Origin of the sequence: Nonomuraea sp. NPDC049625, from assembly GCF_040675285.1 — a bacterium.
Taxonomy (GTDB): Bacteria; Actinomycetota; Actinomycetes; order Streptosporangiales; family Streptosporangiaceae; genus Nonomuraea; species Nonomuraea angiospora_A.
Map to the genome: position 1 here is coordinate 1 of NZ_JBFAOQ010000038.1, position 53,311 is coordinate 53,311.

The 53,311-nt window shown below is 73.1% G+C and carries 47 protein-coding genes, 1 pseudogene and 2 riboswitches; of the genes and pseudogenes, 22 read left to right on the top strand and 26 right to left on the bottom strand.

Translation table 11 applies throughout. The annotated features are described in order from the left end of the window. Positions 1–271 precede the first annotated feature (271 nt). The 3 genes from AB0J87_RS62780 to AB0J87_RS62790 all read left to right on the top strand — a co-directional run bounded on the left by AB0J87_RS62780 (position 272) and on the right by AB0J87_RS62790 (position 5,268). Positions 272–2,989, top strand: a complete 2,718-nt coding sequence (locus tag AB0J87_RS62780) for a hypothetical protein (RefSeq protein ID WP_363985363.1) — start codon at positions 272–274, stop codon at positions 2,987–2,989. A gap of 1 nt (position 2,990) precedes the next feature. Beyond that, positions 2,991–4,715 (top strand): hypothetical protein, encoded by a 1,725-nt coding sequence (locus AB0J87_RS62785; protein WP_363985365.1) that lies wholly within the window; start codon positions 2,991–2,993, stop codon positions 4,713–4,715. A 193-nt stretch (positions 4,716–4,908) separates the two neighbouring features. Further along, a complete protein-coding gene (locus AB0J87_RS62790; RefSeq protein ID WP_363985367.1) occupies positions 4,909–5,268 on the top strand; it encodes a hypothetical protein in 360 nt (119 codons plus the stop codon). 73 nt (positions 5,269–5,341) lie between these two features. Here AB0J87_RS62790 and AB0J87_RS62795 read toward each other — a convergent pair whose 3' ends face one another. After that, positions 5,342–6,163, bottom strand: a complete 822-nt coding sequence (locus tag AB0J87_RS62795) for an isocitrate lyase/phosphoenolpyruvate mutase family protein (RefSeq protein ID WP_363985369.1) — start codon at positions 6,161–6,163, stop codon at positions 5,342–5,344. A gap of 84 nt (positions 6,164–6,247) precedes the next feature. Between AB0J87_RS62795 and AB0J87_RS62800 the strand changes: the two genes are divergently transcribed. After that, on the top strand, positions 6,248–7,156 hold the full coding sequence (locus AB0J87_RS62800) for a LysR family transcriptional regulator (RefSeq protein ID WP_363985371.1): 909 nt from the start codon (positions 6,248–6,250) through the stop codon (positions 7,154–7,156). Between the two features lie 196 nt (positions 7,157–7,352). Here AB0J87_RS62800 and AB0J87_RS62805 read toward each other — a convergent pair whose 3' ends face one another. The 3 genes from AB0J87_RS62805 to AB0J87_RS62815 are packed head-to-tail and all read right to left on the bottom strand — an operon-like array spanning position 7,353 to position 9,364. After that, positions 7,353–7,859 (bottom strand): FBP domain-containing protein, encoded by a 507-nt coding sequence (locus AB0J87_RS62805; protein ID WP_363985373.1) that lies wholly within the window; start codon positions 7,857–7,859, stop codon positions 7,353–7,355. Next, a complete protein-coding gene (locus AB0J87_RS62810) occupies positions 7,843–8,442 on the bottom strand; it encodes a WHG domain-containing protein (RefSeq protein ID WP_363985375.1) in 600 nt (199 codons plus the stop codon). Before AB0J87_RS62810 ends, AB0J87_RS62805 begins: the two co-directional genes overlap by 17 nt. Before the next feature lie 58 nt (positions 8,443–8,500). Then, positions 8,501–9,364: an SMP-30/gluconolactonase/LRE family protein gene (locus AB0J87_RS62815; RefSeq protein ID WP_363985377.1), complete on the bottom strand. Its 864-nt coding sequence runs from the start codon at positions 9,362–9,364 to the stop codon at positions 8,501–8,503. Positions 9,365–9,577: 213 nt separating this feature from the next. On the opposite strand from AB0J87_RS62815, the gene AB0J87_RS62820 reads away from it, so the two are divergent. The 6 genes from AB0J87_RS62820 to AB0J87_RS62845 all read left to right on the top strand — a co-directional run bounded on the left by AB0J87_RS62820 (position 9,578) and on the right by AB0J87_RS62845 (position 14,937). Then, on the top strand, positions 9,578–10,411 hold the full coding sequence (locus AB0J87_RS62820; protein WP_363985379.1) for a putative protein N(5)-glutamine methyltransferase: 834 nt from the start codon (positions 9,578–9,580) through the stop codon (positions 10,409–10,411). 20 nt (positions 10,412–10,431) lie between these two features. Further along, on the top strand, positions 10,432–11,052 hold the full coding sequence (locus AB0J87_RS62825) for a TetR/AcrR family transcriptional regulator C-terminal domain-containing protein (protein WP_363985381.1): 621 nt from the start codon (positions 10,432–10,434) through the stop codon (positions 11,050–11,052). Between the two features lie 144 nt (positions 11,053–11,196). Then, entirely contained in the window at positions 11,197–12,318 is a 1,122-nt protein-coding gene (locus AB0J87_RS62830) for an esterase-like activity of phytase family protein (RefSeq protein ID WP_363985383.1), read from the top strand. Between the two features lie 78 nt (positions 12,319–12,396). Then, entirely contained in the window at positions 12,397–13,185 is a 789-nt protein-coding gene (locus AB0J87_RS62835) for an HAD-IA family hydrolase (RefSeq protein ID WP_350743073.1), read from the top strand. Positions 13,186–13,335: 150 nt separating this feature from the next. Further along, positions 13,336–13,992, top strand: coding sequence for a pyridoxamine 5'-phosphate oxidase family protein (locus AB0J87_RS62840; RefSeq protein WP_355212112.1), 657 nt, complete (start codon positions 13,336–13,338; stop codon positions 13,990–13,992). Between the two features lie 138 nt (positions 13,993–14,130). Continuing rightward, positions 14,131–14,937, top strand: a complete 807-nt coding sequence (locus AB0J87_RS62845) for a hypothetical protein (RefSeq protein WP_363985386.1) — start codon at positions 14,131–14,133, stop codon at positions 14,935–14,937. 31 nt (positions 14,938–14,968) lie between these two features. Here AB0J87_RS62845 and AB0J87_RS62850 read toward each other — a convergent pair whose 3' ends face one another. Beyond that, the gene (locus tag AB0J87_RS62850; RefSeq protein WP_363985388.1) at positions 14,969–15,676 is read right to left on the bottom strand and encodes a helix-turn-helix domain-containing protein; all 708 of its coding nucleotides are present in this window, start codon (positions 15,674–15,676) and stop codon (positions 14,969–14,971) included. A gap of 115 nt (positions 15,677–15,791) precedes the next feature. On the opposite strand from AB0J87_RS62850, the gene folE reads away from it, so the two are divergent. The 3 genes and pseudogenes from folE to AB0J87_RS62865 all read left to right on the top strand — a co-directional run. Further along, positions 15,792–16,430 carry a GTP cyclohydrolase I FolE gene (gene folE / locus AB0J87_RS62855; RefSeq protein ID WP_363985390.1) on the top strand — a complete coding sequence of 213 codons (639 nt, stop codon included), beginning with the start codon at positions 15,792–15,794 and terminating at the stop codon, positions 16,428–16,430. 31 nt (positions 16,431–16,461) lie between these two features. Beyond that, entirely contained in the window at positions 16,462–17,679 is a 1,218-nt protein-coding gene (locus tag AB0J87_RS62860) for an FAD-dependent oxidoreductase (protein WP_363985392.1), read from the top strand. Positions 17,680–17,715: 36 nt separating this feature from the next. Next, a pseudogene (locus AB0J87_RS62865) lies at positions 17,716–17,805 on the top strand (DNA-binding response regulator); the annotation flags it as partial. A gap of 25 nt (positions 17,806–17,830) precedes the next feature. On the opposite strand, the gene AB0J87_RS62870 reads toward AB0J87_RS62865, so the two are convergent. Together AB0J87_RS62870 and AB0J87_RS62875 are read right to left on the bottom strand one after the other, a co-directional pair. Continuing rightward, entirely contained in the window at positions 17,831–18,838 is a 1,008-nt protein-coding gene (locus AB0J87_RS62870; protein ID WP_363985394.1) for an aminotransferase class V-fold PLP-dependent enzyme, read from the bottom strand. 86 nt (positions 18,839–18,924) lie between these two features. Further along, positions 18,925–19,335 carry a RidA family protein gene (locus tag AB0J87_RS62875; protein ID WP_363985396.1) on the bottom strand — a complete coding sequence of 137 codons (411 nt, stop codon included), beginning with the start codon at positions 19,333–19,335 and terminating at the stop codon, positions 18,925–18,927. Between the two features lie 214 nt (positions 19,336–19,549). Here AB0J87_RS62875 and AB0J87_RS62880 point away from each other — a divergent pair, with 214 nt between their 5' ends. After that, a complete protein-coding gene (locus AB0J87_RS62880; protein WP_363985398.1) occupies positions 19,550–20,377 on the top strand; it encodes an IclR family transcriptional regulator in 828 nt (275 codons plus the stop codon). A 142-nt stretch (positions 20,378–20,519) separates the two neighbouring features. Continuing rightward, positions 20,520–21,413, top strand: a complete 894-nt coding sequence (locus tag AB0J87_RS62885) for an ABC transporter permease (RefSeq protein WP_350743055.1) — start codon at positions 20,520–20,522, stop codon at positions 21,411–21,413. A gap of 15 nt (positions 21,414–21,428) precedes the next feature. Here AB0J87_RS62885 and AB0J87_RS62890 read toward each other — a convergent pair whose 3' ends face one another. Then, positions 21,429–22,478 carry a TIGR04222 domain-containing membrane protein gene (locus tag AB0J87_RS62890; RefSeq protein WP_363985401.1) on the bottom strand — a complete coding sequence of 350 codons (1,050 nt, stop codon included), beginning with the start codon at positions 22,476–22,478 and terminating at the stop codon, positions 21,429–21,431. Positions 22,479–22,642: 164 nt separating this feature from the next. On the opposite strand from AB0J87_RS62890, the gene AB0J87_RS62895 reads away from it, so the two are divergent. Beyond that, the gene (locus AB0J87_RS62895; RefSeq protein WP_363985403.1) at positions 22,643–23,101 is read left to right on the top strand and encodes a VOC family protein; all 459 of its coding nucleotides are present in this window, start codon (positions 22,643–22,645) and stop codon (positions 23,099–23,101) included. A 235-nt stretch (positions 23,102–23,336) separates the two neighbouring features. On the opposite strand, the gene AB0J87_RS62900 is transcribed toward AB0J87_RS62895, so the two are convergent. Beyond that, a complete protein-coding gene (locus AB0J87_RS62900; protein ID WP_363985405.1) occupies positions 23,337–23,921 on the bottom strand; it encodes a hypothetical protein in 585 nt (194 codons plus the stop codon). 31 nt (positions 23,922–23,952) lie between these two features. Next, positions 23,953–24,543 carry a helix-turn-helix transcriptional regulator gene (locus AB0J87_RS62905; RefSeq protein ID WP_363985407.1) on the bottom strand — a complete coding sequence of 197 codons (591 nt, stop codon included), beginning with the start codon at positions 24,541–24,543 and terminating at the stop codon, positions 23,953–23,955. Positions 24,544–24,638: 95 nt separating this feature from the next. Here AB0J87_RS62905 and AB0J87_RS62910 point away from each other — a divergent pair, with 95 nt between their 5' ends. Continuing rightward, positions 24,639–26,204 (top strand): FAD-dependent oxidoreductase, encoded by a 1,566-nt coding sequence (locus tag AB0J87_RS62910; protein WP_363985408.1) that lies wholly within the window; start codon positions 24,639–24,641, stop codon positions 26,202–26,204. Here AB0J87_RS62910 and AB0J87_RS62915 read toward each other — a convergent pair. Next, positions 26,201–26,803 (bottom strand): flavin reductase family protein, encoded by a 603-nt coding sequence (locus tag AB0J87_RS62915; RefSeq protein ID WP_363985410.1) that lies wholly within the window; start codon positions 26,801–26,803, stop codon positions 26,201–26,203. The genes AB0J87_RS62910 and AB0J87_RS62915 overlap by 4 nt on opposite strands. Positions 26,804–26,858: 55 nt before the next feature. Continuing rightward, positions 26,859–28,016: a mannose-6-phosphate isomerase, class I gene (gene manA / locus AB0J87_RS62920; RefSeq protein WP_363985412.1), complete on the bottom strand. Its 1,158-nt coding sequence runs from the start codon at positions 28,014–28,016 to the stop codon at positions 26,859–26,861. A 138-nt stretch (positions 28,017–28,154) separates the two neighbouring features. On the opposite strand from manA, the gene AB0J87_RS62925 reads away from it, so the two are divergent. Both AB0J87_RS62925 and AB0J87_RS62930 read left to right on the top strand, forming a co-directional pair. Next, a complete protein-coding gene (locus AB0J87_RS62925) occupies positions 28,155–28,778 on the top strand; it encodes a helix-turn-helix domain-containing protein (protein WP_363985414.1) in 624 nt (207 codons plus the stop codon). A gap of 18 nt (positions 28,779–28,796) precedes the next feature. Next, complete coding sequence (locus AB0J87_RS62930) at positions 28,797–29,693, top strand: ABC transporter ATP-binding protein (RefSeq protein WP_363985416.1); 897 nt, start codon at positions 28,797–28,799, stop codon at positions 29,691–29,693. Between the two features lie 34 nt (positions 29,694–29,727). Here the strand turns inward: AB0J87_RS62930 and AB0J87_RS62935 are convergent, their stop codons facing one another. From AB0J87_RS62935 to AB0J87_RS62995, 13 genes are all read right to left on the bottom strand, one after another. Beyond that, positions 29,728–31,035 (bottom strand): cytochrome P450, encoded by a 1,308-nt coding sequence (locus tag AB0J87_RS62935; RefSeq protein ID WP_363985418.1) that lies wholly within the window; start codon positions 31,033–31,035, stop codon positions 29,728–29,730. Between the two features lie 27 nt (positions 31,036–31,062). Further along, positions 31,063–32,151: an FAD-dependent oxidoreductase gene (locus tag AB0J87_RS62940; protein WP_363985420.1), complete on the bottom strand. Its 1,089-nt coding sequence runs from the start codon at positions 32,149–32,151 to the stop codon at positions 31,063–31,065. Next, positions 32,148–33,092, bottom strand: coding sequence for a hypothetical protein (locus tag AB0J87_RS62945; protein WP_350742956.1), 945 nt, complete (start codon positions 33,090–33,092; stop codon positions 32,148–32,150). Before AB0J87_RS62945 ends, AB0J87_RS62940 begins: the two co-directional genes overlap by 4 nt. A 99-nt stretch (positions 33,093–33,191) precedes the next feature. Next, the gene (locus AB0J87_RS62950; RefSeq protein ID WP_363985423.1) at positions 33,192–34,613 is read right to left on the bottom strand and encodes an RICIN domain-containing protein; all 1,422 of its coding nucleotides are present in this window, start codon (positions 34,611–34,613) and stop codon (positions 33,192–33,194) included. Positions 34,614–34,617: 4 nt separating this feature from the next. Next, entirely contained in the window at positions 34,618–35,136 is a 519-nt protein-coding gene (locus AB0J87_RS62955) for a hypothetical protein (RefSeq protein WP_363985425.1), read from the bottom strand. Positions 35,137–35,329: 193 nt separating this feature from the next. After that, positions 35,330–36,586 carry an amidohydrolase gene (locus AB0J87_RS62960; protein WP_363985427.1) on the bottom strand — a complete coding sequence of 419 codons (1,257 nt, stop codon included), beginning with the start codon at positions 36,584–36,586 and terminating at the stop codon, positions 35,330–35,332. Continuing rightward, a complete protein-coding gene (locus tag AB0J87_RS62965; RefSeq protein WP_363985429.1) occupies positions 36,583–38,586 on the bottom strand; it encodes a hydantoinase B/oxoprolinase family protein in 2,004 nt (667 codons plus the stop codon). The genes AB0J87_RS62960 and AB0J87_RS62965 overlap by 4 nt, the downstream gene beginning before the upstream one ends. A 2-nt stretch (positions 38,587–38,588) precedes the next feature. Next, a complete protein-coding gene (locus AB0J87_RS62970; RefSeq protein WP_363985431.1) occupies positions 38,589–40,694 on the bottom strand; it encodes a hydantoinase/oxoprolinase family protein in 2,106 nt (701 codons plus the stop codon). Between the two features lie 20 nt (positions 40,695–40,714). After that, a complete protein-coding gene (locus AB0J87_RS62975) occupies positions 40,715–41,515 on the bottom strand; it encodes an ABC transporter permease (RefSeq protein WP_363985433.1) in 801 nt (266 codons plus the stop codon). Further along, a complete protein-coding gene (locus AB0J87_RS62980; RefSeq protein ID WP_363985435.1) occupies positions 41,508–42,365 on the bottom strand; it encodes an ABC transporter permease in 858 nt (285 codons plus the stop codon). Before AB0J87_RS62980 ends, AB0J87_RS62975 begins: the two co-directional genes overlap by 8 nt. Then, positions 42,362–43,477, bottom strand: coding sequence for an ABC transporter ATP-binding protein (locus AB0J87_RS62985; protein WP_363985437.1), 1,116 nt, complete (start codon positions 43,475–43,477; stop codon positions 42,362–42,364). The genes AB0J87_RS62980 and AB0J87_RS62985 overlap by 4 nt, the downstream gene beginning before the upstream one ends. Continuing rightward, positions 43,456–44,562, bottom strand: coding sequence for an extracellular solute-binding protein (locus tag AB0J87_RS62990; protein WP_363985439.1), 1,107 nt, complete (start codon positions 44,560–44,562; stop codon positions 43,456–43,458). The genes AB0J87_RS62985 and AB0J87_RS62990 overlap by 22 nt, the downstream gene beginning before the upstream one ends. Positions 44,563–44,616: 54 nt before the next feature. Then, positions 44,617–44,737: riboswitch (SAM riboswitch) on the bottom strand. An 84-nt stretch (positions 44,738–44,821) separates the two neighbouring features. Continuing rightward, positions 44,822–45,796 carry a helix-turn-helix domain-containing protein gene (locus AB0J87_RS62995; protein WP_363985441.1) on the bottom strand — a complete coding sequence of 325 codons (975 nt, stop codon included), beginning with the start codon at positions 45,794–45,796 and terminating at the stop codon, positions 44,822–44,824. Positions 45,797–45,855: 59 nt separating this feature from the next. Between AB0J87_RS62995 and AB0J87_RS63000 the strand changes: the two genes are divergently transcribed. The 3 genes from AB0J87_RS63000 (at position 45,856) to tenA (ending at position 50,219) form a co-directional block, all read left to right on the top strand. Continuing rightward, positions 45,856–47,100 carry an MFS transporter gene (locus tag AB0J87_RS63000; protein ID WP_363985443.1) on the top strand — a complete coding sequence of 415 codons (1,245 nt, stop codon included), beginning with the start codon at positions 45,856–45,858 and terminating at the stop codon, positions 47,098–47,100. A gap of 180 nt (positions 47,101–47,280) precedes the next feature. Next, positions 47,281–49,395 carry a hypothetical protein gene (locus AB0J87_RS63005; protein WP_363985445.1) on the top strand — a complete coding sequence of 705 codons (2,115 nt, stop codon included), beginning with the start codon at positions 47,281–47,283 and terminating at the stop codon, positions 49,393–49,395. Positions 49,396–49,424: 29 nt separating this feature from the next. Continuing rightward, positions 49,425–49,520: riboswitch (TPP riboswitch) on the top strand. Next, the gene (gene tenA / locus AB0J87_RS63010; RefSeq protein WP_350742943.1) at positions 49,512–50,219 is read left to right on the top strand and encodes a thiaminase II; all 708 of its coding nucleotides are present in this window, start codon (positions 49,512–49,514) and stop codon (positions 50,217–50,219) included. (Overlaps the previous riboswitch by 9 nt.) Here tenA and AB0J87_RS63015 read toward each other — a convergent pair. After that, positions 50,200–52,989 carry a BTAD domain-containing putative transcriptional regulator gene (locus AB0J87_RS63015; RefSeq protein WP_363985448.1) on the bottom strand — a complete coding sequence of 930 codons (2,790 nt, stop codon included), beginning with the start codon at positions 52,987–52,989 and terminating at the stop codon, positions 50,200–50,202. The two genes, tenA and AB0J87_RS63015, sit on opposite strands and share 20 nt — an antisense overlap. Between the last annotated feature and the right edge of the window lie 322 nt (positions 52,990–53,311).

The following is a 53,311-nucleotide window of genomic DNA, read 5'->3' on the forward strand; positions in this document are numbered from 1 at the left end:
CGGCCAAGGTGACGCGCTCGGCGCTGCAGAACGCCGCTTCCATCGCGGCGCTCTTCCTCACCACCGAGGCCGTCATCGCCGAGAAGCCCGAGAAGCACGCTGCTGCTCCGGCCATGCCGGGCGGCGACATGGACTTCTAGCCCGAGCCCTCCCTCCGGAGGTGACATTCCGCTTCCGCGGGCGCACGTTGAGTAGGCCATACTCATGCGCCGCGCCCGGCCGGCCCTGACCCTGGTCAACGAGGGGTCTTCGTACGAGGGAGTGGTGTTCAGTGCTGATGGTCACCTTCGCCGGCCGGGCCGCGATCCCCGGGCCCACCGCCGGCATCGGATACAGCATCTGGTCCTACCGGGTGGACACGAACAACCCGGGGCCGGGCGGGCAGGGGGATCTCACGCCGGGCCAGCGCATCGCCATCGGCCTGCCGCGCCGGGCGGACGTGCGCGGCCCCGAGCAATATCCGGGCGTGCCGCAGCTCGAAGGCACCTTCGTGCTGCGGGACGCCACCTCCAGCCGCGTGTACGCGGGCCGGCAGATCACCTCGCCGGGGCCCCAGACGATCTCGTTCGTCGCGCCGTCGGCCGAGTCCTCGTACGAGGTGCTCATGGCCAAGGCGCCGCTGGGGCAGTCGCTCGCCGCGGTGCCCTTCCTGGCCGGGGCGGGCACCACGGCGCAGCCCCTGCAGGTCATGACCGCGCCCATGGTCGGCGCGCCGGTGTTCAACGGTCGACCGCCCGACGACTTCACCGGCACCCTGCCGTACGCCAGCGAGCTGTTCGGCGTCTACCAGCCGCTGGCCGGATGGTTCGGCCAGAACGGATCCCTGCGCGCCGTCCGGGCGCTCGCCGACGAGCGGCTGGCCCGCCTCGGCGGCGGCGCGTTCGCCGGGCAGGCCGCCCGCGCGCTGGACGACGAGGGGCTGGCGGCGCTGGCCGAGCGCTTCGACGCGCTCGCGCAGGGCGTGCTGTCGCCGGTCGGGCTGGTCAACCTGTTCAGGGAGTACTTCTTCGAGTTCGACACCTTCCTGGGCGGCCCCGTGGGCCACCTGTGGATCAGCCCCGGCGGCATGGTCGAGGTGGTCGAGAGCAGCACCCGCCGCACGCTGGTCGAGCGGACCGCCGAGCAGGCGGAGGAGACCTCGCGCAAGGTCGAGGAGAGCCTGACCGACCAGGACGACCTCGCCGACGCCGTCAAGGAGGACAACGCCAACGACACCAACCTCGGCGTGACCGCCAGCGGCGGCGTCGACACCGGCGTCTACCACGCCGACGCCAGCGCCAGCTTCTCGATGCAGACCACCGTCAAGCGCTCGTCGGAGCAGACGCACAAGCACACCCGCACGCAGAGCTCCAAGACCACCAGCGAGATCAAGCGGAACTTCAAGACGACGTTCAGGACGGTCACCGAGACCACCGACACCTCCAGCCGCCGCTACGTCGTGCAGAACACCACGAACGAGCTGGTCAACTACGAGCTGCGGCGCAAGATGCGCAAGATCGGCGTCCAGGTGCAGCACATCGGGGCGCGGCTGAGCTGGCAGGTCTACCTCGACGCGCCCGGCCGCTCGCTCGGCCTCGGCGAGCTGGTGCACGTCGTCACCGCCCCCGACCTCACCGCGGTCCCCAAGCCCGAGGTCAGGCCGTATCCGGCGGAGCAGCAGGTCACCTACCACCTGGCCGTGCCGTTCGTGCTCTACCAGGGCGCCGACGACGAGGCGGAGAACACCTACCAGACCTCCAACGAGAACATCAACCACGGCATCTTCCGCCCCGACGTGGGCGCGAACGACATCATCGAGTTCCGCTTCGACTTCCCGCTGCCGCCCCCGCCGCCGGGGACCACGCTCAAGAAGATCGGCATGCTCGACTTCCACGGCGCGCAGGTCAGGTTCACCACCGACGCCGCCGACCTCGGCGTCAACCCCGACCCCGCGGCCAACGTGCTGAAGGTCCGGCTCACGTACGCCAACTTCGAGGGCCGCAAGTTCATGCCGTTCGACGCGATCATGGTCTACGAGCCGACGCCCGAGGCCAAGCACGCCGTGGACGTCGCCAACCAGGCAGCCCGGACCGCCTACGACCGCCGGGTGGCCGCGCTCCAGCACGAGGCGTACGGGCACGCCGTGCGCGACCGGCTGCGGCTGGTCAGCGGCATCCGCCCGCGGCCCTCGCAGGACCTGCGCGACGAGGAGCGCCAGACGGTCTACGCCCACCTGATCCGCCAGTTGCGGCTCTTCGACGACGATCACCTCGGCTCCGAGCTGATCCGGCAGATCTTCGACGTGGACGAGATGCTGTACTTCGTCGCCCCCGACTACTGGCGGCCCATCGACGTGCCCCCGCCGAGCCAGGGCAGCGTCGGCAAATATCCGGTCCCGCCGCCGCCCTGGGACATGGAGAATCCCGGCGTGCTCGGCGGGCAGACCGTGCTCACCTGGTACGCCCACACCGACGCGAGCAACGCCCTGGACGAGCAGCTGCACACCGTGCCGGAATGGCGGGTCAACTACCTGGTCACCGAGGAGACCCAGCCCGCCCCGCTGGGCAGCTCGCTCGGCTGGCTGATCCAGGAGGACGGCGACGAGCGGCGCAACGAGTTCCTCAACGCGGCCTGGGCCAAGGCGGTCCTGCCGGTCCGGCCGGGGCACGAGGTGGAGGCGCTGAGATGGCTGGCCCAGGCGCACGTCGAGGGCGAGGCAGGGCTCGGGCTGCCGTACCCGGTGCAGCCGGGTGACCCGCCCGCCTACCAGAACAAGACGGTGGGCCAGGTCCTCGAACTCCTCGCGGCCGAGCTCCAGGCGGCCAACACCGACATCACCAGGACGCTGGCCACCGAGGAGGTCTTCGAGACCGGGTTCGACCCGCTGGAGGGCGGGTTCCGGCCGGCGGCGCCGTACGAGGTGTTCGACCAGTGGGTGGAGGTCCTGCCGACCGACCAGGTGGTGGCGGTGGAGGTCCGGTACGACCCCAAGACCGGGCAGCAGCTCTGACATGGCCTTCACGACGACCGTCAGGTGGCGGCGGCCCGGCGAGGCCGCCCACCCCCTGCTGCGCGGCGCGGTGCGGGTGGAGCTGCAGGCGCTCGACGCCGCCGAGCTGGCGCGCTGGGCCGATCCGTCGGCCGGGCAGCCGTGCCCGCCGGCGGGGGCGCCGGGGGAGGTGTCGGCCGCCTTCACCGTCCCCGACACGGCGGCGGGGCTGCGGCTGACCTTCTCCGTACGGCTGCGGGCCGGCGGCCAGGACGAGGAGGCGCTGTCCGTGGTCCAGCGGCTGACCGTGGCCAGGCCGGGGGTGCTCGTGCCGGACGCCTACCGGATCGACCGCTTCGCCGTGCAGCTCAGGCGGCGCGGCGGAGGCGGCGAGGTGCTGCAGGAGGTGCCGAGCACGCGGCCGAGCGGCATGGTGCGCTCCTTCTTCGGCCGCCATCCGCTGCTGCGCATGGCGGCCAAGGACACCCCCGAGATCGACACCGAGTTCCTGGACGCCACCAACCTGTGGTGGGCCCTGCACTTCCGGGTGTGCCGGAACAACCACGAGGAGGGCTTCAACCCCTGGTACCTGGAGCCGACCTGCAACGACCGGCCCGAGCGGCTGCGGGTGCTGCTCAACACCCGCGCCACGCCCATGCTGTGGTTCGCGAGCCTGCCGCCCGTACGCGAGCTGCCCGGGGAGACCTCGGTCGGCGGCTACCTGTTCCTGCGGCCCATCGGGAGCGCCTACGCCTACCCCGCCACCTGGCCGGACGTGCTCACCGCCCCTGCCCACGCCACCACCGGCCTGCGCAACCTCTGCCGCTACCTGCTCCAGGGCCACACCAGGACCGGCAAGGCCAAGATCACCGGGCTGCCGGACTGGCACCAGCTCATCGACCACAGCCCCGACGCCGACCACCCCCTCAACGCCTACTCGTTCCTGCCGTGCGGCATGGACTACGCCCTGGACAGGACCGCGCCCAAGCTCGTGTCCGAGGCCCGCTCCCTGCGGGTGCTGCTGCTGCCGGTGCCGGAGAAGAACAGCCCCGGCTTCTGCTACGGCGGCAACGTCGGGCCGGGCAACACCGCGCGCCTGTCGGCCGCGATCCGGCTGCTGTGGACCAGGGGCGGGTTTGGCGGGCCCGGCCAGCAGCTGCTGGAGGCGGGCGAGATCGCCCCGCCGCAGCCGCCCCAGCCCGGCGCGGCCGCGTCCGCCACGGGGACGCTGCGGGTGGCCCAGGACACGTGGGTCGGCGCGTACAGCAGCGGGGGCCACGCGCTGTGGGAGCTGCTGAACGACCCCGGCAACCGCGCCGGTGTGGCCCGGGCGCTGGTCTTCGACACCGTACGCTTCGACGACCGCGGCCAGGCCCGCCTCCTGGACACCGCCAAGGCCCGCGCCGCGGCGCGCCGCCCGGGGCTGCAGGCGCGCATCGTGTGGAGCCCGTACGCGATGGGCCACCCGCCGTCGGCCGAATTCCTCACGGCCGTGCGCGGGCAGGGCGGCCAGGCCGTCGTCTGGCCCAAGGCCGGTTCCGCCTACTTCGCCGCCCCGCCGAACCCGGCCGACCCCTGGGCCGAGTACGTCTTCGCCGACGCCAAGCCCTGGACGGCCGCCAAGTTCCCGGCCGGGCAGCTGAGCGGCTGGTGGCACCAGTTCGTGGTCTTCGCGGGCGAGGAGATCCACGGCGATCCACGGGACCCGGGCTCGATCAGCTTCATGGAGGCCACGATGGCCCCCTGATCGGAGGCCGGCGGGCCTCCATCCAGTTATGGGCGGTCAGGCGGCGGAACGCGGCCACGAGCACGTCCCCGAAGCCGAAGACCGGGTCGAGACCGGCCGCGCGCATCGGCGACCTCGCCCGGGTGCGGGTCGTGGTCGGCTGACGTCGGAGGCCGCCGCGGATCACGCGGGGCGCACCCGGTAGATTGCGCGCATGCCCTCCACCCCGCGCCCGGACGACCGCGTCGCCTCGGCGTTCCGGTTCGCCACCGAGCTGATCGCCTGGGTCGCGACCCCGTGGGCCCTCGCCCCGCACTCCGTGCCCCTGGCCGTGCTGTCGGTCGTCGTGCTGATCGGCCTGCCCACGCTGTTCTCGACGCCGGGCGACAAACGGAACGTGATCATCGCGGTGCCGGGGCCGGTGACGATCGCGCTGGTCCTGCTGCAGCTCGTGGCCGCGGTGGCGTCGGCGTGGGCCGCCTGGCCCGTCGTCGTGGCCGTGGCGGTGTCGGTGCTGGCCGTGGTCACCGCGGTGCTGGAGCTCCCACGCTGGCGGTGGCTGCTCTCCCGGTGAGCCCGGGCGTCGGCAACCCGCTCGGGCGACGGTTCTCGGGAAGCTCGGGCGGCGGTGCTCGGGTCGCGGCGATCTACTCGGGCGGCGGGGCGAATGCCTCGTGGAGCTCGGAGATCGGGGCCATCTCGGTGACGAACCCGAACCGGCCCGCCCGCATCTGCCGGGCTCCGTCCAGGAATGACCGCAGGGCGAGCCGGGAGAGCGCGCCTCCGATGCTCACCCGGCGCACGCCGATCCCGGCGAGCTGCTCCAGTGTGATCGAGGGGTCGGCGAAGCCCATCACGACGTTGACCGGCCTTCCGACGGAGGAGACGACCGCGCGCATCTGGTCGAGCGTGCGCAGGCCCGGCGCGTACAGGACGTCGGCGCCCGCCGCCTCGAACGCCTGCAACCGCCTGATCGTGTCGTCCAGGTCGGCGACGCCGTACAGGAGGTTCTCGGCCCTGGCGGTCAGGACGAGCGGGACGGGCAGGCCGCGGGTGACCTCGACGGCCGCGTGGATCCGCTCGACGGCGAGCCCGAAGTCGTAGATCGGCGTCCGGGGGTCGCCCGTCGCGTCCTCGATGGACGCCCCGACGGCGCCGTACGCGCAGGCGTCCTCGATCATCCTGGCCGCCTCGGCGGGCTCGTCGGCGTAGCCGTTCTCGAGGTCGGCGTTCACGGGCAGGGGCGTCGCCTCGCTGATGAGGCGGCAGTTGTCGAGGACGTCCTGCCGGCCGGCCCGGGTGCGGCCGAGCATGTTGGCCACGCCGAGGCTCGTGGTGGCGATCGCCTCGAAGCCGAGGCCGGCCAGCAGCCGCGCCGTTCCGGCGTCCCACGGGTTGGGCAGCAGGAAGGGCTCCGGCCGCTCGTGGAGAGCCCGGAACCGGGTGGCCCTGGTCGTCTGATCGGTCATACGGCCACTGTCGTCGGCGCCCTCGCGATCCGTCAAATGCATAGATCTGACATTTGACATCAGGAATACTGATGGATTGTGACAGTGGAGGAGCTTGAGGCGTTCGTGTGCATCGCCCGGTCAGGCGGGTTCACGGAGGCGTCCAGGAGGCTCGACCGGTCCCAGCCCGCGATCAGCCGCCGGATCAGGGAGCTGGAGCGCTCGCTGGGCGCGGCGCTGTTCGAACGGGCCGGTCGCAGGGTGGTGCTCACCGAGGCGGGACGGGCGCTGCTGCCGTACGCCGAGGCGGCCCTCGCCGCGATGCGCGACGGCGAGCGGGCCGTACGGGAGCTGTCGCGGGAGCCCGCCGAGGCGCAGGCCCTCAGCCTGGCCATCGTCGGCACCCTGGCCGACTCGCACATCGTCCGGGCGCTGCGCGCCTTCGAGGCGGAGTTCCCCGATGCCTCGGTCGAGCTGCGCACCGCGACCAGCCGCGAGGTGAGCGCGCTCGTACGCGGCGGCGAGGCGTCCCTGGGCCTTCGCTACTTCTCCGACGCCGACCCCAAGCTGGAGTCGATCCCGCTGGGAATGGAGAAGCTCCTGGTCGTGGTGCCCGCCTCGCACCCGGTCACCGCCCGCCGCCTGCCCGACCTGCGGGCATTCCAGGGGGAGCGGTGGCTCGGCTTCCCGCCCGAGCGAGGTCAGTCCGACTCCTTCGGCCACCTTCTCGAACGCCTGCTGCTCGCCTCCGGGCTGGCCGAACCCGCGATCACCAGGATCGACAGCCTCACCGCGCAGCGCAGGCTGGTCGAGGCCGGGCTGGGCGTCGCGCTCATGCCCACCGGCAGCGTCCGCGAGGAGCTGCGCATCGGCAGCCTGCGGGTGATCGAGGTGGAGAGCATGGACGCGGGCCTGCCCGTGGTCGCCGTACGGAGGAGGCGCGGCCACCGGAGCCGGCTGGCGGCCGCCTTCCTGGACACGCTCAAGGATCACACCCCTGAGCTGCTGGGTTGACGCGGATACGGGTCCGCCGGCGTTTCGATGGAACCGCCGGGCGGGCAAGCGCTGTCCAAGCCATGGGCGACGCCCGCACCGGCGCCTCACAGAGCGCCGGGACGGCGCCGCGGACGGCCCTTCCCGTCTGCGGACGCGCGCTGGACGTCGCCCCCGCCAAGCCGCGTCACCTCAGATCGCCGTCACGAAGCCCGCGTCACTTCAGGTTGCCGTCGAGCACCCGCTCCAGGAACCCGTCCAGGTTGGCGACGGCCCGCACGATCCGCTCCTCCACGGTGAGCGACTCGAACCGGGTGCCCAGCTCCGTCCGCTTCTTGTCGCGGACGTAGAGGGAGCAGGCCAGGTCCGCGCACATGTAGGCGCCGACCGTGTTGCCCTGGCGGCCCGCCGCCCCGGTCCTGGGTGCGGTGAACAGCGCCACCCCGGTGCCCGAGTGCGGCGTCACGCAGACCGAGCACAGCGTGGACTTCGTGAAGCTCCTGCGTACCTCCTGCGCCAGGCGCAGCGCCACACCGACCGCCCGGCCGTCGCGCTCGGCCACCAGGTACGCCCGCTCGGGCGCCCCCGGATCACGCCAGCCCAGGAAGTCGAGGTCGGTCCAGGGGGACTCGGACAGGTCGCGCGGGAGGCCGAGCCGGCGGGCCTCACCCTTGGAGCAGTTGACGAAGGACGCGCGGATGTCGTTCTCAGTGAGGGGATTCATGATCATTTCCTTGGGGGTTGCTCGGCCAGTGCCTCAGCGCGACGTCGAGCACGTCGAGGATCTTCGTCCAGGTGTCCTGGAGGTCGCGCGGATGGTTGAACCCGGCGCCCGCCTCCAGGCTGAAGAATCCCTGGTACGTGCTGCGCAGCAGGCGGATGGCGTCGGTCAGGTCCGGCTCCGGCAGCCCGTACGCGCTCAGGTGCGCGTACGTGATGGACATGATCCGCAGATGCCCCGCGGACTCGGCCACCACGGCCGCGTCCAGGGGCATCTGGGTGGCCTGGTAACGCCCGGGCCGGGTCCGCGCGAACTCGCGCCACGCACTGGCGAACCCCGCCAGCGACTCCTTGCCCGCCCGCCCCGCCGTCGCGTCGGCGAGCCGGTCGGCCAGGTCGCGGGCGGCCAGGATCGCCACCCGGACCCGCAGGTCCTTGAGGTTCTTGACGTGCGAGTACAGGCTCGCGTCCGCGACCCCGAACCGGCGTGCCAGCGCGGACACGGTGATGTTGTCGAACCCGACCTCGTCGGCCAGCTCCGCGGCCGCCTCGGTCACCCGGCCCGCCGTCAGCCCGGCACGGGCCATGGCCACCTCCTGAACCTAAGCCATCTAGTTATCTTCCTAGATGGCTTAGGTTAGCACCTCACAAGGTAGTGAGGAGGACCGGCCGCCCCTGGACGCCGGGGTCGGCGGCGAAGACGGCGCCCGCGTCCGGCTGCTCCGCCCGGTCCACGCCGAGCGCGGAGGTGGTGATGAACAGCCGGTCGAGGCCCTCGCCGCCGAACGTCACCGCCGTGACCCTGCGTACCGGCAGGCTGACGACGGCGTCGAGCCGGCCGCTCGCGTCGTAGCGGCGCACGGCCGCGCCCTCCCACAGCGCCACCCAGACCCCGCCCTCGGCGTCGACGGTCAGCCCGTCGGGAGCCCCTTGCTCCGGGTCGATGACCGCGAACGGGCGGCGCCCGCTCAGCCCGCTCTCCGGGTCGTAGTCGAGCCCGTCCACCCGGCCGGTCGTGGTGTCGGCGTAGTAGGCCAGGGAGCCGTCCGGGCTGAAGTCGAACCCGTTCGAGATCGTCACCTCCGGCAGCACCACCCGCAGGTCGCCGCCGGGCCCGGCCACGTAGAACGACCCGCCCCCCGGGGTCTCGTCGTAGGCCATGCTGCCGATGTAGAAGCGGCCGTCGGGGTCGCAGCCGCCGTCGTTCATGCGGACCCCGGGGTCGCTCCACGCCTCGCCCAGGGAGTGCAGCGGGGCGTCCAGATCGTCACCGTCGGCCAGCAGCAGCTCGCGCTCGCCCGCGACCACGTAGCCGCCCGACGTGCGCGGCCGCAGCGCGGCGGCCACCTTGCCCACGTGGCGGCGACGCACCCCGCCCCGCGGGTCGAGCGCCAGCACGTCGCCGGCCAGCATGTCCACCCACCGCAGCCCGCCCCACCGGCTCGACCACACGGGTCCCTCGCCATGCTCGGCCACGGGATCGGTCACGGTGTACGGGGCGATGCTCATGACGCTCTCCCAGGAGGTCGCGGGGTCGTGATCCAGACCCTATCGGGAGCCGGGGATCCCGCCTCGGGCGCCGTGAGAAAGCTCTGGTACGCTCACGGCCAGACCGTCCCTAGGAGGTGAGACCCATCAACGCTGTAGCAGGCCGGGTGCTCCCTCCCCATGATCAGGATTAGGTGACCACGGGAGCGCCCATCGGCATCCCGAAAGGCTCTCATGTCGGTTTTTTCGTCATCTGTCCCTTCAGCCGTCCCCACCCCCGCCGTCGTCGCCAGGCTGCGCGCCGCCGGCTGCGTGTTCGCCGAGGACGAGGCCGAGCTGCTCGTCTCCACCGCCCGCACCCCCGCGGAGCTCGCCGCGATGGTGGAGCGCCGCGTCGCCGGCGAACCCCTCCAGCACGTCCTCGGCTGGGCGGAGTTCTGCGGCCTGCGGATGGTCGTGGAGCCGGGGGTGTTCGTGCCCAGGCCGCGCACCGAGTTCCTCATCGGCCAGGCCGTCGCGCTGGCCCGCCGCGTCGCGGGGCCGCCGGTCCTCCTCGACCTGTGCTGCGGCAGCGGCGCGGCGGGGGCGGCGCTGGCCGCGGGGCTGGGGGAGGCCGAGCTGCACGCCGCCGACCTCGACCCCGCCGCCGTGCGGTGCGCCCGCCGCAACCTCGCCGCCGTGCCCCTCCTGTCGGGCGGCGCGCTCGCGGGCCAGGTCTACCAGGGCGACCTGTACGAGCCGTTGCCCGCCTCGCTGCTGGGCCGGGTGGACATCCTGATCGCGAGCCCCCCGTACGTGCCCTCGTCCTCCATCGACCTGCTGCCCCCCGAGGCCCGGCTGCACGAGCCGCTCGTGGCCCTCGACGGCGGCGGCGACGGGCTCGACGTCGTGCGGCGGGTGATCGCGGGCGCGCCGCGCTGGCTCGCGCCCGGCGGCCACCTCCTGGTCGAGACCAGCGAGCGGCAGGCCGCCGCCACCGCCGAGGCCGTCGCCCGGGCGGGGCTTGCCGCCCGGGTGGCGAGCTCGCACGAGCTGGACGCCACCGCAGTGATCGGGACGCGCCCTTAGCGATGTTAAGGTGTCCCGCGATGGCACAGAAGGGACTGGCGCGGGACACGGTCGTGCGCGCCGCGCTGGAACTGCTCGACGAGGTGGGCCTGGACGGGCTGTCGGTACGCCGCCTCGCCGCCCGCCTCGGCGTGCAGAACCCGGCCCTCTACTGGCACTTCCGCAACAAGCAGGAACTGCTGGACGAGATGGCGCGCGAGCTGCTCGCCCCCGAGATGGGCGGCCCCGGCGAGGGCGAGACCTGGCGGGAGTGGCTGACCCGGCGCGCCCACCGCTACCGGCGCACGCTGCTGAGCCACCGTGACGGGGCACGGCTGGTCACCGGGAGCGACCCGGGGGCGAGCGTGGCGCGGGGGTTCGAGGAGGAGCTGAAGACCCTGGTCGGGCTGGGGTTCACGCCCGGCCAGGGCCTGCACGCGATCGGGTCCGTCAGCCACTACACCCTCGGCTTCGTGCTCAACGAGCAGGCCCAGCGCGAACGCCGGGAGCGGGGCCAGGCCCGGGGCCTGGACGCGTACGCCGACTACCCCCTCACGGTCGCGGGCGTGCGCGAGGGCGGGGCCCCCACGAGCGAGGAGGCGTTCGCGCACGGGCTGCGGCTCCTCCTCGACGGGGTGGCCGTCTCTTTGCGGGACGCCTGAACGGCTTTCTTGAAGTGATTTGCCCTTTTTGATGGGCGGCGTGCTGTTATTTGTCCGTGGACTTCGCCTCTGATCCGCGCTTTCATTTTCTCCGTCGGTTCGGCATCGAATTACGGGGGTCAGATGGCTCGTTCGCGGCGAATCATGCAAATCGCCGTCGCTTTCACGGTGGTGGCGAGCGCCGCCCCTCCGGCGTCGGCGGCGCAGCGGGATCCCGTGCGGATCACGCGCTTCCTCGGGGAGCAGCGGCTGGCGCATCTGCTGAAGTTCGAGGACACCACGGTGGGCGGGCTGTCGGGGATCGATCGCGATCCCGGCACCGGCACCTGGTACTTCGTCTCCGACGACCGCTGGCGCTACAACCCCGCCCGCTTCTACACCGGGCAACTGGACTTCGACCGGGACACGGGGGAGTTCGTCGGCGTGCGGCTGACCGGGGTCAGGACGCTGACCAGGGCCGACGGCACACCGTACGCGGCGTACGGCCAGCCGGGCTCGGCCGACCCCGAGTCGATCAGATACGACCGGTGGAGCGGGCGGCTGATATGGGGAGACGAGGGTGACCGGCCGGACGGCGCCCATCAGGCCATTCCGATTTCCGCCGCCGCGGTGCACACGACCGACCTTCAAGGACGTAATGCCGGAGAATTGCGGGTGCCGCCGAATTTGCGGCTGACGGACACCGAAAGAGGGCCCAGGCGTAATTTCGGCTTCGAAGGGGTGGCGGTCACGGAAAGCGGCATCACCGCCGTCACCGAGGGCCCGCGCCACGAGGACGGGCCCGTGCCGTCGGTGGCGCGTGGCGCGCCCGCGCGCCTGACCGTGTGGAACCGCATGGGCATCGCGCGCGCCCAGTACGCCTACCCGCTGGACCCCCTGCCCACCGCGCCGATCCCGCCCGACGGGGACGCCGACAGCGGGGTGTCGGAGATCCTGGCCATCGACGATGACCGCTATCTCGCGCTGGAACGGTCCTGGATCCAGGGCGTCAACTACCGGGTCAAGCTCTACGAGATCGACCTGCGCGGCGCCACGAACGTGCTGACCAGGGACGACCTTGCGCAGGGCAGACCGTATCGGCCGGTGACCAAGCGGCTGGTCCACGACCTCGGCTCCTTCCGGCCTCCGGTCCAGAACCTCGAGAGCCTGGCCTGGGGGCCGCGCCTGGCCGACGGGTCGTGCACGCTGGTGATCGGCTCGGACGACAACTTCGACCAGCGCGAGATGACCCAGTTCCTCGCCTTCGCCGCCACGGGGTGCCCGTGAGGACGCCGGCCAGGAGGGCGTGTCGTGCCTGGTCAGGCGGCACGGCTGGGCGCCGCGAGCGTGGGTAGCGTGCTGGATATGGCCACCTTCGACCTGACCACGCTCCGGGCGGTCGTCTTCGACACCGACGGGGTGGTCACCGACACGGCGCGGGTGCACGCCGCCGCGTGGAAGCACGTGTTCGACGCGTTCCTGCGGGGCCGCTCCGCGCCGTTCGACGTGCGCGCCGACTACCTGGCCTTCGTGGACGGGCGGCCCCGGCTGGACGGGGTGCGCACGTTCCTGGCCTCGCGCGGCATCTCGATCCCCGAGGGCGGTCCGCAGGACGAGCCGGGGGCGGAGACCGTACACGGGCTGGGGCTGGCCAAGGACGCGCTGTTCGTGGAGGCGATCGCGCACCACGGCGTGGCCGCCTTCCCCTCCACCGTCGCATTGCTGCACGAGCTGCGGCAGCGCGGCTGCCGCACCGGCGTCGTCTCGGCCAGCAGGCACTGCCGGGCGGTGGTGTCGTCGGCGGGCCTGCTGCACCTGTTCGACGTGGTGGTCGGCGGGGAGGACGCCGCCGAGCTGGGGCTGCCCGGCAAGCCGGATCCCGCGCTGTTCCTGGAGGCCGCGCGCCGCCTGGAGCTGGCTCCCGGGGTGGTGGCGATCGTGGAGGACGCGCTGCCGGGCGTCGAGGCCGCGCGGAAGGGCGGGTTCGGCCTGGTCGTCGGCGTGGACAGGAGCGGGTCCGGGGTGCCGGGGGACGGGCCGCGGGCCGCCGCGGGGACCGGTGCCCGGGCGATGCTGGCCGCCGGGGCGGACGTCGTGGTCGCCGATCTGGCCGACACGGACGTCTCCGGCCGCGTGCCGGTGGGACGGCCATGAACGGCGCGCTCGGGCTCGGGCACGTGCGCCGCGCGCCGCCGTTCTACGCCGATCCGCTACCGCGGAGGCCGGCTCTTCGTCGACGCCGGCCACCACGAGGCACGCGTGAACGGCACCGCGCGCCGTAGCCACACGCGAGGAGAAACGATCATGACTGGCACCGGAGATCTCGGACGCCGCCTCATCCACTGCCGCGAACGCCTCGGCCTGACCCGTGAGCAGGTCGCCGAGCGCGCGGCCATGTCGGCCGGCTACCTGAGATACCTGGAGGAAAATCCCGATATGCCGGATACCGGGGCCCTCTACCGCCTGGCGGACGCGCTGCAGACCACGGTGCACGAGCTGCTGGGCGGCGGCCTGGACCGCCCGCCCGGGCACGGCCCCGCCATGGCCAACCCGACGATGGAGGTGCTGGACCCGGAGGAGTGCCTGCGGCTGATCTCGCCGGGCGGGATCGGGCGGGTGGCGTTCAGTGGCTCGCGCGGGCCCACCGTGCTGCCCGTCAACTACAAGCTGCACCACGGCGTGATCGTCTTCCGCACGGCGTCCGGCGGCCCGATGGACCAGGATCTGCGCTCGGGGCTGGAAGGGGTGGACATCAAGATCGCGTTCGAGGTCGACAAGATCGACGAGGCCAACCGCGAAGGGTGGAGCGTCCTGGTGCAGGGGCCCGCCCACCACGTGACGGCGGACGAGATGGAGGAGGTGGCCGACTCGGGCGTCACGCCCTGGGCGGGCGGCGAACGCCGCCTCTACATCCGCATCGTCCCCCATCAGATCGCGGGCCGGCGCATCCACGGCATGTAGCGGCCCGGCATTTCGCCGCAGATCAGAGGCGGTGGGCCGGGATACTGGCGCCCCGGCGTTTCGCTGCTGATCAGAGGCGGTCGGCTGGGATACTTCGGTAGCCGGCCGGGCATGATCGCCACTGTCAGGAGGTGCCGCATGAAACGCTTCACCGGGCCAGCCCTACAGGTGCTCATCGTGCTCGCGGTGGCGACCGCCGGCTGCGGGGCCGTGGGCGACCCGCGGGGCTCGGTCCCCGGGACGGCCTCACCCGAGGAGACCACCCCGCCGGGCAGTCCTACGACCACGCCTCCCGGCACCGGCACGCCGGCCCCTCGCGGGGGCCTGGTCGCCGGCCGTTACCAGCCGCTGTGGCCGTTCTCCACTCCCGGCGAGGCGATGGCGTGGCGGGAAGCGCATCGCAGGGACGGCCGGGAGGCGTGGCACCTCGACGCCCGCCGCACCGCGCTCGCCTTCACCCGCGACTTCCTCCGCTTCACCGAGATCGACCGGGTCGCCAAGTCCGTCCGGCAGGGCGACCACGCGCGGGTGCACGTCGCCTACCAGGCGGAGGAGGGCCCGCGACCGCTGGTGGCGGCCGTCGTGCACCTGGTGAAGTTCGGCTCGGGCGAGGACGCGCCGTGGGAGGTGGTGGGCACGGACGACACCTCGTTCTCGCTCACCAGACCCCGCTACGGCGCCACCGTGCGGTCCCCGCTGACCGTGGGCGGTCAGATCACGGGCGTGGACGAGAGCGTCAAGGTCCAGGTCCGCCGGCCCGGCTCGGCCACCCCGATGGGGGAGTCGTGCTGCGTGGGCGCCGGCGGGACCGGCTCGCCGTGGTCGGCCCGGGTCTCCTTCAAGGCGCCCCCGGGGCGGACGCTGACCGTCGTGGCGTCCACCGGCGGCCACGTGGCGACCGTCGAACGCTTCGCGGTGACGGGCGTGAACGTCGCCCCCTCCTGAACGCCTGCCCGGCGCGCCGCGAGGTCCGGTCTCAGGAGGTCTGGCCGGTCGGGTGGAGGCGGACGCAGCAGTGTTCGGGGGCGGGTTCCAGGCGGGCGGTGACGCCTGTCGCGGCGAGGCCTTCGAGGAGGCCGGTGAGGAGGCAGAGGTTCATGCCGCAGACCAGTTCGGTGTGCTGCCGGGCCAGGCTGTGGAAGGGGCAGTTGACGAGGGTGATGGTGTCGCCCTCGGGGCGGGGCTCGAATCCGAGGGCTTCCAGGGCCGGCACGACCGCGGCGCGCGGGTCGGGTGCGGGGTCGGCGGGGCGGGCCTCGCGGCCGAGCTCTCTGCCCAGCTCGCGGGCGCGCCGGTCGAGCACGTCGCGTGGTGGCTCGCCTGAGGTCTGCGCCTCCTGGAGAGCGTCGGCGAGCAGGTGGGCGGCGGTTTCGTAGCGCCGGTCCGGCAGGGAGATCGTGATCTGCCCGAGCGCGCGCCGGTAGAGCTTGGCCGGGCGGCCGGCGCCAGGCCCGGTGCGGCCGGTGCGGCGTTCGTAGACGGCTTCGAGCAGCCCTTCGGCCACCAGTTTGTCCAGGTGGAACGAGACCGTGTTGCGTGGCGCCTGCACGGCGTCGGCGGCCTGGTCGCGGCTCACCGGCGCGGGCTGTCGCACCACGAACTCATACAAGCGGCGCCGCGTCGGCTCGTCCAGCGCCGCGACGGCGGAGACGCGTGCCGGCCATGCCTCGTCGACCTCGCTCATTCTAAAACCCATTCCTGTTGACTAAATCACTGGGCACCTTCTAATGTTAGCGAAACTTGTCAATAGAAGGAGGGTTCATGATGCGCTGCGCATCCGAGGATCGCGGGCGGGCGGCATGAGCGACTCCGTGGCGCAGCCGGTCGGTGGTTCGTCGCCGGACCACCAGCAGCGACGCCTGCGGGTGGTCCGGGGACGCGGCGATGTGGACCTTGAGGCCGCGCAACGGGCGGTGACCGACCTGCTGATCGCGCTGGGCCGGGACCCGGAGTCCGATCATCTGGCCGACACCCCGAGGCGGGTCGCGCACGCCTATGCCGAGTTGCTGGCGCCGCGCGAGTTCAACCTGACGACCTTCCCCAACGAGGAGGGGTACGACGAGCTCGTCCTGGCCCGCGACATCCCGGTGCAGTCGCTGTGCGAGCACCACCTGCTGCCGTTCCAGGGCGTGGCGCACGTGGGCTACCTGCCCGGCGACCGCATCCTGGGGTTGTCGAAGCTCGCCCGCGTCGTCGAGCTGTTCGCCCGCGATCTGCAGGTGCAGGAACGGCTGACCAAGCAGGTGGCCGACTGGCTGCAGCAGCACCTGGCCCCCAAGGGCGTCGGCGTGGTGATCGAGGCCGAGCACCTGTGCATGTCGATGCGCGGCGTGCAGGTCCGCGGGTCCCGCACGGTGACGTCGGCCCTGCAGGGGCTGCTCCGCGAGGATCCGCGCTCCCGGCAGGAGTTCTTCGCGCTGGCCGGAGCTCACGGCTAACCCCCCGGTACAAGCAGACAGGAGAGTGACGATGCCGGCACCAGCCACGTTCGTGATCGCCGGAGGCGGCCTGGCCGCGGTCAAGGCCGCCGAGGCCCTGCGCGAGGAAGGGTTCGACGGCGCGATCGTCGTGGTCGGCCGGGAACCGCACCTGCCCTACGAGCGCCCCCCGCTGTCGAAGACCTATCTGCAGGACGGCGGCGAACGACAGAAGATCTTCGTGCACGACGCGGCGTGGTACCGCGACCACGCCGTCGACCTGCGCACCGGCGTCACGGTCACCGAGATCGACCGGGCCGCTCATCAGGTGACCCTGTCCGACGGCGAGCGGCTCCGCTACGACAAGCTGCTGCTGGCCACCGGGGCGCGCCCGCGCCGCCTGACCGTCCCCGGCCACGATCGCGACAACGTGCTTTACCTGCGTACCGTCGACGACTCCGACCGCCTGCGTGCCGCGCTGTCCGCCGCCACCAGGATCGCCGTCGTCGGCGCCGGCTGGATCGGCCTGGAGACCGCCGCCGCGGCCCGCGCCGCCGGCGTCGAGGTCACCGTGGTGGAGCAGGAGCGGCAGCCGCTGCTCGGCGTCCTCGGCCCCGAGATCGGCGCCGTCTTCGCCGGCCTGCACCGTGACCACGGCGTAGACCTGCGGCTCGGCGCCCGCCTCGCCGCGGTCACCGAGGCCGGCGTACGGCTGGCCGACGGCACCCACATCGACGCGGACGCCGTGGTGGCCGGGATCGGCGCCGTCCCGGAGACCGATCTGGCCGCCGCCGCGGGGCTGCCGGTCGACAACGGCGTCATCACCACAGCCGACCTGCGCACCGGCGATCCCGACATCTTCGCCGCCGGCGACGTCGCCAACGCCTACCACCCCCTCCTGGGCGGGCACATCCGCGTCGAGCACTGGGCCAACGCGCTCAACCAGCCCGCCGTGGCCGCCCGCGCCATGCTCGGCCGGCAGGCCGCCTACGACGAGCTGCCCTACTTCTACACCGACCAGTACGACCTGGGCATGGAGTACGTCGGCCACGTCCCGCCCGGCCTGGCCCACGACGTCGTCATCCGCGGGGACCTGGCCGAGCGGGAGTTCCTCGCCTTCTGGCTCCGGAACGACACGGTGATCGCGGCCATGAACGTCAACATCTGGGACCAATCCGACGAGCTCAAGGCACTCGTCCGAGCCGCCTCCCCGCTCGACCGCGCCGCACTCGCCGACTCCGCGACCCCGCTGCGCCGGCTCATCCGTTGACCACGGCGTTCGAGCGCGCCCGCGGACTCACACGGTCAGCTGGTACGGCGCCGCGCGAACGACCCGCTTCACCGGTTGACCCCGCGCGAACGCGAGGCGCCGGGGCTCATGGCCGAGGGACGTTCCAGGGTGCCGGCCGTGCTCGCCTACCTCAAGGCGTGATCCTCCCGTCCGTGAGGACGCTCAACGTCGTCCGTACGTCGTCCTCGTCGTTGAAGTAGTGGAAACCGAACCGCACGCGGTCGCCGAGCGCGGTCGCCCGCACACCCCGTTCGCGCAGCCGCGCGGAGAGGCGGTCGGCATGATCGGTGTGCAGCACGACGATCTGGGAGAGCGGGCCGTTCACCACCCGCCGGAAGCCGGCCCCTCGCGCCTCCTCGGTGAGCTGCCGGGCGAGATCGAGGCAGTGCCGCTCGACGCGGCCGGCGTCCAGCGAGCGGAACAGGCGAAGGGCCGCGCAGGCGCCGATCCACGAGAACCAGGCGGGGGAGGTGTCGCACCGGCCGGCATCGTCCGCCAACCGCATGGGGCCGCCGAAGTAGCCGTGTGGAGGGCTGGTGGACTTCCAGCTCGGCGCGAGCGGCGTCAGGTCGCCGAGCCGGTCCGGCCTGGTGACGAGCCAGGCCGCGCCACGCGGGCACAACAACCACTTGTAGCCGTGTACGGCGAGGTAGTCGGGGCGCACGGCCGCCGGGTCGTAGCGCAGCGCGCCCAGCGACTGCGTGAGGTTGACGAACAGCCGCGCGCCCACGCGGTCGGTCGCCTCCCGCAGGGCGGGCAGGTCGAGCCGCTGTCCCTCCCTGCTGGTCACCTCGCTGACGGCGAGCAGGACGGTGTCGTCGTCCAGCGCGGCGATCAGGTCCTCGACGCGGGTCTCCCCGTCGCGCGCCGGGACCGCGACCACGTCGTGCCGGGCCAGCCACGGGAACAGGTTGCTGCGGAACTCCTCGGCCGCCACCACGATCCGGCCGGGCGGCAGGGACGCGGCGATCGTGGCGGCGGCCTCGGAGAGCGAGCCGAGGGCCGACACCGTGGCGGGTTCGGCCCCGATCAGCCGGGCGAACAGGGCGCGGGCCCGGGCCGCCGCCGCGTCCCAGGCGGGCCAGTCGAGCTCGCCGGTGGACCAGTCGGACACGGCCTGGTGCATGGCCTCGGTCACCGGGTCCGCACCGGGAGGAACGCCCGGCGTGTCCAGCCATACCGTTGAGCGCAGCGCGGGGAAGAGCCTTCGGAAGTCCTCCGGGCTCATCGGCGGGGCAGGGCGGCCACGCCCTCGATCTCGACGGTCAGCGCCGGATCGGCCAGGGCCGTGACCACCGCGAGCGAATGAGCGGGCCAGTCGCCGTCCGGGTACCACTTCGCGAACGTCTCCGCCCGCGCCGCCCGGCAGCCCGCGACATGTTCGACGCCCGCGACCAGGGTGAACAGCTTCACCAGGTGCTGCGGCCCCGCGCCGAGCGAGTCGAGCAGCAGCTCGATGTTGGCGAAGATCTGCCGCGTCTGGGTCTCCGCGTCCGGGCCCGCGAGGGTGCCGTCCGGCAGCGCGCCGACCTGGCCGGAGATCATCACCAGCTCATGGTCTGCCGGCACAGAGGCGAGGTGACTGTACTGGCCGATCGGCGGGGCCAGCGTGGGGGGATTCCAGCGGCGGATCATCGGGTCTCTCCTCGGAGGGCCGGTTTCTGGGGCGTCACAACGCTAGGCGGGGGCGACCGGCCGGATCACGCGTCCACCTGCGGAATTTCAGATAGTCGAAAATCGGGCCGCCCCCTTCGGCGCGACCGCGCCCCGCTGACGTGGCCGGGGCCCGGCGCACCATGATGGAGACCGCGGGCGTACTCGCCCGGCGGGACCTGACAGGGAGGCGGACATGAGCGAGCCGGAGGCCGGCGGGAAGACCATGCTGCTCACGCTGGAACGCGGCCTGCACGTGCTGGAGGCCGTGGCCGCCGCGGACGGCACCGCCACCGCGAAGGTGCTCAGCCGTCAGCTCGGCATCAAGCTCGGCACCTGCTACCACCTCCTGCGCACGCTGCTGGCCGGCGGCTATGTGGTGCGCCTTTCCGGCGGCCGGTACGACGTCGGCCACCGGGCGGCGTCGCTGAACCGGCACCTCCAGCGCCGGGCGGGACCGGCGCCCGAGCTGGCGGTGATCCTGGCCCGGCTGCACGACAGGACGCACGAGACGTCCTACATCTCCGGCTGGCAGCACGGAACGCTGACGTTGCAGCACTACATCTCCGGGCCGCACGTGATGAGCGTCGGTGAGCTCGACGTCGGCTACACCGGGCACATGCACGCGCGCGCCTCCTGCAAGGCGGTGCTCGCCTTCCTGCCGGAGGATCAGGTGGCGGCGATGTTCAAGGGAGTGGAGCTCAAGGCGGTCACCCCGCGCACGATCGTCGACCACGACCACCTCACCGTCGAGCTGGCCCGGGTGCGCAGGCAGGGCTACGCGGTGGACCGTGAGGAGTTCAGCGAGGGTGTGTGCTGCGTGTCGGCGCCCTTCTTCGACGAGACGGGTTCGCCGACGGGCGCGTTCACGGTGTCCGTCCCGACGACCCGGTTCCAGGAGAGGCAGGCCACGATGACCATGGGGGTCCGGGAGGCGGCGGCGACGGCGACCGGCCTCCTGCGCGGGCGGGCCGTGGCCCACGCGGTGCCGGATGGGAGGGTGTGCCCCTGCATCGCCCGATAAGGACACCGCCCCGGACGCGCCGCACGGAAACGGCTACCGCCCGCTAGCTGCGATGACGCCGGTTGATCGGTTAGCCTCGGCATCGGGAACGGGCGCGCGCCGCCACGACCGGGGCCGGGGACCGCAACGCAGTGAGGTGCTCATGAGCCAACTGGACAACGCCCCGCCGGAGAGCGGGTCACTGGCCGAACTCGCCAGGCGACACGGGCTGCGCCCCGCCATCGCGCGCCCGAGACTGCCCGTCTACACGCGCCAGCTGTGGGAGCGGCGGCACTTCATCCTGACGTACGCGACCTCGCGCAACGTCTCCAAATACTCGGGATCCGCGCTGGGCCAGCTCTGGCAGATCCTCACCCCGCTGCTGAACGCGGCCATCTACTACGTGATGTTCGGCCTCATCCTCGGCGGCAGCAAGAACATCGACAACTACCCGGCGTTCCTGCTGACCGGGATGTTCGTGTTCACGTACACGCAGCGGACCGTCACCGCGGGCGCCAAGTCGATCTCCGGCAACCTGTCGCTGATCCGAGCCCTGCACTTCCCCCGGGCGTCGCTGCCGCTGGCGTACACGATCCAGGAGTTGCAGCAGCTCACCATCTCCATGGGGGTGCTGCTGCTGATCGTGACGGTGACGGGGGAGTTCCCCACGTGGTTCTGGCTGATGGTGCCGATCGTGCTGGCGCTGCAGACGTCGTTCAACATCGGGGCCGGGCTGGTGCTGGCCAGGCTGGGGTCCACGGTGCGGGACCTCAGCCAGTTGCTGCCGTTCATCATGCGGACGTGGCTGTACGCGTCCGGGGTGTTCTTCGCCATCCATGACAAGGTCGTCAACAGCGCCCGCCTGCCGGAATGGGTGGCGACGGTGATGTACCTGAACCCGGCGGCCTCCTACATCGAGTGGATGCGCGACATCCTGATCGGGAGCCACGTCCCGCCGCGGACGGTGTGGCTGTCGTGCGTGTTCTGGGCGGTGTTCTCGCTGATCTTCGGGTTCTGGTACTTCTGGCGGGCCGAGGACCGCTACGGGCGGGGCTGAGCAGGAACGGCGGCGTCACTGGCTTCCACCACCGCCGCACCCACCGCCACCGCCCCCGCCGTCGGACCCGCCGCTTCCACCGTCGGAGCCGCCGCCTCCACCATCGGACCCGCCGCCTCCACCGTCGGAGCCGCCCCAGCCTCCGCCGCCGTCATGGCCGTGGGACCCGCCGCCGCCGTCGAACAGGCCGCCGAAGTCGAAGAACCTGCCCTCGTACGAGGGGTCGCCGTAGGAGTAGGCGGGGCCGCCGTACGACCCGCAATGGCCGGGCGCGCAGCACGCCGCCCGCACCCCGCGGTGGCTCCTGGCCCGCGTGTCGCGGGCCAGCGAGTCGGCCAGCCGCCGGTCCGGCAGCTCGGTGAGGCCCCGCAGCGCCACCACCCCGGCGTCGTCCGAGACCTTCCAGGACCCGTCCGCCAGGTCGTCGACCTCGGCCTGCCGCAGAGCGGCCCGCCCGGCCCTGGTCACCGGGTTCGCCATGGAGCGCCGCAGCAGGAACAAGCAGAGCACGCCGACGACGGCGGCCGCCCCGGCGATCACGGTCGTGGCCGGCGGGGCGCGCCGGAGCAGGCTCACCACGGCCACGACCGCCGCCAGCCCGGCGAAGACGGCCAGCCAGCTCGTACGCCGCCGCGACCGCGTCCGGACGGCCGGCGACATCAGGAACCCCTGCCGCCACAACGGCGTCGCCAGCCGCCGCATCGCGTGATCGCGGACCGTCTGGTGCCGCAGCTCGGCCGTCGTGTGCGGCCCCCCGCCCGAACGCACGTGCCGGTAGAGCGCCCGCTCGACCGGCACCGACTTGGTCACGCGGAACCCCTTCACCGGCGTGACCAGCCCCTCGCTCGACACCCGCACCCCGCCCTGCGAGACCAGCGACACCAGCGCCGCGTTGATGACCCGCCGAGGCCCGCCCGCGAGGAACGCCGCCTCGTAGACGCTCAGCCGGTGAAGCCCGCGCGCCGCGACGGAACGGGCGCGGAACAACGCGAATTGCGTCCGGATCGCGGTGAGGACGACCAGCGCGAGCAGCACGATGGCAGCCGTGTGTAAGACCCCGTCCATACAGCCTCCCCAGAGGCGGCCCCTTTGCATGAAGGACTCTTCCGGAGGCACGAGGGTTCCCGGAAACACTTAGAGGTTTCTCGAACCATGCGAGCGGGATGAACGGACGGGGCAGGTGGGTTGCACGAGGCAATGAACGCCCGCATTCCCGCTGAGGAGATCGCATGAGCGCACCCACCGACGACCGCCCCGTACGGCAGCTCCGGCTGGTGGTGGAGGCCGAGGACTACGAGGCCGCGCTGGCCTTCTACCGTGATGTGCTGGGCCTTCCCGAACAGGCCGCGTTCTCCGGCGGGGACGGCGCGCGGGTGGCGATCCTGGACGCCGGCAGGGCCACGCTGGAGATCGCGAACCCGGCGCAGAAGAAGATGATCGACGAGGTCGAGGTGGGACGGCAGGTGGCGCCGAAGCTCCGGGTGGCGTTCGAGGTGGACGACGCGCGGGGCACCACCGAGCGGCTGGTGGCGGCGGGTGCGACGGAGGTGGCGCCCCCCACGGTCACGCCTTGGGAGTCGCTGAACGCCCGGCTGGACGCGCCCGCGGGCCTGCACATCACGGTCTTCGAGGAGCTGCGCGACCTGGAGGAGCGCCAGACGCTCGACGGCTTCGGCACCGACGCCTGAGTGCGTCAGCGGGGCGCCCGCACCGGCCGTGGCGGCTCCAGCTCCGCCTGGCCGGGCGGGACGCCCCGCGCCCGCACCCCGTTCATCCGGGTGACGCTTCCCATCCCCTACACCTTAGACGCCCGGAGATCACCACGATTCGGGTGAATACCGCCCTTGACCTGGGCAGGCCCTTGACTCGGGCCCTGACCGGGCATGCGATTTCGGTATAGGACGGAAATCGACGGCCCGGCGGCTACGACGAACGCCGGCGCCGCCACCGCGCGTCGGCCAGCGACCAGGCGGACTCCCACTCGCGGTAACGTCCCCGGTCGAGCAGCAGCCGGAAGCCCGCGAACCCCAGCCCCGCGACCACCGCCGCCACCAGCACCAGCAGCAGCGTCGTCGCCACGGCCGTGACCCGCAGGTCGCCGGGGCTCGGCGGCGCGCTGACCCGCCGGCCGCCGGGATCGACCCAGATCCGCACCTCCGTGCCCGCCTTGGCCAGGGGCGGCGCCATCACCCGGCCGGTCCTTGCCAGCCCGGACGGCGTCGTCCAGTGCGCCGGGGCCGGCTCGCTCCGGGGTGCCTCCCCGAACGACAGGCGCGTCACCGGCGCGTCCGCCAGCAAGGTCGCCACCACCTCCCGGCGCCCGTCGCCGAGCGCCGGCAGCGCGTGCTCGTACGACTGCCGCCCCGCCGCCGCCGCGGGCCACACGCTGAGCAGGACGAGGACCACCGTCACGAGCAGCACGGCGCTCTCCAGGCGGTCGGAGCGCCGCCGCAGCGGGTTGCCGTCCGGCCGGTGCCGCCGCACCCACCGCATCACCGACTCGGTCACGTGCATCATCATGCACCAGACCACCGGGTGCTCACCGGGCGGTCGGGCGAGCGCGGACGTGCATGCGCTCCCCCTGAGGGCCGAACAGGGCGAGGATCTCGGTCGGCTCCGGGCCGGGGTTGGCGGACGCGTGCGGCGTCCGCGTGTCGAACTCCGCCACCTCCCCCTCCGTCAGGATCACGTCGTGCTCCCCGAGGAGCAGCCGCAGCCGCCCCGACAGCACGTACATCCACTCGTAGCCCTCGTGGACCTTCTGGTCCGACGGCCCCGGCTCGTAGCCCGGCCAGTGCGGCGGGAAGATCTGCTTGTACGCCTGCACCCCGCCGGGCCGGCGGCTCAGCGGGATGAACGTCGTGCCGTGCCGTTTGAAGGGGCGCAGATGTACGCGCGGGTCACCGGTCACCGGCGCGTCGATCAGCTCGTCGAGCTGCACCTGGTACGCCCGGGCCAGCAGCAGGAGCAGCTCCAGGGTCGGTTTGCGCTGACCCGACTCCAGGCGGGACAGGGTGCTGACGGAGATGCCGGTGCTCGCGGACAGCTGCGCCAGCGTCTCGCCACGCTCCTGGCGCACCGACCGCAGCCGCGGCCCCACGGACTGGAGTACGTCGTCGAGGTCGTCCATGCGACCCACTTTGCCATTTCGGCAATGAAATTTGTCAAATCGGCCGCCGGGCGCGGACAGTGTCGGACATCGGAATCACCGTGAGAAGAGGCGAGATGGACGCGAAGTACGACGTCGTGGTGGTCGGGGGCGGGGCCGCGGGACTGAGCGGGGCGCTCACGCTGGGCCGGGCGCGGCGCAGGGTGCTGGTGGTCGACGCCGGCCGGCCGCGCAACGCGCCCGCCGAGGGCGTGCACACGTACCTGGGGCGCGAGGGACTCTCGCCGCTCGAACTGCTGGCCGCGGGCCGGGAGGAGGTGATCGGGTACGGCGGGGAGATCGTGACCGGCACCGTCACCACCGCCGAGCGGCTCGACGGCGGGGGCTTCCGCGTCGTGCTGGCGGACGGGGCCACGGTCGAGGCGGACCGGCTGCTGGTCACCACCGGCCTGACCGACGAGCTGCCGGACGTGCCGGGCCTGGCCGAGCGGTGGGGCAAGGACGTGCTGCACTGCCCGTACTGCCACGGCTGGGAGGTGCGTGACCAGGCGATCGCGATCCTGGGCACGGGGCCGCTCTCCGTTCACCAGGCGCTGCTGTGGCGGCAGTGGAGCGCGGACGTGACCTTCTTCCCGCACACCGCGCCCGACCTAAGCCACGACCAGCGGCGTCAGCTCGCCGCCAGGGGCGTCACCGTGGTCGAGGGCAAGGTGGCGGGCCTGGAGGTGACGGACGGCAGGCTGTCCGGAGTGCGGCTCGCCGACGGGCGCGTGGTCGCCTGCCAGGCTCTGGCGACCGCCGGCCTTCTCACCGCCCAGGCAGGGCTGCTCGCGGCGCTGGGGCTGGAGACGGAGGAGATGGAGATGTCCGGGCACGTGATCGGCACCCGCGTGCCCGCCGACCCGATGGGCGCCACCAGCGTGCCCGGGGTGTGGGTGGCGGGGAACGTGACCACCCTGAACGAGCAGGTCATCGGCGCCGCGGCGGCGGGGGTGCGGGCGGCGGCGGCGATCAACGCCGACCTGGTCGCCGAGGAGACCCGCCGCGCCGTCGCCGCCATGGATGTCGCCCCGGAGGAGTACTGGGACTCCCGTTACTCCGAGAAGACCCGGATCTGGAGCGGGAACCCCAATGTGACGCTCGTCCGCGAGGTGTCGGACCTCGAGCCCGGCACGGCGCTGGACCTGGGGTCCGGCGAGGGAGGCGACGCGATCTGGCTCGCGGGCAGGGGGTGGCGGGTCACCGCGGCCGACGTCTCCGGCGTGGCGCTCGAACGCGCCGCCGGGCACGCCAAGGAGGCGGGCGTCGCCGACCGCATCGACTGGCAGCGCCACGACCTGGGCGTGTCCTTCCCCGAAGGCGTCTTCGACCTCGTCTCCGCCTGCTTCCTGCACTCGTTCGTGGACCTGCCGCGCGAGGAGATCCTGCGCGCCGCCGCGTCGGCGGTCGCCCCCGGCGGGGTGCTGCTGGTCGTCGGGCACGTGGGATGGCCGTCCTGGGAGCACAACCCGCCCGTCGAGGTGCACTTCCCGACGGCGCAGGAGGTCCTGGACGCTCTCGGGCTGCCGGAGGGGGAGTGGGAGGTGCAGGTCCGCGAGGAGTACGAGCGCGCCCAGGACGAGCCGGACGGCCGGCACGGCGCCCGCACGGACAGCGTGCTCAAGGTTCGCCGGCTGCCCTAGCGGGGCGTCTGGCTGCGGTAGGAGTGGCCGAGCTCGGGGCCGAGGCCGAAGTAGTGGCGGAAGTTGTAGATGAGCGGGCTCCACGTGCCCGGGTCCACGTGCTGGGTGCCGGGCACCACGATGCGCGGGTCCGCGTGCACCCTGCTCACGACGGCCTCCGCGATGACGAACGACCCCGAGACGTCGTGGCCCACCCGCTCCGCCCGTGCCTCGAACTGGAGGGGGCACTCGGCCACGCGCGGCGGCCGCACGGTCTCGGAGGGCTCGGGCCGCAGCCCGGCCGCGGCGAACTTGCCGGGCTCGTACCGGCAGCCCGCGTGCTTGGTCGCCGGTACGGGGTGCCGCCCGGTGAGGGGCGCCAGCCGTTCGACCGCCTGCCACTGGTGGGGAGCGGGCAGGTTGACGACCACCTCCGGGCGGCTCATGAGGTTGCGGGCGGTCTGCCCCTCGGCGCCCAGCCCCAGCACGATCACCTGGCCCAGCGCCCAGGCCGAGGACATCGGGGCGAGGTTGAACGTCCCGTCCGGGTTCTCGGTGGAGAGCAGGACGACCGGGGTCCCGAAGTACAGGATGCTCGGCTCGATGGTCACAGTGTTCATGCGGGCGAGCCTAGGAACGGGACGTTCAACGCCGGGCCGAAACGTCGTAGCGAATCTACAATGTAAAGGCGCCCGGCTCGGCGCGGTACGCCGTCCCCTTCCCGGCAAGCGGCACCGACGGAGCAGCCGCGGGGATGAACGCCGACTCGCCCGGCCGCAGCGTCAGGCCGGCCAGGCGGGCCTCCCCGTCGATGCAGACGACGATCTGGGGCGCGCCTCCGGGCAGCGTGTGGGGGCTGTCGAGGTCGTAGCGCGTGAGGGCGAACTCGGGGGCCGGCGGCCGGTAGCGGTGCTCGCCGGGCGTGTCCTGCTCCGGCCGGACCAGGTGCGGGGCGGACGGCGTGAAGTCGACGACGCGCATGAGCTCGGGCACGTCGATGTGCTTGGTGGTGAGCCCGCAGCGCAGCACGTTGTCGGAGTTGGCCATGATCTCGACGCCGATGCCGCCGAGGTAGGCGTGGGGGATCCCGGCGCCGAGGTAGAGGGCCTGGCCGGGGGCCAGGTTGACGTGGTGGAGCAGGAGCGCGGCGGTGACGCCCGGGTCGCCGGGGCAGGCGCGGGCGAGGTCGCCGTAGACGGCCAGGCCGGGGTCGTCGGACTCGCGCAGGGCGTGCTCGACCTGGGCGCGCAGCGGCTCGTGGGCGTCGTCGAGCATCTGGGCGAACACGGTGCGCAGGTCGCCCGCTCTGAGCAGGTCGCTCCAGGGGGCCAGGTCCGGCACGGCGAGACGGTCGAGGAGGGCGGCGGTGGCGGCGGGGTCGCGGAAGCCGCACAGGCCGTGGAAGGGGGTGATCGCGCAGACCATCTCGGGTTTGTGCGAGGTGTCCTTGTACGTGCGGGCGGGGTCGTCGATGGGGACGCCGCGGGCGTCCTCGTCGGCGAAGCCGGCCCGGGCCTGCTCGGTGGTGGGGTGGACCTGGAGGGAGAGCGGCCGTTCGATGGCCAGGACCTTGAGCAGGTAGGGGAGGGCGGGGCCGAAGCGGGCGGCGGTGGCCTCGCCGAGGGTGCCGGCGGGGTCGTCGGCGATGAGCTCGTTGAGCGGGGTGCCGCCGACGGTGGAGGGGTCGCCGGGGTGGGCGCCCATCCAGAGCTCGGCCTGGGGCCGGCCGGTGGGCTCGGTGCCGAAGAGCTGTGGCAGGGCCGTCACCGAGCCCCAGTCGTAGGGGCGGATGGCGGTGGCCAGGCGCATGGGCGCCGGGTCGGGCTGAGGCACGGCGTTGTCTCCGATCGTCGTGCTTGGAGCGTAGAACGAGACGGCCGGATGTGCGTAGCCGGGGGCCGCGTTGCGGGGCTGCTATACACAGGTATAGTCTGCTTTTCAGATGAACAGCGAGCTATACAGGGGAACGGGATGACGACCGTACCGGATCCGGAGGATCTCACGGCGCGTGCGCGGATCAGGGACGCGGCGATGCGGCACATCGGCGAGCACGGTTTCGAGCGGGCGACGATCCGCGACATCGCGGAGAGCGCCGGCGTGTCCCTGGGCCTGGTGCGCCATCATTTCGGCTCGAAGCAGGCGCTGCGCGAGGCGTGCGACGAGCAGCTGATGAAGACGATCCGCAGGCTGAGCGAGCAGGCCGCGAGCGACCCTTACGGCGCCGGGCTCAACCCGGCCGCCGTCCTGGGCCCGTACCAGCCCTATCTGGCGCGGGCGCTGACGGAGGGGTGGGCGGCGCCGCTGTTCGACGAGATGGTCGACCTCGGCGAGGGGTGGATCATCGAGGCCGACAGGAGCCGTCCCGATCCTCCCGACGTGGACGCCCGGTCCCGTTCGACGATGATCGCGGCGATGGCTCTGTCGGCCACGGTGCTGCGCCAGCACGTCGAGCGCGGCATGGGTGTGGATCTGACCAGCCCGGAGGGGCAGGTCAAGCTGATGCGGGTGATGGTGGACCTCTACTCTCACCCGCTGCTCAGCCTGGAGGAGGCCGCTGAGGCCAGGAAGGCCCTCGATCGGGGCGCGACCGCGTGAATCTGGAGGAGCACCACCATGAGTGACGCCATTGTGGTGAAGGGGCTGGTGAAGTCGTTCGGGACGGCCAGGGCGCTGGACGGGCTCGATCTCGGTGTGCGGGCCGGTGAGGTGCACGGCTTCCTGGGGCCGAACGGCGCGGGGAAGAGCACGACGATCCGGATCCTGCTGGGCTTGGTGCGGGCCGACTCGGGCACCGCCCGGCTGCTGGGCGGTGACCCGTGGTCGGAGGCGGGCGAGCTGCACCGCCGCCTGGCGTACGTGCCGGGCGACGTGACGCTGTGGCCGTACCTGTCGGGCGGCGAGGTGATCGATCTGCTGGGCCGGTTGCGCGGCGGGCTGAACGCGCGGCGCAAGGCGGAGCTGCTGGAGCGGTTCGACCTGGATCCGCGCAAGAAGGCGCGGACGTACTCGAAGGGCAACCGGCAGAAGGTGGCCCTGGTCGCCGCGCTGGCCTCCGAGGGGGAGCTGCTGATCCTGGACGAGCCCACGTCCGGCCTGGACCCGCTGATGGAGGAGGTGTTCCGGGAGTGCGTCAGGGAGGAGCGGGCGCGGCGTACGGTGCTGCTGTCGAGCCACGTCCTGTCCGAGGTCGAGGCGCTGTGCGACCGGGTGACGATCATCCGGGACGGCCGCACGGTCGAGACGGGCACGCTGGCGGAGCTGCGGCACCTGACCCGCACGTCGATCGAGGCCGAGCTGGCGAGCCCGCCGGACGGGCTGGCCGAGCTGCCCGGGGTGCACGATCTGCGGACCGGTGACGGGCGGGTGCGGTTCAACGTGGACGGCGTGGCGCTGGACCCGGCGCTGCGCCGGCTCGCGGAGGCGGGCGTGCGCAGCCTGGTGAGCCGGCCGCCGACGCTGGAGGAGCTGTTCCTGCGCCACTACGAGCGGCACGCGGAGAGCGTGCGCTGACCCCGGACGGGCAGGCCCGCCCGTCCGGGGCGCTTCAGCGGGCGCGCGGGCCGAGCAGGACGGGCATGCTGCGGGTGCTGTTGCCCAGCAGCGTGTCCAGCGGGGCCAGGTCCTCGGGCCGCGCGGCGGGCGCGATCTCCGGGAACGCCTCGAACAGCGCCTTCAGCGCGATCTCGGCCTCGATCCTGGCCAGCGGCGCGCCGAGGCAGAAGTGCGGCCCGTGCCCGAAGGCCAGGTGGGCGCTCGGCGGGTTGGTGATGTCGAAGCGGTCGGCGTTCTCGCCGAACTGGCCGGGGTCGCGCCCCGTGGCGGCGAAGCAGGCCAGCACGGGCTCGCCGGTCCGCAGGTGCACGCCGTCGATCTCGATGTCCTGTACGGCGTATCGCATCGGGAAGTAGGCGATCGGCGAGTCCCAGCGCAGCGTCTCCTCGACCGCCGCGCCGTAGTCGCACTGGCCGGTACGCAGCAGTTCGAGCTGGTCAGGCCGGTTGAGCAGGGCGCCGATGGCGTTGGTGATGAGGTTGACGGTGGTCACGTGCCCGGCGATGAACAGCAGCTCGATGGTGGCGAACAGCTCGTCGGAGGACAGCCGGTCGCCGTCCTTCTCGCGCAGCCTGAACAGGTCGGTGATGAGGTCCTCGCCGGGCGTGTCCCGGCGCTCCTCGATGATCTGGTCGAGCAGTTCGTGCAGGGCCCGGCGTACGTCGGGCGAGTCGTCGAGCGTGTCGGACACCTGGGCCACGGCGTCGGAGAGCTCGTGCAGCGCGTCCTGGTGCTCGGCCGGGATGCCGATCAGCTCGGAGATGACCTCGCGCGGCAGCGGGTAGGCGAACTCCTTGCGCAGGTCCACCGGCTCGTCAGGCGGCAGCTCGGCGAGGGCGTCGACGAGCCTTTCGGTGAGCGCCTCGATCTTGGGGCGCAGCTGCCGGAGCCGGCGCGCGGTGAACGCGCCGGCCACGGGGGTGCGCAGGCGGCGGTGGTCGTCGCCTTCGGCGTTGAGCATCGAGGTGTCGGTGACGATGCGGTCGATGGCGGTGCCGGCCGGGCAGGTGTCGCGGGTGGCCCAGTGGCGGATGTCCCTGGACAGGCTCGGATGCGTCAGAACCGTCAGCAGCGTGGCGTAATGGGTGGCGGCCCAGGCCGGTACACCCTCGGCCGTCACGGGCACGAGCGGGCCGGCCGCACGCAGCCGGTCGTTGTCGGCGTGCAGGCTCGGGGTGGCCGGGTCGAGGACGAACCGGGCATGTGGGCACCCTGGGACGGCGTCCGGGTCGTATCCGTCTGCGGCTTCTTGTTCCCGAGCGTCGAGAGTGTCCTGATCGAGGCGGCTTTCTTGGCTCATGGGTCTTCCCGTCCGTCTGTCGTTGGGTCATCCCGCGCGGCGCGGGCTCAAGGCCAGCGCGGTCACGTCGAAGCCGGGATCCTGGTCGAGATACAGGTCGCGGACCAGCTCCCCGGCGGCGGGCGCGTTGCACAGGCCGTGCCCGGAGAAGCCCGTCGCGTACAGGAAGGCCGGCGGTCCCGGGTGGTGGCCGATGAAGGCGGTCTTGTCGGGGCTGGCGTCGCGCAGGCCGGTGACGGCGGTGTGCAGCGCGAGCCCGGCCAGGCTCGGGTACGTGGCCACGAGGCGTTCGGCGACCTGCCGCCGCCACGCCTCCCGGTCGGGCCCCGGGTAGCCCATGCCGATGAGCAGCCGGTTGCCGCGCAGCCGTACGAGCAGGCCGGTGGCGGCGTGCAGGGTGACCGGGATGTCCGGCGTGTCCGGCGGCAGCGGGTCGGTGGTGAGCAGCTCCTGCTCGATGGGCTCGGTGAGCGGCAGGTCCACGCCGGCCCCGCGGACGAGCGAGGCCGACCAGGCGCCGGCGGCGCAGATGATGGCGTCGGCGCCGACCTCGCCGGCGGCGGTCCGCACGAGCCCGGCCCGCGTGTCGATGGCGGTGACCGGGCAGCCGGTACGCAGCGTCGCGCCCGCCTGCTCGGCCGCCCGCGCGTAGGCGGTGACGATGGCCGTGGTGTCGGAGATGTAGGCCTGCGGCGAGTACGCGGCGGCCACCAGCGGGAAGTCCCCGATGAGCGGGTTGCGCTCCCTGGCCTCCTGCGCGCTGATCAGGTTCACGTCGACGCCGGCGGCGTGCTGGGCGGGCAGGTCGGCCTCGAACGCGGTCACCTGGTCGGCCTCGGTGAACAGCACCAGGTAACCGACCTGCCGCAGCGGCAGGTCGATCCCCGGTCTGGTCGGGAAGGCGTGGTAGGCCGCGAGGCTGCGCACGGCCAGCGCCGAGCTGACCGGGTTGCCGGCGAAGTAGGAGCGGACCACGTCGGCAGTGGCGCGCGAGGCGCCGGAGCCGAGCGTGTCCCGCTCCAGCAGCGTGGTGTCGACGCCGGCCTCGGCCAGGTGGAACGCGATCGACAGGCCGATCACGCCGCCGCCGACGACCACTACCCGCGGACCGCTCATGCGGGCGTCTCCTCGCGGCGCAGGTGCTCGCCCGCCTCCCATGGGAACAGGTGCAGGTTCCAGCCGCCGAGGCAGTTGCAGTAGAGGGCCATGTGGGCCATGACGGAGACGAAGTCCTCGTGGTCGTCGAGCCGGTCGAGCCCGTCCAGCAGGCGCTGGGTGAAGCCCCACAGGGTGTCGAGGCCGCAGTAGCCGAGGAACTCGGCGGGCGTGTGCGCGAGCTGGCGGGTCATCTGGCGCAGCCACGGCATCGGCATGCCGTCGAGGGCGGCGCGGACGAGGCCGCCGTAGCAGCTGTAGCCGAGCGGCCGGGTCTCGCCGTTGACGAACAGCAGCGTGGTCAGGACCGTCTCGTAGCTGCCGGCGCCGGACGGGATGCGGCCCGCGTGCAGGTCGAGCAGCTCGCGGGGCGGGTCCAGCCAGATGCGCTCGGTCTCGGCGTGCACGTCCTTGACCAGCTCGTTGAGCTGCGGGTCGCCGATGGGCAGGCGCGGGAGCTGGTGGCCGCTGGGCTCGCCCTCGCGGCGCACTTCGGCGATGACGGGCCTCTTGGTGGTGTAGACGGAGTGCCAGACGTCGCGGCCGGCCTGGACCAGGGCGTCGAGGTCCTCCGGGACGACCTGGCCGATCGGGGTGGCGGTCATGGGCTCGGTGAGCTCGCCGTACTTGATGCCGAGATGCTGCAACCGCGAGCAGAACAGGGTGCCGTCGGGCACGGTGCGCCGGTCCACCTTGTATTCCGCTGGTGTGTGCAGCAGCGAATGGACCGGTGCGACGTGGTAGAGGTGATATCCGGCGACCAGGGCGTGCCCCTGCAGGCTGCGGTAGGGCAGGGCGTCCCACAGGCACTGGGCCAGGGCGCGGTTGCGCTGGTCGAGTTCGGCGGCCACGGTGATGCCGAGGCTGGGCCAGGTGATTTCCACACGCTTCGATTCGTTCACAGTACGTCACTCTAACGTCACGAATTGTGCCGAAAGAGGCGGGGTCGTGCTATTGACCGGTGCTTGACGTGCTCTTCTGTGGCTTGGGTTTCTGGTGGTTCACAGCGGGGTGCGGGTGAACAGCTGGTTCTGGCCGCCGTTGCAGGGATACTGCTTGAACTGCACGTCGTCGGCCTGCGAGGAGCTGGGCAGGTCGGCGCACTTGCCCGAGTGCCTGGCCACCAGGCGCAGGTAGCCGCCGCCCGCGTCCTGCGGCGTCCACTGCTGGTTGGCGCCGGTGCCGCACGTGTACTGCTGGAGCGCCGCCCCGTCGGCGGTGGAGGCGCCGTTGACGTCCAGGCACTTGCCGGAGTTGCGGGCCACGACCTGCACGTAGCCGCCGCTGATCGACTGGATGCGCCACTGCTGGTTCGTGCCGCCGCCGCAGGCGTACTGGATGACCGCGGCCGCGTTGGCGGGGGAGCCGCCGCGCACGTCGGCGCACTTGCCGGAGTGGCGCACCGCCAGCCGGTCGTAGCCGGTGCCCGTCGTGGCGATCGTGCCGGCGGCCGTGTCGACGGTGAGCTGGCGCGCGTAGGTCAGGCTCATGGACGTGCTGCTCGGGAACTGCACCGGCAGCCACACGTACCGGGAGTCGTTGACGGGCCCGCCCCACGCGCCGGCCCACCGGTCGCCCAGGTACAGGTACGACGTGCCGGACGTGCCCTGCACCGGCAGCACGTAGGCCGGCTGGGAGCCGAACGTCAGCGAGTCGCCGGTGTTCCGCCAGGAGCTCCACGTGCCGGTGATGCTGGTGGCGGTGGCGTACTGGGCCTGGTTGGGCTGCCAGCCGGTCGCGGCCGAGGTCAGCATGAAGTACACGCCGTCGCGCTTGAACATCGCCGGCGCCTCACGGTGGTCGCCGGCCCACATGCGCGCCAGCGCGGCCACGTCGGTGTAGTCGGCGCTGAGCCGGTAGACGTGCAGGTCGTAGTTCTCGTTGGCGGCCGAGATCATGTAGCCGGTGCCGTCGGTGTCGACGAACGTGGTGATGTCGCGCGACATGTGGCCGAGCGGCCGGAAGCTGCGCAGGTAGGTGTAGGCGCCGTCCACCGTGTTCGAGACGGCCACGGCGGCCCGCGCCTCGCCGTAGTCGCGGCCGTTCTCCTTGTGCATCCACATGACGAACCGGCCGGTCGCGGCGTTGTAGACGACCTTGGGCCGCTCGATGTTGGCGACCTGCAGCTCGGCGGAGCTGGACTGGGTGAGCACGTGGTTGCGGAACTCCCAGGTGCGCAGGTCGGCCGAGCGGTAGGCGGAGACGTAGCGGAAGGTGCCGTCGGCGTTGCGGTTCTCCCCGAACCAGTAGTAGTACGAGCCGACCTTGATCACTCCGCCGCCGTGGGCGTGCAGCAGGTTGCCCGAGGTGTCGGTGAACTGCGCGCCGACCGGCACGGTCACGGGCGCGGCCGTCGCCGGGGCGACGGGGGTCAGCGTGAGCGCCAGGCAGAGCCCTGCCAGCAGGGTCAGGAGACGGGACATGGCGTCAGTCGGTGCAGTTCGCGGAGACGGTGACGTCGTAGATGTACCAGACGCTGCCGGGCGCGGCCCACACGAGCGCCGACGTGGTCGTCCAGTTCACGCAGTTGACGCCGGCCGCGAGCACCGCCGCCCGGGCGGCCTGGGCGCCGTTCTGGACGGCGGCGCCGGAGGTGGCGCCGCTGCCCTGGCGGGTCTCCGAGCGCGCCACCGGGTACGACGGTCCGGGAGGCTGCGGGACGCAGGTCCCCGACGCGGTCGCGTTGAAGACGTAGGCCGAGCCGTCGGGCGCGGTGTAGACGTGGGTGGAGGTGACCGACACGCTCGGGCAGACCTCGCCCGCCTGGGCGGCCTGCCGGTTCAGCTCCGCGCGGGCGTTGGCCTCGGCGTTCGCCTGACCGGCCGACCAGCTGGGTCCCCAGCCGGACGAGCTCGCGGTGCGGAACGTGTCCGCGTGCGCCGGAGGGGAGGCCAGGGTGACCGCGGCGGCGAGCGCCAGCGCCGGGAGGAGGTGCCGAGGTGCCATCGGGGGTCCCTTTCGCGTGGGGGTCGCGCCAGGAGCGCCACTCCGGCACCCGTCGGACGGCCGGCGCCGGATAGGCACCGTCACCGTAGATCGGGCCGGAGGCGGGCACCAGCCAGGCGCTCGCCCGGCGGCGTCCGCCCAGCTCAGCGCCTGAAACTTTCAGCGTAGGACAAGCCCGGGCGCTGTCGGCCGGTTACGCCGGTAGCCAGGCCAGGGCGGCGGTGACCAGGGCCTCGACACCCGTGGGCAGCGTGGGGAGGATCTGGGGCGCGAAGAAGGGTGAGTGATTGCTCGGAACGTCCTCGCGCAGCCGGCCCTCCCGCTCGGCGCGGGCGTACAGGCCGGGGTCGGCGCCGCCGAGGCCCCAGAAGACCGACGGCGCGCCCGCCTCGGCGCCGAACAGGCCGAAGTCCTCGCTGCCCATCAGCGGCGCCATGGCCGGCACCCGCTCGGAGCCGAACCGGCCGGCGAACGCCTCGCGCACCCGGGCCGTGGCGTCGCCGTCGTTGACGGTCAGCGGGAAGGCGTTGAGCGTGCGGATCTCCGGCGGGCGGGGCGCGCCGGAGGCGGCCGCCTCGGCGTTGACCACGCGCTCCACGGCCGCCAGCAAGGTGCGGCGCACCTCGGGGGAGAACGAGCGCAGGTTGATCGTGATGGACGCCTCGTCGGGGATGATGTTCTCCTTGTGGCCCGCGTGGATCTGGGCCACCGTCAGCACCGCTCGCTCGAAGGGGGAGACCTCGCGCGAGACGACCGTCTGCAGGCGCATGACGGTCGAGGCGGCCAGGACGACCGGGTCGACGGTCCGCTCCGGCTGCGAGCCGTGCCCGCCCCGGCCGTACAGCCGGATCTCCATGCTGTCGGCGGCGGCCAGGATCTCGCCGGGGCTGATGAGCAGCGTTCCGGCCGGGTTGGGGAAGACGTGCTGGCCGAGCACGACGTCGGGCGTGCCGATCCGGTCGAACAGCCCGTCGTCCAGCATGGCCCGCGCCCCGGCCGCGATCTCCTCCGCCGGCTGGAACAGCGCCACGAGCGTGCCCCGCCACCGGTCCCGGCCGGCCGCCAGCAGCTGCGCCGCGCCGCTCAGGCACGTCACATGCATGTCGTGGCCGCAGGCGTGCATGAGCGGCACCCCGTCGGGCGTGGTGGCGGTGCTCGCGTACGGCAGGCCCGTGGCCTCCAGCACCGGCAGCGCGTCCATGTCGGCCCGTAATGCCACCGTGGGGCCCTCGCCGTTGCGCAGCACGCCCGCCACGCCCGTGCCGCCGAGGCCCGTGACGACCTCGAACCCGGCCGCCCGCAGCCGCCCGGCGGCGATGCCCGCCGTGCGCTTCTCCTCGAAGGCGGGCTCGGGGTGCCGGTGCAGGTCCTGATACAGCTCGGCGAGCTCGCCGAGCGCCGGGCCCGCGAGCCCGGCCATGATCGCGTCGATGGCGTCCTGATCGCTCATGCCGACATCCGTTCCAGTTCGGTGATCTCTTGGACGAGGGTACGGCGGGCCGCGTCGCGCTGCTCGGGGGTGGGGGCTGTCCTGGGGAAGCCGGCCGGCAGCCCGGCCAGGACCGCGGTGTAGAGGGCCGTCCTGCGCGGGGTGCGGGCCGGGCGGGGGAGCCGGAACAGGGCGGCCACCAGGCGGTCGACGGTGGGGGTGTCGAACACCGACTCCCACGCCCGCCGCTCCGCCCCGCCGTCGTGGGCGCCCCGGTCCGGGCGGTGCTCGCGGCGGGCGTCCGCCGTGGCGGGGCCGTCCACGGCCAGGCCGCCGTCCGCCTCCGCCAGCAGCACGCCGTACGCGCGCGCCGCCGCCTCCCGGGAGACCACGCCCCGCTCCACGTCCCGCAGCACCGCCTCCGGATCCCTGGTGTACGGGTCGCCGTAGCCGCCCGCGCCCGAGGTCAGCAGCGTGACGACGTCACCGGGCTCCAGCGGCAGCATGTCGATCTTGACGTGCCTGCGCTCCCGGGGTGTGCCCGGATTGACGATCAGCTCGGTGGCCGCGCCCGGACCGCCGCCGCCCACGCCCCACGGGCGGAAGCACATCCGCTCCAGCCCCCGGGCCAGCAGCTTCGAACCCTCCCCGCGCACCCGGAACGTCAGCTCCAGCCCGCACCCGCCGCGCCAGCGCCCGGCGCCTCCCGAGTCGGTACGCAGCCCGTACCTGAGGATCTCGACCCCGATCTCCGTCTCGACGGTCTCGACCGGGTTGTTGGACAGGTTGGAGATGCCGCTGTCGCGGCCGTCCACCCCGTCGGCGCCGTCGCGGGCCCCCGTACCGCCCACCATCGGCTCCAGGACCTGCACGTTCTGCCCGGCGGCGCGCTGCTCGGCGACGACCACGGGCACCACCAGCCCGCTGGAGGCGGCCGGCAGCACGTGCGGGGCGGCCAGCCCGAGCGCGCCGCCGACGGCGTCGTTGACGCGGTTGGCCGAGGCGTGCCGCACGCCCACGGCGGCCGGGTGCACGGGGTTGACCAGCGAGCCCTCGGGCGTGGTGACGGTGATCGGCGCGATGAGCCCCGCGTTGAGCGCGATGCCGGGGTCGAGGGTGCAGATGAGCGCGAGCACCCTGGTGGTGATCCAGGCGTGCGGCCGGCCCAGGGTCGCGATGTTGAACGCCGCGGCGACCTGCGGATCCGTACCGGTGAAGTCGAGGTGCAGGTCGCCCGCGCGCAGCGTCGCGGTGACCGACAGGCGGACCGGCAGGCTGGAGACGGCGTCGTCGTCGAGGTAGTCCACGAAGCGGTGGGTGCCGTCGCCGAGCGCGGCCAGGGCGGCGCGTGCCTTGCCCGCGGTGTACTCGACCAGGTCGCGCTGCGCGTCGAGCACGGTGGCCAGGCCGTGCTGGGCGACGACCCCGGCCAGCCGCTCCCGGCCGGTGCGCAGCGCCGCGCGCATGGCCCTGATGTCGCCGAGGTTCGCCTCGGGGGTGCGGCTGTTGGCCGAGATCAGCGCCTCCACGTCGCGGCTCGGCTCCCCGGCGCGCACCAGCTTGACCGGCGGGATCTGCAGGCCCTCCTGGAAGATCTCGTCGTTGACCGGCGACAGGCTGCTCGGCACCCGGCCGCCGATGTCGGAGCAGTGGATGAACGCCCAGCCGTAGCCGACCAGCTCGCCCTCGTGGAAATACGGCTCGATGAGCTGGATGTCCGTCAGGTGGGTGGCCAGGCCGCCGGAGCGGTACGGGTCGTTGGTGATGATCACATCGCCGGGCTGCAGCGGGCCGGCGGCCTGGACGGCGGTGAGCACGTTCAGGCCGACGAAGCCGGAGACTCCGATGCCGCGCGGGTAGGCGACGAAGCCGCCGTCCAGGCCCGCGAAGGCGCAGCAGAAGTCGGCGGTCTCCTTGACGTACAGGGAGCGGCTGGTGCGCTGCAGGGTGAGGCACATCTCCTCGGTCATGGCGCTGAGCCGGTTGCCGACGATCTCCATGGTGACGGGGTCGAGCCGCACGTTCAGGCCTTCCGACGGGGGTTGTGGGCGCCGTCCGCCCGGCGCAGGTGCAGGTTGCCGGCCTCGTCCACGTCCGCCGACCAGCCGGGCGGCACGACGACGGTGGTGTCGTCCTGCTCGACGATCGCCGGGCCGTCGAACGCGTCCCCCACGCCGAGGGACTCGCGCAGGTGGACGTGGGCGTCGTGCCAGGTGCCGGCCAGCAGGACCCGCCTACGGGCCGTGGGGCGGGGCGCGCCCGTGCCCGGGGGGACGGCGGCGGGCGGCAGCTCGGCCGCCGGACCGACCACGCCGAGCCTGGCGGTGCCGAGCTCGATGGTCGCGCTCTGGTCGCGGAAGCCGTACAGGCGCTCGTGCTCGGCGTGGAACGCCTCGGAGACCGCCTCGACGTCCAGGCGGTCCGGGTCGAGGGCGACGCGGAGCTCGTACGCCTGGCCGGAGTAGCGCAGGTCGGCCGCGAACGACAGCCGCCCCCGCAGCCGGGCCTCGCCGTCCTGCTCGGCCAGCCACTCCCGGGCCTGGGCGGACAGCTCGGCGAGCACGCCCGCCAGGCGGGTGGCGCTCGCGGCGTCCAGGGGGCGGCGCAGGCTGCGGGCGAAGTCGCGGCGCAGGTCGGCGCCCGCCGCGCCCAGGGCGCAGAACGTGGCGGCGGTCGGCGGGACCACGATGTGCGCGATCCCGACCTCCTCGGCGAGCATGGCCGCGTGCGTCGGGCCCGCGCCGCCGAACGGCACGAGCGCGAACCGCCGAGGGTCGAGCCCGCGCTGCGCCATGATCTTCTGCAGCTCGGTCGCCATCCCCGCCGTCGCCACCCGCATCGCCGACGCCGCCACCCGGTACGCGGCCAGGTCGTCACCGGCGCGCTCGCCTCCGGAGGCGAGGTGGGCGGCGATGCCCGACAGGGCCTTGAGCGAGGCGCCGGCGTCGAGGGGCATCCGGCCGCCGAGGAACGTGCGCGGGTCGATCAGCCCGGTCGCCAGGTAGCAGTCCGTCACCGTCGGCCGGTCGCCGCCCCGGCCGTACGCCGCCGGCCCGGGGTCGGCGCCCGCGCTGCCCGGCCCGACCTTGAGCACACCCGGCCCGTCCACCCAGATGACCGACCCGCCCCCGGCCCCGATCGCGTGCACGGCCACGACCGGCACGATCAGGGGCAGCCCGCCCACCGTGGTGTGGGTGGCCAGCTCGGGCGACCCGTCCACGGACACGGCGATGTCGCTGCTGGTACCGCCCATGTCGAACGTGACGATGGCCCCCGCCCCCAGCCGGGCGGCCGCGGCCACCCCGGCGGCCGGCCCGGACAGCACGGTCTCGACGGGCCGTTCCGCGGCCGAGCGCAGGCTCATCGAGCCGCCGTTGGACGCGCTGATGAAGATCGGCGCCGACACCCCGAGCCCGCGCACCCGGCTCTCCAGGCGGGCGAAGTAGTCGCGCATGAGCGGCTGGATGTAGGCGTTCATGCAGGCCACCAGGGCACGCTCGTACTCGCGTACCTCCGGCCACACGGTCGCCGAGGCCGTCACCGGCAACGCGGGCAGCCGCTCGCGCAGGCCCGCAGCGACGCCCTCCTCGAAGGCCGGGTCGGTGTAACCGTGCAGGATCACGACCGCCGCCGCGTCGGCCCTGGTGGCCCGCAGCCGCGCGGCGACGCGGTCCAGCTCGGCGGCGTCCGGCTCGGCCACGGGTTCGCCACGCGGGCCCAGCCGGGCGGAGATCTCGACGATGAGGTTGCGGGGGACGAGGGGCTCCTCCTTGCCCGCGTACAGGTCGAAGGAGGACGGCATGCGGCTGCGGCCGATCTCCAGGATGTCGCGGTAGCCCTCGGTCACGACCAGGGCGATGCGCGCGCCGCGCCGCTGGATGACGGCGTTCAGGCCGATCGTGGTGCCGTGGACGAGGCCCGCGACCTCCTCCGGCCGCAGGTCCGCGCGGGCGAGGAGGGCCGCCAGCCCGTCCGCGACCGCCAGGGACGGGTCGGCGGGCGTGCTCGGCTCCTTGTGGTGCACCACGAGACCCCGGTCCGGCACGGAGGCCACGAGGTCGGTGAACGTTCCCCCGACGTCGATGCCGATCCGCGCGCCGGTCGCGCTCGCCGTATCCGTGCTTGTCACAGGGCTTGTCACAGGGCTTGTCACAGGGCCTCCGAAATGCGAGCGAATCGGTCCGCGACCACCATCACCACCACGCTCGCCGCCATGAGCAGCGTGGACACCGCGGCCATCGACGGGTCGAGCTGGTACTGCACGGCCGAGAAGATGCGCAGCGGCACCGTCGTGGTGTTCGCGCCCGCCACCAGGGCCGTGACGGCGACCTCGCCGAGCGAGGTGACCGCGGCGAGGATCGCGCCCGCGAGGATGCCGGGCCGCAGCAGCGGCAGCGTCACCGTGAGGAACACCCGGACCCGCCCGGCGCCCAGGCTCAGGGCGGCCCGCTCCAGCGCCGGGTCGAGCTGCGCGGCGCTCACCATGACCGCCCGCACCACGAACGGCAGCGCCACCAGCGAGTGCGCCAGCCACAGCCCGGTCACCGAGTTGACGAGGCCGACGCCGTGGAAGTAGTAGAGCAGGCCGAGCGCGACGATGATCTCCGGGACCATCAGCGGCGACAGCGCGAACCCCTGCAGCAGCCGCCGCCCGGGGAACGACCCCTGCGTCAGCCCGTACGCCGCCAGCGTCCCGATGACCACGGTCGTCGGCACCACCAGGAGCACCAGCAGGCCGCTCAGCCGGAACGAGACCTGCCAGTCGGGCGAGCCGAGCACCTCGGCGTACCAGCGCAGCGACAGCCCCGACGGCGGGAACGCCATCGAGCCCGCCCGGTTGAACGAGCTCGTCACCAGCACGACCAGCGGCGCGATCAGGAACAGGAACACCAGCGCCGCCAGGGCCGCGGCCACCAGCCGCACGATCCTGTCGTAGCCCCGCTCACCCATGAAGGCGCCTCTCCCAGATCCGGAACACGCCCGCCAGCAGCCCCGTGGACACGACCGTCAGCGCGAGCAGCGCGAAGCTCAGCGCCGCCGCCACCGGGTAGTCGAACACCGTCGTCACCTGGTCGTAGACCCGGATGCCGGTCAGCGGCTGGGTCACCCCGCCGACCAGCAGCGGCGTGATGTAGATGCCCATGGCCAGCGCGAAGACGATGAGGGCGCCGGTGACCGCGCCGGGCAGGCTGAGCGGGACCGTGACCCGCAGGAACGTCCTGACCGGCCCGGCTCCGAGCGTCTGCGAGGCCCGGTGCAGGTTGCGGTCCAGCCCGCCGAGCGCCGTCGTGAGCGGGATGATCGCGAACGGCAGCAGCACGTGCGTCACCGCGACCACGACGGCCGGGTAGCTGGTGAGCAGCTGGGCGGGCTGGTCACGCAGCCCGGAGGCGACGAGCGCCCGGTTGACGAGCCCGTTGCCGGACAGCAGCACGACCCATCCGTAGGTGCGTACGACCACGCTGGTCAGCAGCGGCGAGATCACGATGACGAACAGCAGGGTCCGCACGACGCCGGGCCGCCGGCGGGCCAGGAAATACGCGGCCGGGTACGCCAGCGCCACGCACAGCACCGCCACCAGGAGCGCGGTGGCCAGGGTCCGGAGCAGGGAGCCGTAGAAGTACGGCTCGGTGAACACCCGGGCGTACTGCCCGAAGGTGAATCCGGGCAGCGCCGCGTTGAAGGCGTCGACGGGGCTGAAGCTGAGCCGCAGCAGCCCTACGAGGGGGACCAGGAACAGGGCGGCCAGGAACGCCACGAGCGGCAGGATGTACGGCAGGCCCGCCCAGCGGCGTGTCACGGCGCCTCCGTTTCCAGGAGGATGACGTCGGCCGGATCCCAGTGCGCGAGCACGGACGTGCCCGCGCCGGGCGGGTCCTCGGCGCCCGCGCCGGTGTCGGCGACCTGCACGCTCAGGATGCGTCCGTCGGCCAGCCGCACCTCCACGTGCCAGGCGTCCCCGGCGAAGGCCCGATACCCCACCGTCCCGGCCACGCCGCCGGCCACTGGGCCGGCCTCTGGGCCCGGTGTGGTCAGGCGGATGCGTTCGGGGCGGACGGCGACGACGGCGCGCCCGCCCGGCCGCAGCGACAGCGGGCCGCACTCGACGACGATCCCGCCGGAGTCGAGCGCGCCCGAGCCGGTCACCGTGCCCTCCAGGACGTTGGCCGCGCCGATGAACTGCGCGACGAACCGGGTCGCCGGCCGCCGGTAGACCTCGTCGGGGGTGCCGAGCTGCTCGACCCGGCCGCCGTTCATGACGGCCACCCGGTCCGACAGCGCGAGCGCCTCCTCCTGGTCGTGCGTGACGAAGACCATGGTGGTGCCGATGCGCCGCTGGATGGCGCGCAGTTCCACCCGCATCTCCCTGCGCAGCTTGGCGTCCAGGTTGGACAGCGGCTCGTCCAGCAGCAGCACGGCGGGCCGGATGGCCAGGGCTCGGGCGAGGGCGACCCGCTGCTGCTGCCCGCCGGACAGCTGGCGGGGCCGCCGCCCGGCGTACCCCTCCAGGCCGACCAGGCTCAGCGCCTCCCGCACCCGCTCGTCCCGCTCCCGCCGGTCGAGCCGGCGCACGCGCAGCCCGTACGCCACGTTGTCGGCCACGGTCATGTGCGGGAAGAGCGCGTAGTTCTGGAACACCATGCCCAGACCCCGCCGGTACGGGGGCCGCCGGGTCACGTCGGAGCCGTCGATCACGATCCGCCCGGCCGTGGGCTGGACGAACCCGGCGACGCAGTTGAGCAGCGTCGTCTTGCCGCAGCCGCTGGGCCCGAGGATCGACAGGAACTCGCCCTTGCGGATCGACAGCCGGTCCAGGTCGAGCACGCGCGCGCCGTCGTACCCGGCGGCGAGCCCCTCGATCTCGACGTGCCCGCCGCCTTCTTCCGGGGTCAGCCGAAGATCTGGTTCCACCGCTGCTGCCATTCGTTCAGCTTCGGGGTGGCGACCGCGTAGTCCACCCAGATGAACTTCTTGAAGACGTCGGGACCGTGCTTCACCTTCTGCTCGAACGGCTCGCTGTAGGAGATCGAGTCGTTGCCCGCGGCGTACCAGGTGCCCTCGGCGAACGGCTTCTGGTTCTGCGCGGCCGTCAGGTGGTCGAGGAACTTGTTCGCCAGGTCGCTCTTCTGCGTTCCCGCGGCGATGAAGTACGAGGTCAGCGCGCCGACGGGGCCGGACTTGGGGTAGGTGAAGCCGATCGGGGAGCCGGCCTGGGCCATGGCGAAGGCGCGGCCGTCCCAGAAGGGCATGATCCAGGCGTCGCCGTTCTCGATGACGGTGGCGGCGTTGCCCGCGTTGGCGGGGAAGGAGGACACGCAGCCCTTCAGCGTCGCGAGCTTGTCGAACGCCTTGTCCACGGCGGCCGGATCTGACAGCGTGCCGCCCTGGGAGGTGACCAGGGCCGAGAAGAACTCCAGGCCGGGGTTGTAGGTGAGCGGCGGGAGGGCGACGTGGCCGCAGTACTGCTTGTCGAAGATGTCCGCCCAGTCCGCGGGCGGCGTCTTGATCTTGTCGGTGCGGTAGAGGAGGCCGGTGGAGCCGGTGGTCAGCGGCACTCCGTACTGCTTGCCGTCGTACGCGGACTTGCCGGCGAGCACCGGGTCCAGCTCCTTGAAGTGCGCCAGCCCATCGGTGGCCAGCGGCTGGAGCAGCCCGGCGGAGGCCGCGGGCAGCGACGCGTCCGGGGTGAACGCGATGACGTCGAACGGCGGGTTCTTGCCGCCGGCCGCGCGCAGCTTGGTGAGCCATTCGGCGTTCGCGCCGTAGACGAGGTTCACCTTGGCGCCGGTGTCGCGTTCGAACGGCTCCACGAACGACTTCTTGAACAGCTCTCCCCACGCGCCCGCGAACGCGGTCACCGTGAGCTCCTGCTTCGCCGCGCCGCCGGTGCCCGTGGAGCCGCCGGTGGAACCACCCGTGTCGACGCCGCCGCAGGCCGTGACCGCCAGCGCGACCACCATGCCCAGTCCCGCGAGGCGCGTGAATCCGCCCTTCATCTTTCCCTTTCCTTTTCGAGCAGCCGGCCAAGGGCACAGGGCAGCACGACTCGACATCCGCGCTTGCCGCCAGGAGCACCATTCGGCTCGACGACCGTGTCATCACCCGGGGCACCCCGCCGCGGTGGGAGGGTTGCCGTCCAGCAAGCCGGGGCTTCGCACTGGACTCGTGACATAAGCGACTGTATCAGTAGGATTTACCTGGATATGGCACAGGGTGATGGTTAGTGGCTTTTGTCTCTTTTGTGCGAGGGGGTGCTCAGCCGTTGACCAGGGCGTCGCCGAGGGGCGTGCGCGCGTACAGGACGCCGCGGCCGACGCGGGTGCCCGCGATCAGGCCCGTCCTGCGCAGCGCCGCCAGATGGCCGCCGGTGGTGCCCAGGCTCTGCCCGAGCAGGGCCGCGAGCTGGGTGGTGGTGGCGGGCTCGGCCAGCTCGGCGAGGATGCGGGCGCGGCTGCGGCCGATCAGGGCCGACAGGTCGGCGTCGGCCGCGGCGGGCACGGCCGCGGCGCCCCTCGCGGGGTAGATCATCGCGTACGGCCAGGCGTCCTCCAGATAGGCGCCGACGCCGGTCGTGAACGCCGACGGCAGGAAGAGCAGCCCCTTGCCGCCGAGCCGGCGCAGCCCGTGGAGGCTGGTCAGCTCGACCTCGATCTGCCCCCGGGGTCGCCAGTGGACCTGCGGGCTGAGGTCCTCCAGCGCCGCCGCCCAGCCGTAGGCCGCCAGCCGTCCCGCCCGATGGGCGACGTCGCGCTGCAGGATCGCGCGGAAGCGCGGCCAGTCGTGGGAGACGATCTCCGTCCAGAGCGCCTCGTACGCGTCGGCGAACCGCTCCACCACCCGCGCTCCCGCCAGCAGCTCCCTCACCCCGCCCGCCGCCGGCCGCCCGGCGAGCGCCCGGGCGATCTCCGCGTGCGCCTGCTCCATAGGCGTCCTGCGCATGGCGGCCAGCTCCGCCTCGAACGGCACGTCCACCGCCGTCGGCGGCGGGGCGATGAAGGCGACGTTCGTGCCGCGCCGGTTGCCGCTGATCGCGTCCGCGGCCCGCAGCACGGGGTGCGCGCGTTCGAGCTCGCGGTACGTGCCCCGCCACCGAGCGGCCCACCGGCCGTGCACGCCCGCCTCCAGCCGGCCCGCCAGCACCCACTGCGCGTGCATGGTCTCGATCAGCGGCGAGATCGCGAACCTGGTGGCCACCAGGTCCTGCGGGGTGACCTCGATTCTTACGGGCACCTTTCGGTTATATCCGAAAGAGTCGCCGGCTCGCCGGTCCGGTCCGCACCATCGTGGACGTGAATGGGGCGACGTTCGGCGAGGTGTTCGCCGTCAAGAAGTTCCGGGTCCTGTTCGGCAGCTTCGCGCTGCTGGTCGGCGGGGACTCGATCAAGATGCTGGCCCTGTCCGTGCTGGTCTATGCGCGGACCGGCTCGGCCGGCCTGTCGGCCGCCGCGTACATGGCCGGCTGGCTGCCGTTCATCGTGGGCGGGCTGTTGCTGCTCTCGCTGGCCGACCGGTTGCCGCCGCGGGCGCTGATGGTGACCGGCGAGGTGGTCAGGGCGGTGACGTGTCTGCTGCTGGCCTTCGCGGAGCTGCCGGTCTGGGCGATGCTGGCGCTGGTGCTGGTCACTGGGCTGTTCACGCCGGTCTTCTTCGCCGCGCGGGCGGCGATGCTGCCCGACGTGCTGCCCGGCGACGCGTTCGTGCTCGGTCGGTCGGTCCTGAACGTGGCCTCCGCGAGCGCGCAGATCGCCGGGCTGGCGGCCGGGGGCGCGTTCCTGGCCATCGCCGGGCCCTCGGGGGCGCTGGCCACGACCGCGGGCCTGGCCGCGGTGGCCGCCGTGGTGCTGCGGGCCGGACTGCCGTACCGGCCCGCCCGAGGCACGGTGGGAGCGGGCACGGTGGGAGCGGGCACGGTGGGAGCGGGCACGGTGGGAGCGGGCACGGTGCGCCAGACGCTGCGGGTCAACCGGCGGCTGCTGGCCGACGGGCGGGTGCGCGGGCTGCTGCTGGCGGGGTGGCTGCCGTGCGTGTTCCTGGCCGGGGCCGAGGCCATGGTCGTGCCCTATCTGGGCGGGCAGGGGCAGGCCGGGGTGGTGCTCGCGGCGGCGGCCGTCGGGATGGCGGTGGGGGAGTTCGCGGTGGGCAGGTTCGCCGCGCCGGGGCTGCGCGAGCGGCTGTCGTTTCCGCTGGCGGTGCTGCTCGGCGTGCCGTGGGTGGGGTTCGCGCTCGGGCCGGGGATGGCGTGGGCCGCCGTGCTGGCCGCGGTGGCGACCGCGGGGCTGTCGTACCAGCTGGGGTTGCAGCGGCGGTTCGTCGAGTCGGTGCCCGAGGAGGTGCGGGGGCAGGCGTTCGGGCTGCAGTCGTCCGGGCTGATGACGGGGCAGGCGGCCGGGGCGGCGCTGGTCGGGGCGCTCGGAGAGGTGATCGCCCCCGGGCCCGCGATCGCGGTGGCGGGCGGTGCCGGGGTCCTGGTCGCGCTGGCGCTGGCGGGCGTGCTGGCCCCGGGCGGTACGCGCGAAGCGGCCCCTCACCTCTGACCGGCCGCTGAGCGTGCAGCGGCCCCTCACCTCTGACCGGCCGCTGAGCGTGCGGCGGGCCCTCGCCGTTGACCGGCCGCCGAGCTCGCGGTGGGCCCTTGCCGTTGACCGGCCGCATCCTCGGCGCGGGCGCGGAAAACCGTCCGCGATCGGGCGTGTCCCGGCTATATGGTGCCGTTCGTGGACACTCTGGAAAGCCTCGTCATCGCCCGGCGGCTGCGCGTCCCCATCGGCGCCGCGCCCGCCGGATCCGGGTCCGGCTGGGGAGAGACCGCCGCCCGCCAGCTCGACGCGGCGCTGCTCAGCGTCGGCTTCACGTGCTCGGCCGCGCTGCTCGAGCGACTGTCCGGGCTGCGCGGCGAGACCGTGGTCGACCTCGGCGTCCGCATTCTGGCCGCCGTCCGCACGCTCGTGGGTGACCACGTCCGGCACAACGCGTACTTCCTCGACTTCCCCAGGAACGTGCCCGACACCCTGGAGTTCTGGGCCGGGCTGCTGCGCGAGGCCCTGCTCGACCCGGTCGCCGCCGCCCGCGTCGAGACCTCGGCGCTCAACCTGCTCTCCCTGCCCGGCTACGGCCGTTACCAGCACACCTACGCCGACCTGCTGGCCGCGCACGCCGAGCTGATCCCGCTGGCCGGGGACCGGGTGACCGTGCTGGAGCTGGGCGGGAGCCTGGAGTCGGAGGCGCGGGAGCTCTACCTCTCGCTGGCGGGCTCCGAGGTGCCCCTGGCCGCCGAGGACCTGGCCGCGCTGCGCCTGCTGGCCGGGTTCTGCGCCGACGAGCCCGAGCGCGTCCCCGTGCGCGAGAACCGCGCGATCGTCAACGAGGTCCGGCTGGCCGAGGGCCGCCCGCTGCTGGTCGACACCGTGACCGACGTGCTCCGGCTCGCCTGCGGCTGCTCCGGCGGCGATGTCACGCTGGCCGAGCCCACCAGGTTCCGCTCGTTCCGCCGGGCCGAGCGCCGCGCCCTGCTGGGAGCCCTGGACGCGGTCGCCTCCCCGGCCAGGCTCGGCGACGTGCCGCGCCACCGGGAGGAGTGGAAGCGGCTCGGCGAACGGCTGCACCCCCACGAGTACCCGCAGTTCCCGCGCGCCCGGGCCGTCTTCGAAACCGCCAGGGGCACGCGCCCGGCCCCGAGCCTGGACGGCCGGGTCGAGGCCGCCCTGTCGGCGGGCCGCACCGCCGAGGCGGTGAAGCTGCTGGAGCAGGCCCCTGGCGCGCTGCTGCGCCGCCTCGACCACCTGCTGCGGACCGGCCTGTCCACGTCGGCCGTGCTGGACGCCGCGGAAGGGGCCGCCTCGGGCGCCTCCGGCCGCGTCCTGCTGTCGCTGCGGGAGCATCTGCAGAACCGGCTCGCCCCCGTCGCGGGCCGCGTCTTCGTCAACCGGCAGGGCAGGGCGTGGGCGGCCCCCGACTCCCGCTCGCCGCTGGAGGAGGAGGCCCTGGCACGGGCGCTGGCCATCCTGGACGAGGAGATCGCCCGTCGCCTCCCCGACCCCGGCGAGCTGATCGTCGACCCCGACGTGCTCGACGTCGCCCTGCCGCTGTCCGGCAAGGCCGTCGTGCCCGGGCTCGGCATGCTGCCCCGGGGCTCGGTGTCGGCGGTGGACGGCGAACTGCTCAGGTTCTTCGTCCACTGGCGCGAGGCCCGGCAGCGCACCGACTACGACCTGTCCGCGCTCATGCTGGACGCCTCCTACGACGACCCGACGCACATTTCCTGGACGAACTACACCAACGACTTCGCCCGGTACTCCGGCGACCTCACCGAGGCGCCCGAGGGCGCGTCCGAGTTCATCGACATCCGGCTCGCCGCCGCGACCCAGCCGATCATCATCCCGCAGGTGAACATCTACGACGGGGAAGCGTTCGACGAGGCCGCCGAGGCGTTCTTCGGCTACATGACCAGGGACGCCGCGCAGGAAGGCAGGCCGTTCGAGCCGCGTACCGTGCGCATGAAGTCGGACCTGCGCGGTTCCGGCCGGATCGCCCTGCCGCTCGTCTTCCTGCGCGGCGCCGACGGCGGCTGGCTGGTGAAGTGGCTGCACCTCTACCTGAAGGGCCACCCCGGCTTCAACCAGGTGGAGGGCAACCGCGTCAGCGCCTCCCTGCTGGTGCGCTCCATCGTCGAACGCGACTTCCTGCGCGTCCGCTACCTGGCCGACCTGCTGCGCGCGAAGAGCACGCCGGCCGGGCCCACCACCTACATCGGGCTGGAGGCGCCGGCCGGCCTCCCGGAGGGGGCGCGGGTCTACACCCCCGGCACGCTGCACGAGCTGATCCCCGCCTGACACGACCGGGCCGGGCCTCTGCTAGCGTTGGCCGTGACGCGGGGTGCCCGGGCTGCCGGGCTGAGATCACACCCGTCGAACCTGATCTAGTTCGCACTAGCGAAGGGACGTCATCGGTGACCTTCTGTGAGAAGATCTGGGCGCGCACGGCCACGCTGCTCGAGGCGATCCACGACCACCCGTTCAACGCCGCGCTCGGCGACGGCACCCTCGACCGCGAGCGATTCGCGTTCTACCTGGTCCAGGACGGGCGCTACCTGGTGGCCTACGCCAAGGTCCTCGCGACCGCCTCGGCCCGCGCCGGCTCTCCGGCCGACGCCGCGTTCTTCGCGCAGAGCGCGCACACGGCGCTCGTCGTCGAGCGGGCCCTGCACACCGGCTACCTGGAGGAGTTCGGGCTGACGGCCGGCGAGACGGCGGCCGTCGCCACCTCGCCGACCTGCCTGGCCTACTCCTCCTACCTCCAGGCCACGGCCCTGGCCGCCCCGTTGCCCGTGCTCGCCGCCGCCGTGCTGCCGTGCTTCTGGGTCTACCAGGACGTCGGCGCGGCACTGCTCGAACGTACGGCGGGCGCGGCCGACCACCCGTACCGGACCTGGATCGGCACCTACTCCGACCCCGCCTTCGCCGCCTCGGTGGAGCAGGCCAAGGCCATCACCGACCGGCTGGCCGAGAGCGCCGACCCCGAGACGCGCCGGGCGATGGACGAGGCGTTCTGCCGGGCCACCGAGTACGAGTGGATGTTCTGGGACAGCGCCTGGCGCCTGGAGACCTGGCCCACGGGACAATGGCTCCGGCCGCAGCTCACGCGAACGACTCGCTGAGCTCCCTGCGCAGCTCACGGGCCTGGTGCAGGTAATGGGTGGCCAGCGCGGTGCGGCCGGACGAACGGTACAGCTCGCCGAGCGTCTGGTACGTGTCCGCCTCCCCGCTGCGATCCCCCAGTTGCTGGAAGATCACCAGGGAGCGCTCCAACTGGTCGGAGCCGTCCGAACGGTCGCCCCTGGCCACCTGGAGCCCGCCCAGGTTCCGCATCGCGTACGCGCCGCAGTGGCGGTCGCCGAGCGCCTCGAAGATGCCCAGCGCGTGCCCCTGGTAGCGCATGGCCCGGTCCGACTGGGCGAACAGGTCGTACATGCGGCCGAGCTGCATCGACACGCAGCCCTCGCGGTGGGCGTCGCCGAGCTCCTCGGCCAGCCGCAGCGCGTCCCCCAGCCACCGGGACGCCTGCTGCAGGTCCCGCAGCGACAGGTAGACGCGCCCGATCGCCTGCCGAGCGTACGCCTCGCCGCTGCGGTCGCCGATGGCCAGGAACATGGCCAGCGCCTGCCGGAAGGACGCGAGCGCCTTGAGATGCCGGTTGGAGAACTGGCTGACCGCCGCCAGCCCGCAGATCGAGATGGCCTCGCTCCGCGTGTCGCCCAGCTCGTGGAAGATGGCGCGGGCCCGCCTGAACATGTCCTCGGCCTCGGCGTACCGGTCCTGGTAGAGGCAGACCTGGGCCAGGCCGCGCAGCATGGCGGCCTCCCCGAGGCGGTCGCCGGCCGCGCGGGCGCTGTCGAGGGCGAGGCGGTGCGTCAGCTGCCACTCGTCCAGCAGGCAGTGCAGGTCGAAGTACGGGACCAGGGTGGCGGCCAGCCCCCACGCGGACTGGGCCAGGCCCGCGCCGGCGGCCAGCTGTACGGCCTCGACCAGGGACTCCCGCTCGGCGTCGAACCACGACAGCGGCTGGGCGGTCAGGCGGCCGAGGGTCTCCCGTTCCAGGCTCCAGCGGGGCGCGAGGTCGGACGTCAGCCCGAAGAGAGTGGTGGGCAGCCGCAGGGAGGCGTGCTCGGCGGCGGTCAGCCAGCCGCCGAGCACCCGGGCCAGCGCGTGCCGTTCGGTGTCGCCGCCCGCCTTCTCCTTGGCGGCGCAGCGGATCAGGTCGTGGAGCCGGTAGCGGGGCTGGCCGACGTGGTCGGTGCCGGCCAGCCGCAGGAGGTTCGCGTCCACCAGGGTGTCCACGACGGCGTCGGCCCGGGGCCGGTCGAGCACGGCGTCGGCCACCCAGCCGGGTACGGACCGCTCGCCGAGCAGGCCGATCGCGCGGAAGGCCAGGGCGGCGTCGTCGGACAGCCGCCGGTAGCTGAGCTCGAACGAGCCGCGTACCTCCAGGTCGCCGGCGCGTAACTCGTCGAGGCGGCCGGCCTCGTCCTCCAGCCGCTGCCGCAGCACGCCCAGCGACCAGCCGGGCCGTCCGGACAGCCGGGCCCCGGCCACGCGGACGGCCAGCGGTAAGTGGCCGCAGGAGCGCACGATCGCCCGGGCGGCCTCGCGCTCCTCGGCCACCCGTTCGGGGCCGACGATCCGGCCCAGGAGCTCCTCGGCCTCCCCGGGCGGCAGCACGTCGAGTTCGAGCTGGAGCGCGCCGGGCAGCTCGGCGATCCGCCGGCGGCTCGTGACGAGCACCGCGCTGCCGCTGCCGGGGAGCAGGGCGCGTACCTGGGCGGTGTCGGCGGCGTCGTCGAGGAGGACCAGCATCGGGCGTTCGGACAGCAGGGAGCGGTAGAGCGAGGCCCGCTCGCGCACGGTCGGCGGCAGGGCCGGCTCCGCGACGCCCAGCGCGCGCAGCGCCTCGGCCAGGAGGGCGAGCGGGTCGGCGGGTTCGGAGTCGGTGCCGCCCAGGCACAGGTAGAGCTGGCCGGCGGGGTAGCCCGCCCGTAACGCGTGGGCGCAGTGCACGGCCAGCGCGGACTTGCCCACCCCCGGCGGTCCGGTCACCACGGCGATCGCGGGCGGCCCGTCCGGCCGGTGGGCCTCGGGGGACAGGGCGCGCGTCACGGCCGCGACGTCCTGCGCCCTGCCGGTGAAGTCCGGCACGTCCGCGGGGAGCTGGTGGGGCGCCGCCGCGACGGGCGCGGGCGGGGCGTCGCCCGCCAGCACGGACGCGTGCACGTCACGTAAGTCCTGCCCCGGCTCGATGCCCAGCTCGTCCACGAGCTGCCGTCTGATCGTGGCGTAGGCGTTCAGGGCCTCGGCCCGCCGGCCGCTGTGGTGCAGGGCGAGGATCAGCTGCTGCCACAGGTCCTCGCGGTAGGGGTGCTCGCCGATCAGGTCGCGCAGGTCGTCGATCGCGGCGGCGTGCTCGCCTCGGGCCAGCTTCAGCGCCACCAGCTCCTCGACCGCGGCCAGCCGGGCCTGGGTGAGCGCGCGCAGCCGCCCGTCCCACAGCGCGCTGGCGGGCAGGTCGCCGAGCGGGGTGCCGCGCCACAACGCCAGCGCCCGGCGTAAGTGCTCCGCCGCCTCCTCGGTACGCCCCGCCGCCCGCGCCCTGGCCACCAGGTCCTCGAACTCCAGGGCGTCCAGCCGCCCCGTGTCGAGCTGCATCACGTAACCGGAGGGCCGGGCCTCGATCTGGACGCCGGCCGAGCGCAGCGTGCTCACGTACGTGCGCAGGTTGGCCACGGCCGACGACGGCTGCGTCCGGGGCCACAGCACCTCGACGAGCGCCTCCGAGCTGACCACCTCGTTGGCCTCCAGCAACAGCGAGGCGAGCAGGAGCCTGGGCTTCCTGCCCGCGATGCGTAGGGGTCCTTCCGGGACCCGGACCTGCAACGGCCCAAGAACACTGAATACGGGCTGTTCAACCACCATGACCGCGCGTTCTCCTGAGCTGGGCGCCGTGCGAGGGCGTCCGTTGGTGAAGCGTTCAAGCTGGAAGGGCCTTTATACCGATTTTGGATGTTCTTTGTATGCCGGACTCGCAATCTTGATCCCCAGCAAGAGCGCTTCGGAAGATCTAACGGACAAGATTCGCGGCTCCGGCGGGCATCGCCCCTCGCTGCGCGCAGAAAGGTATCCGCATGAGAACCAGAGGGGTGCTTACGGCCGGGCTCGCCCTGCTCTTCAGCCTCACGACGGGCCCGATCGCGACGGC

What these genes read in the sequence shown, in the direction of transcription:
- AB0J87_RS62925 (WP_363985414.1), top strand. Translation starts at nt 28,155, where the DNA reads ATGACGACCGTACCGGATCCGGAGGATCTCACGGCGCGTGCGCGGATC.
- AB0J87_RS62910 (WP_363985408.1), top strand. Translation starts at nt 24,639, where the DNA reads ATGGACGCGAAGTACGACGTCGTGGTGGTCGGGGGCGGGGCCGCGGGA.
- AB0J87_RS62860 (WP_363985392.1), top strand. Translation starts at nt 16,462, where the DNA reads ATGCCGGCACCAGCCACGTTCGTGATCGCCGGAGGCGGCCTGGCCGCG.
- AB0J87_RS62895 (WP_363985403.1), top strand. Translation starts at nt 22,643, where the DNA reads ATGAGCGCACCCACCGACGACCGCCCCGTACGGCAGCTCCGGCTGGTG.
- AB0J87_RS62990 (WP_363985439.1), bottom strand. Translation starts at nt 44,562, where the DNA reads ATGAAGGGCGGATTCACGCGCCTCGCGGGACTGGGCATGGTGGTCGCG.
- AB0J87_RS62790 (WP_363985367.1), top strand. Translation starts at nt 4,909, where the DNA reads ATGCCCTCCACCCCGCGCCCGGACGACCGCGTCGCCTCGGCGTTCCGG.
- AB0J87_RS62830 (WP_363985383.1), top strand. Translation starts at nt 11,197, where the DNA reads ATGCAAATCGCCGTCGCTTTCACGGTGGTGGCGAGCGCCGCCCCTCCG.
- AB0J87_RS62875 (WP_363985396.1), bottom strand. Translation starts at nt 19,335, where the DNA reads ATGATCCGCCGCTGGAATCCCCCCACGCTGGCCCCGCCGATCGGCCAG.
- AB0J87_RS62915 (WP_363985410.1), bottom strand. Translation starts at nt 26,803, where the DNA reads ATGAACACTGTGACCATCGAGCCGAGCATCCTGTACTTCGGGACCCCG.
- AB0J87_RS62785 (WP_363985365.1), top strand. Translation starts at nt 2,991, where the DNA reads ATGGCCTTCACGACGACCGTCAGGTGGCGGCGGCCCGGCGAGGCCGCC.
- AB0J87_RS62820 (WP_363985379.1), top strand. Translation starts at nt 9,578, where the DNA reads ATGTCGGTTTTTTCGTCATCTGTCCCTTCAGCCGTCCCCACCCCCGCC.
- AB0J87_RS62950 (WP_363985423.1), bottom strand. Translation starts at nt 34,613, where the DNA reads ATGTCCCGTCTCCTGACCCTGCTGGCAGGGCTCTGCCTGGCGCTCACG.
- AB0J87_RS62805 (WP_363985373.1), bottom strand. Translation starts at nt 7,859, where the DNA reads ATGAATCCCCTCACTGAGAACGACATCCGCGCGTCCTTCGTCAACTGC.
- AB0J87_RS62810 (WP_363985375.1), bottom strand. Translation starts at nt 8,442, where the DNA reads ATGGCCCGTGCCGGGCTGACGGCGGGCCGGGTGACCGAGGCGGCCGCG.
- folE (WP_363985390.1), top strand. Translation starts at nt 15,792, where the DNA reads ATGAGCGACTCCGTGGCGCAGCCGGTCGGTGGTTCGTCGCCGGACCAC.
- AB0J87_RS62815 (WP_363985377.1), bottom strand. Translation starts at nt 9,364, where the DNA reads ATGAGCATCGCCCCGTACACCGTGACCGATCCCGTGGCCGAGCATGGC.
- AB0J87_RS62885 (WP_350743055.1), top strand. Translation starts at nt 20,520, where the DNA reads ATGAGCCAACTGGACAACGCCCCGCCGGAGAGCGGGTCACTGGCCGAA.
- AB0J87_RS62930 (WP_363985416.1), top strand. Translation starts at nt 28,797, where the DNA reads ATGAGTGACGCCATTGTGGTGAAGGGGCTGGTGAAGTCGTTCGGGACG.
- AB0J87_RS62935 (WP_363985418.1), bottom strand. Translation starts at nt 31,035, where the DNA reads ATGAGCCAAGAAAGCCGCCTCGATCAGGACACTCTCGACGCTCGGGAA.
- AB0J87_RS62880 (WP_363985398.1), top strand. Translation starts at nt 19,550, where the DNA reads ATGAGCGAGCCGGAGGCCGGCGGGAAGACCATGCTGCTCACGCTGGAA.
- AB0J87_RS62955 (WP_363985425.1), bottom strand. Translation starts at nt 35,136, where the DNA reads ATGGCACCTCGGCACCTCCTCCCGGCGCTGGCGCTCGCCGCCGCGGTC.
- AB0J87_RS62960 (WP_363985427.1), bottom strand. Translation starts at nt 36,586, where the DNA reads ATGAGCGATCAGGACGCCATCGACGCGATCATGGCCGGGCTCGCGGGC.
- AB0J87_RS62840 (WP_355212112.1), top strand. Translation starts at nt 13,336, where the DNA reads ATGACTGGCACCGGAGATCTCGGACGCCGCCTCATCCACTGCCGCGAA.
- AB0J87_RS62825 (WP_363985381.1), top strand. Translation starts at nt 10,432, where the DNA reads ATGGCACAGAAGGGACTGGCGCGGGACACGGTCGTGCGCGCCGCGCTG.
- AB0J87_RS62835 (WP_350743073.1), top strand. Translation starts at nt 12,397, where the DNA reads ATGGCCACCTTCGACCTGACCACGCTCCGGGCGGTCGTCTTCGACACC.
- AB0J87_RS62975 (WP_363985433.1), bottom strand. Translation starts at nt 41,515, where the DNA reads ATGGGTGAGCGGGGCTACGACAGGATCGTGCGGCTGGTGGCCGCGGCC.
- AB0J87_RS62795 (WP_363985369.1), bottom strand. Translation starts at nt 6,163, where the DNA reads ATGACCGATCAGACGACCAGGGCCACCCGGTTCCGGGCTCTCCACGAG.
- AB0J87_RS62845 (WP_363985386.1), top strand. Translation starts at nt 14,131, where the DNA reads ATGAAACGCTTCACCGGGCCAGCCCTACAGGTGCTCATCGTGCTCGCG.
- AB0J87_RS62905 (WP_363985407.1), bottom strand. Translation starts at nt 24,543, where the DNA reads ATGGACGACCTCGACGACGTACTCCAGTCCGTGGGGCCGCGGCTGCGG.
- AB0J87_RS62890 (WP_363985401.1), bottom strand. Translation starts at nt 22,478, where the DNA reads ATGGACGGGGTCTTACACACGGCTGCCATCGTGCTGCTCGCGCTGGTC.
- AB0J87_RS62940 (WP_363985420.1), bottom strand. Translation starts at nt 32,151, where the DNA reads ATGAGCGGTCCGCGGGTAGTGGTCGTCGGCGGCGGCGTGATCGGCCTG.
- AB0J87_RS62850 (WP_363985388.1), bottom strand. Translation starts at nt 15,676, where the DNA reads ATGAGCGAGGTCGACGAGGCATGGCCGGCACGCGTCTCCGCCGTCGCG.